This is a genomic window from Halomonas heilongjiangensis (genome assembly GCF_002879645.1).
GTDB classification, from domain to species: Bacteria; Pseudomonadota; Gammaproteobacteria; order Pseudomonadales; family Halomonadaceae; genus Halomonas; species Halomonas heilongjiangensis.
Genome location: NZ_PNRE01000026.1, coordinates 1 through 57,671, shown reverse-complemented (window position 1 = coordinate 57,671; position 57,671 = coordinate 1). Strand labels below are relative to the sequence as shown.

The 57,671-nt window shown below is 68.5% G+C and carries 48 protein-coding genes (1 of these 48 running past the window's edge); 20 read left to right on the top strand and 28 right to left on the bottom strand.

The window, feature by feature from the left end; genetic code table 11:
* From alaS to C1H66_RS06215, 4 genes are all read right to left on the bottom strand, one after another.
* Positions 1–2,310: the 5' portion of an alanine--tRNA ligase gene (gene alaS / locus C1H66_RS06230; RefSeq protein WP_102627039.1), read on the bottom strand. The gene continues 300 nt to the left of window position 1, outside the view; 2,310 of the gene's 2,610 nt are visible here — the first part of the coding sequence; its start codon is at positions 2,308–2,310; its stop codon lies beyond the left edge, outside the window.
* A gap of 324 nt (positions 2,311–2,634) precedes the next feature.
* Positions 2,635–3,120: a regulatory protein RecX gene (locus C1H66_RS06225; RefSeq protein WP_102627038.1), complete on the bottom strand. Its 486-nt coding sequence runs from the start codon at positions 3,118–3,120 to the stop codon at positions 2,635–2,637.
* A 3-nt stretch (positions 3,121–3,123) separates the two neighbouring features.
* Positions 3,124–4,185, bottom strand: coding sequence for a recombinase RecA (recA, locus tag C1H66_RS06220; RefSeq protein WP_102627037.1), 1,062 nt, complete (start codon positions 4,183–4,185; stop codon positions 3,124–3,126).
* Between the two features lie 115 nt (positions 4,186–4,300).
* Complete coding sequence (locus tag C1H66_RS06215) at positions 4,301–4,813, bottom strand: CinA family protein (protein WP_102627036.1); 513 nt, start codon at positions 4,811–4,813, stop codon at positions 4,301–4,303.
* Positions 4,814–4,940: 127 nt separating this feature from the next.
* Between C1H66_RS06215 and mutS the strand changes: the two genes are divergently transcribed.
* Positions 4,941–7,520: a DNA mismatch repair protein MutS gene (gene mutS / locus C1H66_RS06210; RefSeq protein ID WP_102627035.1), complete on the top strand. Its 2,580-nt coding sequence runs from the start codon at positions 4,941–4,943 to the stop codon at positions 7,518–7,520.
* A 163-nt stretch (positions 7,521–7,683) separates the two neighbouring features.
* On the top strand, positions 7,684–8,007 hold the full coding sequence (gene fdxA / locus C1H66_RS06205) for a ferredoxin FdxA (protein WP_102627034.1): 324 nt from the start codon (positions 7,684–7,686) through the stop codon (positions 8,005–8,007).
* A gap of 497 nt (positions 8,008–8,504) precedes the next feature.
* Here the strand turns inward: fdxA and eno are convergent, their stop codons facing one another.
* From eno to pilM, 12 genes are all read right to left on the bottom strand, one after another.
* Positions 8,505–9,797, bottom strand: a complete 1,293-nt coding sequence (gene eno, locus C1H66_RS06200) for a phosphopyruvate hydratase (protein WP_102627033.1) — start codon at positions 9,795–9,797, stop codon at positions 8,505–8,507.
* A 37-nt stretch (positions 9,798–9,834) separates the two neighbouring features.
* Positions 9,835–10,707 (bottom strand): 3-deoxy-8-phosphooctulonate synthase, encoded by an 873-nt coding sequence (kdsA, locus tag C1H66_RS06195; RefSeq protein ID WP_102627048.1) that lies wholly within the window; start codon positions 10,705–10,707, stop codon positions 9,835–9,837.
* Between the two features lie 13 nt (positions 10,708–10,720).
* A complete protein-coding gene (locus C1H66_RS06190) occupies positions 10,721–12,376 on the bottom strand; it encodes a CTP synthase (RefSeq protein WP_102627032.1) in 1,656 nt (551 codons plus the stop codon).
* A gap of 247 nt (positions 12,377–12,623) precedes the next feature.
* A complete protein-coding gene (locus C1H66_RS06185) occupies positions 12,624–14,042 on the bottom strand; it encodes an FAD-dependent oxidoreductase (RefSeq protein ID WP_102627031.1) in 1,419 nt (472 codons plus the stop codon).
* 24 nt (positions 14,043–14,066) lie between these two features.
* Complete coding sequence (gene gltB, locus C1H66_RS06180; protein ID WP_102627030.1) at positions 14,067–18,515, bottom strand: glutamate synthase large subunit; 4,449 nt, start codon at positions 18,513–18,515, stop codon at positions 14,067–14,069.
* Between the two features lie 456 nt (positions 18,516–18,971).
* A complete protein-coding gene (aroB, locus tag C1H66_RS06175; protein WP_102627029.1) occupies positions 18,972–20,078 on the bottom strand; it encodes a 3-dehydroquinate synthase in 1,107 nt (368 codons plus the stop codon).
* Between the two features lie 4 nt (positions 20,079–20,082).
* Entirely contained in the window at positions 20,083–20,625 is a 543-nt protein-coding gene (gene aroK, locus C1H66_RS06170) for a shikimate kinase AroK (protein WP_102627028.1), read from the bottom strand.
* Positions 20,625–22,712 carry a type IV pilus secretin PilQ gene (locus tag C1H66_RS06165; protein ID WP_170064106.1) on the bottom strand — a complete coding sequence of 696 codons (2,088 nt, stop codon included), beginning with the start codon at positions 22,710–22,712 and terminating at the stop codon, positions 20,625–20,627. The genes aroK and C1H66_RS06165 overlap by 1 nt, the downstream gene beginning before the upstream one ends.
* 79 nt (positions 22,713–22,791) lie before the next feature.
* Positions 22,792–23,319 (bottom strand): pilus assembly protein PilP, encoded by a 528-nt coding sequence (locus C1H66_RS06160; RefSeq protein WP_240618224.1) that lies wholly within the window; start codon positions 23,317–23,319, stop codon positions 22,792–22,794.
* Positions 23,316–23,942, bottom strand: a complete 627-nt coding sequence (locus C1H66_RS06155; protein WP_102627027.1) for a type IV pilus inner membrane component PilO — start codon at positions 23,940–23,942, stop codon at positions 23,316–23,318. Before C1H66_RS06155 ends, C1H66_RS06160 begins: the two co-directional genes overlap by 4 nt.
* Complete coding sequence (locus tag C1H66_RS06150) at positions 23,939–24,514, bottom strand: PilN domain-containing protein (RefSeq protein WP_102627026.1); 576 nt, start codon at positions 24,512–24,514, stop codon at positions 23,939–23,941. Before C1H66_RS06150 ends, C1H66_RS06155 begins: the two co-directional genes overlap by 4 nt.
* The gene (pilM, locus tag C1H66_RS06145; RefSeq protein WP_102627025.1) at positions 24,511–25,572 is read right to left on the bottom strand and encodes a type IV pilus assembly protein PilM; all 1,062 of its coding nucleotides are present in this window, start codon (positions 25,570–25,572) and stop codon (positions 24,511–24,513) included. Before pilM ends, C1H66_RS06150 begins: the two co-directional genes overlap by 4 nt.
* A 265-nt stretch (positions 25,573–25,837) precedes the next feature.
* Here pilM and C1H66_RS06140 point away from each other — a divergent pair, with 265 nt between their 5' ends.
* Together C1H66_RS06140 and C1H66_RS06135 are read left to right on the top strand one after the other, a co-directional pair.
* Positions 25,838–28,366, top strand: a complete 2,529-nt coding sequence (locus C1H66_RS06140) for a penicillin-binding protein 1A (protein WP_102627024.1) — start codon at positions 25,838–25,840, stop codon at positions 28,364–28,366.
* Positions 28,367–28,467: 101 nt separating this feature from the next.
* A complete protein-coding gene (locus C1H66_RS06135; RefSeq protein WP_102627023.1) occupies positions 28,468–29,232 on the top strand; it encodes a DUF481 domain-containing protein in 765 nt (254 codons plus the stop codon).
* 77 nt (positions 29,233–29,309) lie between these two features.
* Here C1H66_RS06135 and C1H66_RS06130 read toward each other — a convergent pair whose 3' ends face one another.
* Entirely contained in the window at positions 29,310–30,578 is a 1,269-nt protein-coding gene (locus tag C1H66_RS06130) for a malic enzyme-like NAD(P)-binding protein (protein WP_102627022.1), read from the bottom strand.
* 265 nt (positions 30,579–30,843) lie between these two features.
* Positions 30,844–31,059, bottom strand: coding sequence for a 50S ribosomal protein L31 (gene rpmE, locus C1H66_RS06125; protein WP_102627021.1), 216 nt, complete (start codon positions 31,057–31,059; stop codon positions 30,844–30,846).
* 20 nt (positions 31,060–31,079) lie between these two features.
* Here rpmE and C1H66_RS06120 point away from each other — a divergent pair, with 20 nt between their 5' ends.
* The 13 genes from C1H66_RS06120 (at position 31,080) to tatC (ending at position 43,709) form a co-directional block, all read left to right on the top strand.
* Positions 31,080–33,452 carry a primosomal protein N' gene (locus C1H66_RS06120; protein WP_102627020.1) on the top strand — a complete coding sequence of 791 codons (2,373 nt, stop codon included), beginning with the start codon at positions 31,080–31,082 and terminating at the stop codon, positions 33,450–33,452.
* Between the two features lie 218 nt (positions 33,453–33,670).
* A complete protein-coding gene (argS, locus tag C1H66_RS06115) occupies positions 33,671–35,356 on the top strand; it encodes an arginine--tRNA ligase (RefSeq protein WP_102627019.1) in 1,686 nt (561 codons plus the stop codon).
* A 3-nt stretch (positions 35,357–35,359) separates the two neighbouring features.
* Entirely contained in the window at positions 35,360–36,088 is a 729-nt protein-coding gene (locus C1H66_RS06110; protein ID WP_102627018.1) for an SPOR domain-containing protein, read from the top strand.
* 145 nt (positions 36,089–36,233) lie between these two features.
* Positions 36,234–36,752, top strand: coding sequence for an ATP-dependent protease subunit HslV (hslV, locus tag C1H66_RS06105; RefSeq protein ID WP_102627017.1), 519 nt, complete (start codon positions 36,234–36,236; stop codon positions 36,750–36,752).
* 11 nt (positions 36,753–36,763) lie between these two features.
* Positions 36,764–38,086, top strand: a complete 1,323-nt coding sequence (hslU, locus tag C1H66_RS06100; protein ID WP_102627016.1) for an ATP-dependent protease ATPase subunit HslU — start codon at positions 36,764–36,766, stop codon at positions 38,084–38,086.
* Between the two features lie 193 nt (positions 38,087–38,279).
* Positions 38,280–38,663: a gamma-butyrobetaine hydroxylase family protein gene (locus C1H66_RS06095; protein WP_102627015.1), complete on the top strand. Its 384-nt coding sequence runs from the start codon at positions 38,280–38,282 to the stop codon at positions 38,661–38,663.
* Positions 38,664–38,778: 115 nt separating this feature from the next.
* Positions 38,779–39,525, top strand: a complete 747-nt coding sequence (ubiE, locus tag C1H66_RS06090) for a bifunctional demethylmenaquinone methyltransferase/2-methoxy-6-polyprenyl-1,4-benzoquinol methylase UbiE (RefSeq protein ID WP_102627014.1) — start codon at positions 38,779–38,781, stop codon at positions 39,523–39,525.
* 7 nt (positions 39,526–39,532) lie between these two features.
* Positions 39,533–40,168: a ubiquinone biosynthesis accessory factor UbiJ gene (locus C1H66_RS06085; protein WP_102627013.1), complete on the top strand. Its 636-nt coding sequence runs from the start codon at positions 39,533–39,535 to the stop codon at positions 40,166–40,168.
* A complete protein-coding gene (gene ubiB, locus C1H66_RS06080; protein ID WP_102627045.1) occupies positions 40,168–41,790 on the top strand; it encodes a ubiquinone biosynthesis regulatory protein kinase UbiB in 1,623 nt (540 codons plus the stop codon). The genes C1H66_RS06085 and ubiB overlap by 1 nt, the downstream gene beginning before the upstream one ends.
* Positions 41,791–41,850: 60 nt before the next feature.
* Positions 41,851–42,186, top strand: a complete 336-nt coding sequence (locus tag C1H66_RS06075) for a phosphoribosyl-ATP diphosphatase (RefSeq protein ID WP_102627012.1) — start codon at positions 41,851–41,853, stop codon at positions 42,184–42,186.
* 54 nt (positions 42,187–42,240) lie between these two features.
* Positions 42,241–42,501, top strand: a complete 261-nt coding sequence (gene tatA / locus C1H66_RS06070; RefSeq protein WP_102627011.1) for a Sec-independent protein translocase subunit TatA — start codon at positions 42,241–42,243, stop codon at positions 42,499–42,501.
* A 6-nt stretch (positions 42,502–42,507) separates the two neighbouring features.
* Positions 42,508–42,951, top strand: coding sequence for a Sec-independent protein translocase protein TatB (tatB, locus tag C1H66_RS06065; protein WP_102627010.1), 444 nt, complete (start codon positions 42,508–42,510; stop codon positions 42,949–42,951).
* On the top strand, positions 42,948–43,709 hold the full coding sequence (tatC, locus tag C1H66_RS06060; RefSeq protein ID WP_102627009.1) for a twin-arginine translocase subunit TatC: 762 nt from the start codon (positions 42,948–42,950) through the stop codon (positions 43,707–43,709). The genes tatB and tatC overlap by 4 nt, the downstream gene beginning before the upstream one ends.
* Before the next feature lie 159 nt (positions 43,710–43,868).
* Here the strand turns inward: tatC and elbB are convergent, their stop codons facing one another.
* Positions 43,869–44,537, bottom strand: coding sequence for an isoprenoid biosynthesis glyoxalase ElbB (gene elbB, locus C1H66_RS06055; protein WP_102627008.1), 669 nt, complete (start codon positions 44,535–44,537; stop codon positions 43,869–43,871).
* 222 nt (positions 44,538–44,759) lie between these two features.
* Between elbB and hemB the strand changes: the two genes are divergently transcribed.
* Together hemB and ppk1 are read left to right on the top strand one after the other, a co-directional pair.
* On the top strand, positions 44,760–45,755 hold the full coding sequence (gene hemB / locus C1H66_RS06050; protein ID WP_370741243.1) for a porphobilinogen synthase: 996 nt from the start codon (positions 44,760–44,762) through the stop codon (positions 45,753–45,755).
* Between the two features lie 55 nt (positions 45,756–45,810).
* Positions 45,811–48,042: a polyphosphate kinase 1 gene (gene ppk1, locus C1H66_RS06045; protein ID WP_102627006.1), complete on the top strand. Its 2,232-nt coding sequence runs from the start codon at positions 45,811–45,813 to the stop codon at positions 48,040–48,042.
* Here ppk1 and C1H66_RS06040 read toward each other — a convergent pair.
* The 8 genes from C1H66_RS06040 to rho all read right to left on the bottom strand — a co-directional run bounded on the left by C1H66_RS06040 (position 48,039) and on the right by rho (position 54,880).
* Complete coding sequence (locus C1H66_RS06040; RefSeq protein ID WP_102627005.1) at positions 48,039–48,551, bottom strand: DUF3087 family protein; 513 nt, start codon at positions 48,549–48,551, stop codon at positions 48,039–48,041. The genes ppk1 and C1H66_RS06040 overlap by 4 nt on opposite strands.
* A gap of 236 nt (positions 48,552–48,787) precedes the next feature.
* On the bottom strand, positions 48,788–49,852 hold the full coding sequence (locus C1H66_RS06035; protein WP_102627004.1) for a 3-deoxy-7-phosphoheptulonate synthase: 1,065 nt from the start codon (positions 49,850–49,852) through the stop codon (positions 48,788–48,790).
* A 322-nt stretch (positions 49,853–50,174) separates the two neighbouring features.
* Positions 50,175–50,321, bottom strand: a complete 147-nt coding sequence (locus C1H66_RS22825; RefSeq protein ID WP_170064105.1) for a hypothetical protein — start codon at positions 50,319–50,321, stop codon at positions 50,175–50,177.
* A 68-nt stretch (positions 50,322–50,389) separates the two neighbouring features.
* Entirely contained in the window at positions 50,390–50,515 is a 126-nt protein-coding gene (locus tag C1H66_RS23385) for a hypothetical protein (protein ID WP_276308826.1), read from the bottom strand.
* Positions 50,516–50,561: 46 nt separating this feature from the next.
* On the bottom strand, positions 50,562–51,275 hold the full coding sequence (gene folM / locus C1H66_RS06030) for a dihydromonapterin reductase (RefSeq protein ID WP_102627003.1): 714 nt from the start codon (positions 51,273–51,275) through the stop codon (positions 50,562–50,564).
* The gene (locus tag C1H66_RS06025; protein WP_102627002.1) at positions 51,272–52,051 is read right to left on the bottom strand and encodes an NAD(P)H-flavin reductase; all 780 of its coding nucleotides are present in this window, start codon (positions 52,049–52,051) and stop codon (positions 51,272–51,274) included. The genes folM and C1H66_RS06025 overlap by 4 nt, the downstream gene beginning before the upstream one ends.
* Positions 52,048–53,544, bottom strand: a complete 1,497-nt coding sequence (ubiD, locus tag C1H66_RS06020; protein WP_102627001.1) for a 4-hydroxy-3-polyprenylbenzoate decarboxylase — start codon at positions 53,542–53,544, stop codon at positions 52,048–52,050. Before ubiD ends, C1H66_RS06025 begins: the two co-directional genes overlap by 4 nt.
* A gap of 76 nt (positions 53,545–53,620) precedes the next feature.
* Positions 53,621–54,880, bottom strand: coding sequence for a transcription termination factor Rho (gene rho, locus C1H66_RS06015; RefSeq protein ID WP_102627000.1), 1,260 nt, complete (start codon positions 54,878–54,880; stop codon positions 53,621–53,623).
* Between the two features lie 457 nt (positions 54,881–55,337).
* Here rho and ppx point away from each other — a divergent pair, with 457 nt between their 5' ends.
* Positions 55,338–56,882, top strand: coding sequence for an exopolyphosphatase (ppx, locus tag C1H66_RS06010; protein WP_102626999.1), 1,545 nt, complete (start codon positions 55,338–55,340; stop codon positions 56,880–56,882).
* Here ppx and tilS read toward each other — a convergent pair.
* A partial coding sequence (gene tilS, locus C1H66_RS06005) for a tRNA lysidine(34) synthetase TilS (RefSeq protein ID WP_146010688.1) occupies positions 56,812–57,671 on the bottom strand: 860 nt, incomplete at its 5' end. The genes ppx and tilS overlap by 71 nt on opposite strands.

Sequence of the window (57,671 nt, the reverse complement as noted above, 5' to 3'; positions counted from 1 at the left end):
CTCGAGGCGGGTGGCCAGCACCTTGACGCCGTTGACCTCGCGCGCCTGGCCGAGCATGTCGCTGCCGGCGGCGCTGGCGAGCTTGGCCTTGAGCCGCTCGAGCTCCTTCTCCAGGCCGCGGTTGCGCTCGAGCAGCGACTCGACCCGCTCCTCCGCCTGCTCGGGCTTGGCCTTGAGCCGCTCGCCGATGCGGGTAAGGCGGGCCTCCTGCTCGCGGAACCAGGCCAGCGCGCCCTGGCCGGTGATCGCCTCGATGCGACGCACGCCCGAGGCGATGCCGGCCTCGCTGACGATATGGAAGCAGCCGATGTCGCCGCTGCGCGCCACGTGGGTACCGCCACACAGCTCGACGGAGAAGTCGTCGGCACCGATGGTCAGCACCCGCACGCTGTCGGCGTACTTGGCCTCGAACAGCGCCGCCGCGCCCTTGTCCTTGGCCTGATCGAGGGTCATCTGCTCGATCTTCGTCGGCGCGTTGGCCAGGACCTGCTCGTTGACCAGGCGCTCCACCTCGGCGAGCTGCTCCGGCGTCATCGCCTCGAAGTGGCTGAAGTCGAAGCGCAGGCGCTCCGGCGTCACCAGCGACCCCTTCTGCTGCACATGGTCGCCGAGCACCAGGCGCAGCGCCTGGTGCATCAGGTGGGTGGCCGAGTGGTTGCGCACCGTGGCCGCCCGCAGGCTGGCGTCGACCTGGGGGCGCACCTCGGCGCCTACGTTCAGGCTGCCCTCGAGCAGCACGCCGTGGTGCAGATGGTGGCCGGCCTGCTTCTGGGTGTCGGTGACCAGGAAGCGACCGCCGTCGAGGTGCAGGTAGCCGGTGTCGCCCACCTGGCCGCCCGACTCGCCATAGAAGGGGGTGCGGTCGAGTACCACCACGGCCTTCTGCTCGGGCTCCAGCCCGGCCAGCTCGTTGCCGGCACTGTCGACGATGGCGGTGACCGTGGCACGGTCCTCCAGGCGGTCGTAGCCGGTGAAGGCGGTCTCGCCCTCGAGCTCCAGGGCGGCGCCGTAGTCGGCGCCGAACTGGCTGGCGGCACGCGCTCGCTCGCGCTGGGCCTCGAGCTCGCGCTCGAAACCCGCCTCGTCGAGGGTCACGCCGCGCTCGCGGCAGACGTCGGCGGTGAGGTCGTAGGGGAAGCCGTAGGTGTCGTAGAGCTTGAATACCGTCTCGCCGGGCAGCACCTCGCCGGCGAGACCGCCCAGTGCTTCCTCGAGCAGGCTCATGCCGTGCTCCAGGGTGCGGGCGAACTGCTCCTCCTCCTTGAGCAGGATGCGCTCGATCTGGTGGCGTGCCCGGCGCAGCTCCGGGAAGGCCTCGCCCATCTCAGCGTCGAGCGCCCCCACCAGCTTGTGGAAGAAGCTGCCCTGGGCGCCGAGCTTGTGGCCGTGGCGGATGGCGCGGCGGATGATCCGGCGCAGCACGTAGCCGCGCCCCTCGTTGGAGGGCAGCACGTCGTCGGCGATCAGGAAGGCGCAGGAGCGGATATGGTCGGCGATCACCCGCAGCGACGGCGTGGTGGTATCGCCATGGCCGGTGGCCCGGGCCGCCGCCTCGAGCAGGTTCTGGAACAGGTCGATCTCGTAGTTGGAGTGCACGCCCTGCATCACCGCGGCGATGCGCTCCAGCCCCATGCCGGTGTCGATGGAGGGCTTGGGCAGCGGGTTCAGGGTGCCGGCCGCGTCGCGGTCGAACTGCATGAAGACCAGGTTCCAGATCTCGATGTAGCGGTCGCCGTCCTCCTCGGGGCTGCCGGGAGGCCCGCCCCACACCTCGGGGCCGTGGTCGAAGAAGATCTCCGAGCTCGGCCCGCACGGGCCGGTATCCCCCATCTGCCAGAAGTTGTCCTCGTCGAGCTTGGAGAAGCGCGCCGGGTCGATGCCCATCTCGTCCTTCCAGATGCGCTCGGCCTCGTCGTCGCTGATGTGCACCGTGACCCACAGCTTCTCCTTCGGCAGGCCCAGCGTCTCGGTGAGGAAGGTCCAGGCGAAGCGGATGGCGTCACGCTTGAAGTAGTCGCCGAAGCTGAAGTTGCCCAGCATCTCGAAGAAGGTGTGGTGCCGGGCCGTGTAGCCGACATTGTCGAGGTCGTTGTGCTTGCCGCCGGCGCGCACGCAGCGCTGGGACGAGGCCGCCCGCACATAGGGGCGCGGATCGCGGCCGAGGAAGACGTCCTTGAAGGGCACCATGCCGGCGTTGGTGAACAGCAGGGTCGGGTCGTTGCCCGGCACCAGGGAGCTGGACGGCACGACGGTGTGGCCGTGCTGCTCGAAGAAACTCAGAAAGGCCTGTCTGATGTCTGCGCTTTTCATGGGGTATCCGTGGCGATGGCATGGTGACCCGGCGGGCAGGCGGGAGTCCGGCGAGAGCCGGAAACGCCGCGCCGGCGCGCGCTGCTCGCGCCACCCGGGGCTTTCGCAAAGGGAGCCATTATACCGCAGTTGTCAAGCGACTGAAGGGGCGCCGCTGACTGCACCACTCGGGGCTGATTTCGGGGCTGATCCGGCGGCAGGCCTACGCGAAGGCGCTGTAAACCCGTCCCTGGGCGCTACTTTTGCCTTCCTTGGCAAAAGACCTCCTCTCCGACCTCCCCCCGGCGCCCCTCGCCAACTGCGACTGCCCAGCCGGGCGAGCGCCTAGTCGTCGCTCGTCCAGGCATGGGCCAGCGCATGGCGCAGCTGGTCGAAGTCGAAGCCGCGGCCGGCCAGGAAGCGCTCGCGGCGGGCCCGCTCGCGGGGCGTGTCACCGGGGCCGGGGAAGCGCCTGGACAGGGTGTCGCAGGCCAGGGCAAACCAGTCGGCCTCGCCCGCCTCCTCGGACGCGGCGAAGGCGGCGCGAATACCTTCGCGATCGAGGCCGCGCCGCTCGAGCTCGGCGCGGATCTTCAGCGGCCCCTGGCCGCGAGCGATCCGCGAGCGCAGGAAGCTCTCGGCGAAGCGGGCATCGGACTGCAGCCCCTGTTCGGCCAGGTCGTCGAGGCAGGCCTGGACTTCGCTCGCCTCATGGCCGCGGGCCGACAGCCGCTCGCCTAGCTCGGCGCGGGAGTACTCGCGCCGCGCCAGCAGGCGGATGGCATCGTCCCGGGGGGGCGCGGCGCGACCGGCGGCAGGCTGGCCACGCATCGCTTAGAGCAGGTCGTCCTCGCGCGCCTCGGCGTCGGCCACCGCCTCCTCGGCCTCCTCCTTCGGTGCCGGGGCCGCGAGCAGCTGGGCACGGATCTGGCTCTCGATCTCCTCCATGACGGCGGGGTTGTCCTCGAGGAACTGGGCGGCATTGGCCTTGCCCTGGCCGATCTTGTTGCCCTGGTAGCTGTACCAGGCACCCGCCTTGTCGACCAGGCTGCACTGCACGCCCAGGTCGATCACCTCGCCGGCGTGGTAGATGCCCTTGCCGTAGAGGATCTGGAACTCGGCCTGGCGGAACGGCGGCGCCACCTTGTTCTTGACCACCTTGACCCGGGTCTCGTTGCCGGTCACCTCGTCGCCCTGCTTCACCGAGCCGGTGCGGCGGATGTCGAGACGCACGCTGGCGTAGAACTTCAGCGCGTTGCCGCCGGTGGTGGTCTCGGGGCTGCCGAACATCACGCCGATCTTCATGCGGATCTGGTTGATGAACACCACCAGGCAGTTGGCGTTCTTGATGTGACCGGTGATCTTGCGCAGCGCCTGGGACATCAGGCGCGCCTGCAGGCCGACGTGGGAGTCGCCCATCTCGCCCTCGATCTCGGCCCGCGGGGTGAGCGCGGCCACCGAGTCGATGATGATCACGTCGACGCCGCCGGAGCGCACCAGCATGTCGCAGATCTCCAGGGCCTGCTCGCCGGTGTCGGGCTGGGAGACCAGCAGGTCGTCGAGGTTGACGCCGAGCTTCTCGGCATAGCTCGGGTCCAGGGCGTGCTCGGCATCGATGAAGGCGCAGGTCTTGCCCTGCTTCTGGGCCTCGGCGATCACCGACAGGGTCAGGGTGGTCTTGCCCGAGGACTCCGGCCCGAAGATCTCCACCACGCGGCCGAAGGGCAGGCCGCCGATGCCCAAGGCGATGTCGAGCCCGAGCGAGCCGGTGGACACCGACGGCATGACCACCCGCGGGGTATCGCCGAGGCGCATCACGGTGCCCTTGCCGAACTGGCGCTCGATCTGGGAAAGCGCGGCATTCAGCGCCTTGGAACGATTGTCGTCCTGAGCCATCACGGGTCTCCTGGCAATGGAATGAAACGAGAGGAATGGATTGGGTACTGTATGACTGCACAGTAGTATGGCGAAAAAAATCTCGCTCGGCCAGCCTCACCGACGAGGCCGCGCGTCAGTCGCGCTCCAGGTACCGGATCAGCCCGACCAGGGCCTCGCGCACCGCCTGTTCGCGCACCGCTCGGCGGTCGCCGGGAAAGTGGCGGCAGGCCGCCTGCTGGTGCTCGCCATCGCCCCAGGCCAGCCAGACCATGCCCACCGGCTTCTCCGGGCTGCCGCCACCGGGGCCGGCCACCCCGCTGATCGCCACGCCGAGGCCCGCGCCGCTGTCGCGACAGGCGCCGGCGACCATGGCCTCGACCACCTCGCGACTGACCGCCCCGCGCTCGGCCAGCACGGCCTCCGGCACGCCGAGCAGGCGGGTCTTGGCACCGTTGGCATAGGTCACGTAGCCGGTCTCGAACCAGTCGGAGCTGCCGGGTACCGCGGTGATCGCACTGGCCACCCCGCCACCGGTGCAGGACTCGGCGGCCGTCACCGTCACGCCGCGTTCGCGGCAGGCCCGCCCCAGCCGCTCGGCGAGCAGCGTCAGGTCGAGGTTGGCCAGGCTGGAGGCACTATGGGGCATCGCATCGCTCCTGAAGGCATTTGCGTCGACTTTTCCGTACAATACTGCCTTTGTTCGCGACATGCAGGCCCGTGTGCGCCACGCCGCCACGGCCCCACGGAACCCGACGGAGACTCACAGGAACCCCATGTCCCAGGCCAGCGCCCAGCATACCCCCATGATGGCCCAGTACCTGAAGATCAAGCGCGAGCACCCGGACGTGCTGCTCTTCTACCGCATGGGCGACTTCTACGAGCTGTTCTTCGACGACGCCAGGCGCGCCGCGTCCCTCCTCGACATCACCCTGACCCAGCGCGGCCAGTCCGCCGGCAAGCCGATTCCCATGGCCGGTGTCCCCTACCACAGCGCCGAAGGCTATCTGGCCCGCCTGGTGGCCGCCGGCGAGTCGGTGGCGATCTGCGAGCAGATCGGCGATCCGGCGACCAGCAAGGGGCCGGTGGAGCGCCGGGTGGTACGCGTCGTCACCCCGGGGACCCTCTACGACGAGGCGCTGCTCGACGCCCGCCGCGACAACCTGCTGGTCGCCCTGCATCCCCAGGGCGAGTGCTGGGGGCTGGCCTGGCTGGAGCTCTCCAGCGGCCGCTTCAGCGTGCTCGAGGTCGAGGGCGAGGGCGAGATGCTGGCCGAGCTCCAGCGCCTCGACCCGGCCGAGCTGCTGGTCGCCGAGGGGTTGGACCTGCCACCGAGCCTCGACGGCCGCCGCGGCCTGCGCCGCCAGAGCGACTGGCTGTTCGATCGGGAGAGCGCCCACCGCACCCTGTGCGATCAGTTCCAGGTCCAGGACCTGCGCGGCTTCGGCTGCGCCCACCTGGAGGCCGCCATCACCGCCGCCGGGGTGTTGATCGACTACGCCCGCGACACCCAGCGCTCCAGGCTGCCCCACGTCACCGCCATCGGGGTGGAGAGCCGCGACGACGCCGTGGTGATCGATGCCGCCAGCCGCCGCAACCTGGAGATCGACGTGAACCTCGGCGGCACCGCCGACAACACCCTGGCCAGCGTGCTCGACACCACCGCCACCGCCATGGGCTCGCGGCTGCTCAAGCGCTGGCTCAACCGCCCGCTGCGCGACCGGGAGCAGGTCGCGGCCCGGCAGTCGGCAGTGGCCCTGCTGCTCGACGTCGAGGGTTTCGTGCCCCTGCGCGAGGCGCTCAAGGCGATCGGCGACATGGAGCGCATCCTGGCGCGGGTGGCGCTCTACAGCGCCCGCCCGCGGGATCTCGCCCGGCTGCGCGACGCCCTCACGGCGCTGCCCGAGCTGGAGAGGGAGCTCGCCGGCTACAGCGAGGGCACGACTCTCGACGAACTGCGCCGGCACATTCGCCCCTACCCCGAACTGGGCGACACCCTGACCCGCGCCCTGGTCGACAACCCGCCGGTGGTGATCCGCGATGGCGGGGTGATCGCCGAGGGCTTCGACGCCGAGCTCGACGAGCATCGCGGGCTCGCCGAGCACGCCGGCGACTACCTGGTCCGGCTCGAGACCCGCGAGCGGGAGCGTACCGGCCTGCCCGGGCTCAAGGTCGGCTACAACCGGGTCCACGGCTACTACATCGAGATCCCCCGCGCCCAGGCCCGCGACGCCCCGGCGGACTACGTCCGCCGCCAGACCCTGAAGAACGCCGAGCGCTTCATCATCCCCGAGCTCAAGGAGTTCGAGGACAAGGCGCTGTCGGCCAAGTCCCGCGCCCTGGCCCGGGAAAAGCTGCTCTACGACGGCCTGCTCGACACCCTCAACGCCGACCTCGACGCCCTGCAGGCCACCGGCCGGGCACTGGCGGCGCTGGACGTGCTGTGCGCCTTCGCCGAGCGCGCCCAGGCGCTGGACTTCGCCCGACCCCGGCTCGCCGAGACGCCCGGCATCAGCATCCGCGGCGGCCGCCACCCGGTGGTGGAACAGGTCAGCGAGGCGCCCTTCGTGCCCAACGACCTGATCATGAATGATGCGCGGCGGATGCTCGTGATCACGGGCCCCAACATGGGCGGCAAGTCCACCTACATGCGCCAGGCGGCACTGATCACCCTGCTCGCCCATACCGGCAGCTTCGTGCCGGCGGACGCGGCGGAGATCGGCCCGGTCGACCGCATCTTCACCCGCATCGGCTCCTCCGACGACCTCGCCGGCGGGCGCTCCACCTTCATGGTGGAGATGACCGAGACCGCCAGCATCCTGCACAACGCCACCGACCACAGCCTGGTGCTGATGGACGAGATCGGTCGCGGCACCAGCACCTTCGACGGCCTGTCGCTGGCCTGGGCCAGCGCCGAGCACCTGACCCGCACCCGCGCCTTCACGCTGTTCGCCACTCACTACTTCGAGATGACGGCGCTGGCCGAGCAGGCCGGGAGCGTGGCCAACGTGCACCTGACGGCGGCGGAGCACAGGGACGGCATCGTCTTCATGCACCGCGTCGAGGAAGGCCCGGCCAGCCAGAGCTACGGCCTGCAGGTCGCCCAGCTCGCCGGCGTTCCGCCGGCGGTGATCGCCCGCGCCCGGGAGAAGCTCAGCCTGCTCGAGCAACAGGAGATCGACCAGGGCAGTCGCCAGCTCGCCTCCCCCGCAGGAGAGCCGGCCATTCCACAGCAGACCGATCTCTTCGCCAGCGCCCCCCATCCGCTGGTGGAGGCGCTCGGCGCCCTGGCCGTGGACGACCTGACCCCACGGCAGGCGCTGGAGCTGCTCTATCGCTGGAAGGAGACAGTATGAATGGCCGACAATGGGGTCGGGGGCGACTTGCGGGAAAGCCCGCGCCACGACTAGAATGGCCCGATCAAATCATCAGGATTATAAGAAATAATTTTCTTATAACCAATTTTGGATTCATCATTACCGGCCGCGGTCTGTCCCGGCCCGAGGGAGGGAGACTGGCATGACATTCGTCGTCACCGAGAACTGCATCAAGTGCAAGTACACCGACTGTGTCGAGGTCTGCCCGGTAGACTGCTTCTATGAAGGCCCCAACTTCCTGGTGATCCACCCCGACGAGTGCATCGACTGCGCCCTGTGCGAGCCGGAGTGTCCCGCCGAGGCGATCTTCTCGGAGGATGAGCTGCCCGAGGGACAGGAGCCGTTCATCGAGATCAACGCCGAGCTGGCCGAGGTGTGGCCGAACATCAGCGAGAAGAAGGACCCGCTGCCCGACGCCGAGGAGTGGGACGGCAAGCCGGGCAAGCTCGAGCAGCTCGAGCGCTGACCCCGGCCCCCGGAGCACGAAAACGCCGCCGCCGAATGTCTCACGACATTCGGCGGCGGCGTTTCTGCCTTGGGCGAAGAAGGAGAACACCAGGCAAAAAAGGCGGCCCGCAGGCCGCCCGCTCCCAGCCGTTCCTTGGGCGGCTCCCTCCGCCCGACTCCTGTGGCGCCGTCCCTGCCCGGAAGCGACTTCCTGTCGCACCAAGCGCACCACACTTGCATCCCGTTGCATCCTGCCGAGAGGACCTTGCCGTCCTCCCTTGTCCCGAGTCCATTGTGGCAGCCCTGCGCTGCAGCACAACCCTCCCCCTGCCGCGCTTTCGCGGTGGGGGGATCCGCCCTCCGGGCAGGGTGGAAAAACAAAACCATTAAAATCAATAACATAAAAAAGACCGACATCGGCGGATGTCGGTCTTCGCAGTGCATGACGAGCGAATCTCTTCGCCTTCTTGTAGGTGATTTCCTACAAGAAATCACGCAAAAGGCAACAGCGTTCGATTACTGCCCCTTGATGGCCGCACGGCCCGGGTAGCTCACCCGGTCGCCCAACTCCTGCTCGATCACCAGCAGGCGATTGTACTTGGCGACGCGATCGGAGCGGCTCAGCGAGCCGGTCTTGATCTGGCCGGCACAGGTTCCCACGGCCAGGTCGGCGATGGTGGTGTCCTCGGTTTCGCCGGAGCGATGCGAGATCACCGCGGTGAAGCCGGCATCCTGGGCCATGCGGATCGCCTCGAGGGTCTCGGAGAGCGAGCCGATCTGGTTGAACTTGATCAGGATGGAGTTGCCGATCTGCTCGTCGATGCCGCGCTTGAGGATCTTCGTATTGGTCACGAACAGGTCGTCGCCGACCAGTTGCACGCGATCGCCGAGCTTGTCGGTCAGCGCCTTCCAGCCGGCCCAGTCGGACTCGTCCATGCCGTCCTCGATGGAGACGATGGGGAACTGGTCGCACAACTCGGCCAGGTAGTCGACGAACCCGGCGGCATCGAAGACCTTGCCCTCGCCGGCGAGGTCGTACTTGCCGTCCCGGTAGAACTCGGAAGACGCGCAGTCGAGCGCCAGGGTCACGTCGCGGCCGAGCTCGTAGCCGGCATCGGACACCGCCTGCTTGATCACCGCCAGGGCCTCGGCGTTGGAGGCCAGGTTCGGGGCGAAACCGCCCTCGTCGCCCACCGAGGTGGCCAGCCCCTTGGCCGACAGCACCTTCTTCAGGGCGTGGAAGATCTCGGCGCCCATGCGCAGGCCTTCACGGAAGTTCGGCGCGCCGACCGGCTGGACCATGAACTCCTGGATGTCGACGTTGTTGTCGGCGTGCTCGCCACCATTGAGGATGTTCATCATCGGCAGCGGCATGCTGTACTGGCCCGGCTGGCCGTAGAGCTCGGCGATATGGGCGTAGAGCGGCATGCCCTTGGCGTTGGCCGCGGCCTTGGCGGCGGCCAGCGAGACGGCGAGGATGGCGTTGGCGCCAAGCGTGGCCTTGTTGTCGGTGCCGTCGAGCTCGAGCATGGCGTCGTCGAGGCCGTGCTGATCACGGGCGTCCATGCCCAGCAGACGCTCGCGGATGGGACCCTTGACCGCCTCGACGGCCTTGAGCACGCCCTTGCCGAGATAGCGCGCCTTGTCGCCGTCGCGCAGCTCGAGCGCCTCGCGGGAGCCGGTGGAGGCGCCGCTCGGCGCGCAGGCCACGCCCACCGCGCCACTTTCCAGGCGCACCTCGGCCTGCACCGTGGGGTTACCGCGGGAGTCGAGCACCTCGAGGGCGCGAATGTCGACGATCTTGGTCATATGTATTTTCCTTTTGTCGTGTCAGCGTGATGATGAATCAGGAGATCTCGAGCGGCGCGAACCCCTTCACCAGGTCATCGATGGCCTTGAGCTGGGTCAGGAAGGGCTCCAGCCTGTCCAGCGGCAGCGCACAGGGGCCGTCGCACTTGGCGTTGTCGGGGTCCGGGTGGGCCTCCAGGAAGAGCCCGGCCAGCCCCACGGCGACCCCGGCCCGGGCCAGCTCGGCGACCTGGGCGCGGCGGCCGTCGGCACTGTCGGCCCGTCCACCGGGGCGCTGCAGCGAGTGCGTCACGTCGAAGAAGAGCGGATAGCCGGTCTGCTTCATGTCGCCGAAGCCGAGCATGTCGACCACCAGGTTGTTGTAGCCGAAGCTCGAGCCCCGCTCGCAGAGGATCAGGCGGTCGTTGCCGGCCTCCTCGCACTTGCGAATGATGTGGCGCATCTCGTGGGGCGCCAGGAACTGCGGTTTCTTGATGTTGATCACCGCCCCGGTCTTCGCCATGGCCACCACCAGGTCGGTCTGGCGCGCCAGGAAGGCCGGCAGCTGAATGATGTCGGCGACCTCGGCCACTGGGGCCGCCTGCCAGGGCTCGTGGACATCGGTGATGATCGGCACCGCGAAGCGCGCCTTCACCTCGGCCAGGATCTCGAGTCCCTTCTCGAGGCCGGGGCCGCGGAAGGAGTGGATCGAGCTGCGGTTGGCCTTGTCGAAGCTGGCCTTGAACACATAGGGCATGCCGAGCCGCCCGGTGACCTCGACATAGGCCTCGGCGACCTCGAGGGCCAGCTCCCGGGACTCGAGCACGTTCATGCCGCCGAACAGCATCAGCGGCAATGAATTGCCGGCGGTGAGGCCGGCAACCGAGATATGACGCTCCGGGAGATGACGCTCGGGGGCGGACTCGGTCATGACAGACATGGCGTCACTCCTGGTGCGAGGGCTGGGCGCGGGTACGTGCCGCCTTGTGCTCCAGCGCCGCGTTGACGAAGCCGGTGAACAGCGGATGGCCGTCACGGGGCGTGGAGGTGAACTCCGGGTGGAACTGGCAGGCCACGAACCAGGGGTGATCCGGCAGCTCGACCATCTCCACCAGGGAATTGTCGACGCTCCTGCCGGCGACCACCAGACCCGCCTTCTCCAGCGCCTCGACGAACTGGTTGTTGACCTCGAAGCGGTGGCGGTGACGCTCGACGATCTCGTCGGCACCATAGGCCTCACGCGCCCGGGTACCGGCCGCGAGGTGGCAGACCTGGCCCCCCAGGCGCATGGTGCCGCCCAGGTCGGAGGCGGCGTCGCGCAGCTCGATCTTGCCCTCGGCGTTGATCCACTCGGTGATCAGGCCCACCACCGGATGCTGGGTGTCGTGGGTGAACTCGGTGGAGTTGGCGTCCTCCCAGCCGGCCACGTGGCGAGCGAACTCGATCACCGCCACCTGCATGCCGAGGCAGATGCCGAGGTAGGGAATGCCGCTCTCGCGGGCATAGCGGGCGGTGGCGATCTTGCCCTCCACCCCGCGCTCGCCGAAGCCGCCGGGGACCAGGATGGCGTCCTTGCCGGCCAGGCGCTCGGTGCCGTGGCGCTCGATGTCCTCGGAGTCGATGTAGTCGACGTTGACCTTGACCCGGGTCTGGATGCCGGCGTGGATCAGCGCCTCGTTGAGCGACTTGTAGGCATCGAGCAGCTCCATGTACTTGCCGACCATGGCGATGTTGATCGACTTCAGCGGGTTGAGCTTGGCGTCGAGGACGTGCACCCACTCGCTCAGATCGGCCTCATCGGCGGTGAGGCGCAGCTTGTCACAGACGATCTCGTCGAGGCCGTGCTCATGGAGCATCAGCGGGATGCGGTAGATGGTGTCGGCATCCTGCAGCGGAATGACCGCGCGCTCTTCCACGTTGGTGAACAGCGCGATCTTGCGGCGCTCGGCTTCCTCGAGCTCGACCTCGCTGCGGCAGATCAGGATGTCCGGCTGGATACCGATCGAGCGCAGCTCCTTGACGCTGTGCTGGGTCGGCTTGGTCTTGGTCTCGCCCGCCGTCTTGATGTAGGGCACCAGCGTCAGGTGCATGAAGATCGCCCGGCTCGCGCCCAGCTCGCTACGGATCTGGCGGATCGACTCCAGGAAGGGCAGCGACTCGATGTCGCCCACGGTGCCGCCGATCTCGACCAGCGCCACGTCGAAGCCCTCGCCGCCGGCATAGACCCGGCGCTTGATCTCGTCGGTGATGTGGGGGATCACCTGCACGGTACCGCCCAGGTAGTCGCCGCGGCGTTCGCGGCGCAGCACGTGCTCGTAGACACGCCCGGTGGTGAAGTTGTTGCCCTGGGTCATCTTCGTGCGGATGAAGCGCTCGTAGTGACCGAGGTCGAGGTCGGTCTCGGCGCCATCCTCGGTGACGAACACCTCGCCGTGCTGGAAGGGACTCATGGTGCCGGGATCGACGTTGATGTACGGATCCAGCTTGAGCATGGTGACCTTGAGGCCGCGCGCCTCGAGAATCGCCGCCAGCGAGGCCGACGCGATGCCCTTGCCGAGAGAGGACACAACGCCGCCGGTCACGAAGATATATCGTGTCATGGAGAACCTGTCGATACGTGATCATGAGGCGTGGCAGGAAGCCGCGCCAGGATGGGACGACAGACTAGCAGAATACGACCAATGGCTCAATTTTGCCCAGGCCACCACCCGCGGCTGTTCCGGCGACAGGTCTTCGCGGAGGCGCTGTGAACCCCTCCCTGGGCGCTACCTTTTCCATCCCTGGAAAAGGACCTCCGCTCCGACCCGTCCCCGGCGCCGCTCACCACTCGGCAGCGGGGCCGCATCGTCACACGCCCAGATAGTCGAGGATGCCCTCGCCGGCCTGACGGCCCTCGTAGATGGCGGTGACCACCAGGTCGGAGCCGCGCACCATGTCACCACCGGCGAAGATCTTCTCGTTGGTGGTCTGGAAGGCATAGGCGCCCTCTTCCGGCGCCTTGACCCGGCCGCGCTCGTCGAGCTCGATGCCCACGGTCGCGAACCAGGGCGCCGGGCTCGGCTGGAAGCCGAAGGCGATGACCACGGCATCGGCGGGGACGATCTCCTCGGAGCCCGGCACCACCTCGGGGCGCTGGCGGCCGTTCTCGTCGGGCTCGCCCAGGCGGGTGCGCACCACCTTGACCCCCTCGACCTTGCCTTCGCCCACCACCGCCACAGGCTGGCGGTTGAACAGGAACTCGACGCCCTCCTCGCGGGCGTTGGCCACCTCGCGCCGCGAGCCCGGCATGTTCTCCTCGTCGCGACGATAGGCGCAGGTCACGCTCGCCGCCCCCTGGCGGATCGAGGTGCGGTTGCAGTCCATGGCGGTATCGCCGCCGCCCAGCACCACCACCTTCTTGCCTTCCAGCGAGACGAAGTCGGCCGGATCCTTCTCGAAGCCCAGGCAGTGATTGACGTTGGCGATCAGGTAATCCAGCGCCTTGTGGACACCGGGCAGGTCCTCGCCGGGAAAGCCACCCTCCATGTACTTGTAGGTGCCCATGCCGAGGAACACCGCGTCGTACTCCTCGAGCAGGGTGTCGAAGGCGATGTCGCGGCCGATCTCGACGCCGAGGCAGAACTCCACGCCCATCTCCTCGAACACCGCCCGGCGACGCTCCATGACGTTCTTCTCGAGCTTGAACTCGGGAATGCCGAAGGTCAGCAGGCCCCCGATCTCCGGGTACTTGTCGAACACCACCGGCTTGACGCCGTTGCGCACCAGGATGTCGGCACAGCCGAGCCCCGCCGGGCCGGCCCCGATCACCGCCACCTTCCTGTCGGTCCAGGTCACCTTGGACATGTCGGGGCGCCAGCCCATGGCGAAGGCGGTATCGGTGATGTACTTCTCCACCGAGCCGATGGTCACCGCGCCGAAGCCGTCGTTGAGGGTGCAGTCCCCCTCGCACAGGCGGTCCTGGGGACAGACCCGACCGCACACCTCGGGTAGGGTATTGGTCTTGTGCGACAGCTCGGCGGCCTCGAGGATGTTGCCCTCGCTGACCAGCTGCAGCCAGTTGGGAATGTAGTTGTGGACCGGGCACTTCCACTCGCAGTAGGGGTTGCCGCAGTGCAGGCAGCGATGCGCCTGGCTGGCCGCCTCCTGGGGCTTGTAGGGCTCGTAGATCTCGGCGAACTCCCGCGAGCGGGTCCGCGCGTCCTTCTTCTTCGGGTCCTGGCGACCCACGTCGATGAACTGGAAATCGTTGCTCAGACGGTTTGCCATGGTCTCTGCTCCTCTCTGCCTGGCTTACTCGGGACGCCGACGGGATTCGGCGAGCAGGCCGTTGAGGCTCGCTGCCTTGGGCTTCACCAGCCAGAAGTGGCGAATGAAGTCGCTGAAGTCCTCGAGGATCGCCTTGCCCCGGGCCGAGCCGGTCTCGGCGACGAACTCCTCGATGACCTCCCGCAGGTGACGCCGGTAGGCCTCCATGGCCTCGGTGTTCACTCGGTGGATCTCCACCAGTTCATGGTTGTACTTGTCGACGAAGGTGCGGTCCTCGTCGAGCACGTAGGCGAAGCCGCCGGTCATGCCGGCACCGAAGTTGACCCCGGTCTCGCCAAGCACGCAGATCATGCCGCCGGTCATGTACTCGCAGCAGTGGTCGCCGGAGCCCTCGATCACCGCATGGACGCCGGAGTTGCGCACCCCGAAGCGCTCGCCGGCGGTGCCCGCGGCGAACAGCTTGCCGCCGGTGGCGCCATACAGGCAGGTGTTGCCGATGATCGCCGTCCGGTGGCTCTCGAACTGGCTGCCCGCCGGCGGCACGATCACCACCTTGCCGCCGTTCATGCCCTTGCCGACGTAGTCGTTGGCATCGCCCTCCAGGTAGAGGTGCAGGCCGCGGGCGTTCCACACGCCGAAGCTCTGGCCGGCCACGCCCTTGAAGCGCACGGTGATCGGTGCACCCTCGAGTCCCTCCTCGCCATAGCGCTTGGCGATGGCGCCGGAGGTCAGCGCCGCCACGGAGCGGTCGCAGTTGGTGATGGTGAAGTCGAACTCGCCGCCGGACTTCGCCTCGATGGCGTCCTTGAGCGCCTCGAGCACCTCCCGGTTCTTGGCGCCCGGATCGTGGGGCACGTTGCGGCTGACCTGGCAGAACTGCGGGGCGTCCTCGGGCACGAAGTCGTTGGCCAGCAACGGCGTCAGGTCGAGGTTGCGCTGCGACGGCGTGATCCCCTCGAGCACCTCGAGCAGGTCGGTGCGGCCGATCAGGTCGGTGAGCTGACGCACCCCCAGCATGGCCATCAGCTCGCGCACCTCCTCGGCGATGAAGCGGAAGTAGTGCTTGACCATGTCGACGGTGCCGCGGAAGTGCTCGTCGCGCAGAAAGTCGTGCTGGGTGGCCACACCGGTGGCGCAGTTGTTGAGGTGACAGATGCGCAGGTACTTGCAGCCCAGCGCCACCATCGGCGCGGTGCCGAAGCCGAAGCTCTCGGCGCCGAGGATCGCCGCCTTGACCACGTCGAGGCCGGTCTTCAGGCCGCCGTCGGTCTGCAGGCGGATCTTGTCGCGCAGGCCGTTGATGCGCAGCGCCTGGTGCACCTCGGGCAGGCCCAGCTCCCAGGGCGAGCCGGCGTGCTTGATCGAGGTCAGCGGGCTCGCCGCGGTGCCGCCGTCGTAGCCGGAGACGGTGATCAGGTCGGCGTAGGCCTTGGCCACCCCGGTGGCGATGGTGCCGATGCCGGGCTCGGAGACCAGCTTCACCGAGACCTGGGCGTCGGGGTTGACCTGCTTGAGGTCGAAGATCAGCTGCGCCAGGTCCTCGATGGAGTAGATGTCGTGGTGCGGCGGCGGCGAGATCAGGGTCACGCCGGGTACCGAGTAGCGCAGCCGGGCGATCAGGTCATTGACCTTGCCGCCGGGCAGCTGGCCGCCCTCGCCGGGCTTGGCGCCCTGGGCCACCTTGATCTGCAGCACCTCGGCGTTGACCAGGTAGGCCGGGGTGACGCCGAAGCGCCCCGAGGCGATCTGCTTGATCTTGGAGGAGCGAACGGTGCCGTAGCGGGCCGGGTCCTCGCCGCCCTCGCCGGAGTTCGAGCGGCCGCCGGCCTCGTTCATGGCCTGGGCCAGGGCCTCGTGGGCCTCCGGCGACAGCGCGCCCAGCGACATGCCGGCACTGTCGAAGCGCGGGATCAGGTCCTCGATGGCCTCGACCTCGTCGAGCGGCACCGGCTCGGCGGCGGGCTTGAGCCGGAGCAGGTCACGGATGGTGGCCGGCGCCCGCTCGTTGACCAGCGCCGCGAATTTCTTCCACTTGCCGTAGTCGCCTTCCTGCACCGCCTCCTGCAGCGCCTTGATCACGTCCGGGTTGTAGGCGTGGTACTCGTGGCCGTGCACGTACTTGACCAGGCCGCCCTGGGAGATGCCCTTGCGGGGGCTCCAGGCGTCGCGGGCGAGCCACTCCTGCTGCAGCTGCAGCTCGCTGAAGCCGGTGCCCTCGATGCGCGACGCCATGCCGGTGAAGCACAGCTCCATCACCTCGGAGGCGAGGCCCACCGCCTCGAACAGCTGGGAACCGCGGTAGGAGGCGAGCGTCGAGATGCCCATCTTGGAGAGAATCTTGAACAGCCCCTTCTGTAGCCCCTTGCGATAATTCTCGCGGGCGTCGGCGGGGTTGCCGACCAGTTCGCCGGTGCGGTGCATGTCGGCCATCACCTGGTAGGCGAGCCACGGGAAGACCGCGGTGGCGCCCACCCCGAACAGTACCGCCATCTGGTGGGCATCGCGGGCATAACCGGTCTCGACCACGATGTTGGCCCGCGGGCGCAGCGCCAGGCGACCCAGATGGTGATGCACGGCGCCGACGGCCAGGGCGGCGTGGATCGGCAGCTGACCCTGCGCGAGGTTGGCATCCGACAGCACCAGGACCACCTTGCCGTCGCGTACCGCGGCCTCGGCCTGGCGACAGAGCTCGGTGATCGCCCCCTTGAGGCCGGTCTGCTCGGGGTCATAGCCGAGCGACAGGACATGACTGGCGAAGATCGGGTCGTCCTGGTCGACCAGCGCGGAGAACTTGCGCGGCGAGAGGATCGGCGTCGTCAGGATGATGCGGTGGGCGTGCTCGGGGGTCGCCTTGAAGACGTTGAGCTCGGGCCCGATGCAGGTCTCCAGCGACATCACGATCGCTTCGCGCAACGGGTCGATGGCCGGGTTGGTGACCTGGGCAAACTTCTGGCGGAAATAGTCGGTAAGCAGGCGCTGCTTGCCGGAGAGCACCGCCATGGGGGTGTCGTCCCCCATGGAGCCGACCGCCTCCTGGCCGCTCTCGGCCAGCGGACGCAGCAGCTGGTCGCGCTCCTCGAAGCTGACCTGGAACATCTTCTGCTGCACGCCGAGTTCGTCGCGGTCCATGTTCTGGAAGCTGGCGAGCTCGGTGAGCGCCGACTCCAGGTAGTTGGCTTCCTGCTTCAGCCAGCGCTTGTAGGGGTAGGCCGACTTGAGGCGCTCGTCGATGTCGGCGGTGTGCAGCACCTCGCCGGTCTCGGTGTCCACGGCGAGTATCTGGCCCGGGCCGACGCGGCCCTTGGCGACCACATCCTCGGGCCGGTAGCCGTAGGTCCCGATCTCGGAGGCCAGGGTGATGTAGCCGTTGCGGGTGATCACCCAGCGGGCCGGACGCAGGCCGTTGCGATCGAGCATGCACACCGCCTGGCGGCCGTCGGTCATCACCACGCCGGCCGGGCCGTCCCAGGGCTCCATGTGCATGGAGTTGTACTCGTAGAAGGCGCGCAGGTCGCCGTCCATGAGTTCGACGTTCTGCCAGGCCGGGGGCACCATCATGCGCACGGCACGGTGCAGCTCCATGCCGCCGGTCAGCAGCACCTCGAGCATGTTGTCCATGCTCGAGGAGTCGGACCCGGTGGTATTGACGATCTCGTCGAGTTCGGCGATGTCGGGCAGCCGCTCGTTGACGAAGTTCTCCTTGCGGGAGTTCGCCCAGCCGCGGTTGGCCTCGATGGTGTTGATCTCGCCGTTGTGGGCCAGCAGGCGGAACGGCTGGGCCAGCGGCCAGCGCGGGGCGGTGTTGGTGGAGAAGCGCTGGTGGAAGACGCAGATGGCGGTCTCCAGGCGCTCGTCGCCCAGGTCGCGGTAGAAGGCCGGCAGGTCGACCGGCATCACCAGGCCCTTGTAGGAGACCACTTCCGGCGACAGCGAGCAGACATAGAAGTCCTCGTCGTCGCGCAGCTTTTCCTCGGCGCGACGCCGGGCCATGTAGAGATCCACGTCGAAGTTGCCGGCATCTTCGCCACCCGGCGCGACGAACAGTTGGCGGATGCGCGGCAGGCAGTCCAGCGCCATGGGACCGCAGACGCTCGGATCCACCGGCACCTCGCGCCAGCCCAGCACCTTCAGGCCGCGGGCCTCGAGTTCGGCTTCCAGGGTCTCGCGCCCACGGGCCTCGCGGGCATCGTCGTCGGGCAGGAAGACCGCGCCTACCGCATAGCGCTCGCCCAGCGTGACGCCCAGCGCCTCCTCGGCGACCTGCCGCATGAAGGCATCGGGCATCTTCAGCAGCAGGCCGCAGCCGTCGCCGGTCTTGCCGTCGGCGGCGATGCCGCCGCGGTGGGTCATGCAGGTCAGCGACTCGATGGCGGTCTTGAGCAGATCGTGGCTGGCCTGTCCTTCCATATGGGCGATCAGGCCGAACCCGCAGTTGTCACGGAACTCGCCGGGCTGGTGAAGACCTCTATTCATGGGCGCGCCTCGGATAATGATGTTTCTTTTACAGTCGACACATGGTATATTTACCGGTTTTTCTTCTTTTTGGTGTCACCACCGAGTGCATCGACTGCGCGGCAAAAAGGCTAGCAAGCATAGCGAGCCCGGCCGCCTTCACGCAATCATCCCGCCCCTCTCGCGCCTCGAAAAACGACGGCAAATCCAGCACTTGCGCCCTTCCTGCCGCAAAAAAACCCAACAAGTCAACGACTTGCAAAACCCTAAAACGATTTTTCAACGTCTTCCGCGCAGGCATAGACTTTAGTCTAAAATGCAGCATCGACCCCATGCCGATACGGCATAACGCATGCGGATTGATGAATCCCGGGGAGAGGCCGATTCCGCCGACAGGACAGTGGGCCCCATGCAAACGCCGACGCCCGCACGGGGCGGGCGTCGGCGACAGCACTCTCGGGGGCTCGGCTCGGGGATTCAGCGGCGCGGGAACTCGGCGAGCAGCGCGGCAAGCGTCTCGGGCGGCGTCTCGTCATGCACGCAGGCATCCCCCGGGGCACGCAGCAGGATCAGCCGCAGGCGGCTGTCGAGGTTCTTCTTGTCCAGGCGCATGATGTCGAGAAAATCCTCGACCGCCATGTCGGCGGGAGCGGCCAGCGGCAGGGCAGCGGCCTCGAGAATCGCGCGCACCCTCTCCACCTCGCTCTCCGTGAGCCAACCCAGGCGCTGCGAGAGCCCGGCGGCCATCAGCATGCCGGTGCCCACGGCCTCGCCGTGCAACCAGTGGCCATAGCCCTGGTGCGCCTCGATGGCGTGACCGAAGGTGTGCCCCAGGTTGAGCAGCGCCCTCACCCCCTGCTCGGTCTCGTCCTCGGCGACGATCTCGGCCTTGAGGGCACAGCTGCGCTCGATGGCCCGGGTCAGGGCCGCGGCATCGAGGCCGCGCAGCGCCCCCATCTCCGCATCCAGCCAGGCGAGGAAGTCGGCATCGCGAATCAGCCCGTACTTGATCACCTCGGCGAGCCCCGCGGAGAGCTCCCGTGGCGGCAGGGTGGCCAGGGTGTCGGTGTCGATCAGCACCGCACGGGGCTGCCAGAAGGCGCCGACCATGTTCTTGCCGCGCGGATGATTCACCCCGGTCTTGCCGCCCACCGAGGAGTCCACCTGGGCCAGCAGGGTGGTGGGCACCTGGACGAAGGCCACGCCGCGCTGATAGCAGGCCGCGGCGAAGCCGGCCATGTCGCCGATCACTCCGCCGCCCAGGGCGATGAGGGTGCAGCGGCGGTTGAAGCCGGCCGCGAGCAGCGCATCCCAGATCCGCTCGACGCTGGCCAGGGTCTTGGTCGCCTCGCCGTCGGGCAGTACCAGCTCGCGCACCTCGAGGTCGTCCGGCAGGCCGGCGCGGCAGCGCTCGAGATAGAGCGGCGCGACGGTCTCGTTGGTGACGATCATCACCTGGCGCCCGGCCAGGTAGGGGGCCAGCCAGCGGGGATCACCGAGCAGGCCGGGGCCGATATGGATGGGGTAGCTACGCTCGCCCAGCGCGACCTGGAGGGTGTGCGGGGCGTCCTGGGAGTCGCTCATGGGATCAGGCCTTGCATTGCAGGGGATCGACCAGGCGCGTGACGCGCCGCACGATCTCGTTGACCACGGCCCGCGGGCCGCGGCGATCGGTACGCACGATGACATCCGCGGTGGCGCGGTAGAGCGGGTCGCGCAGGGCGAACATCTCGCGCAGCACCTCCTCACGGTCACCACGCTGCAGCAGCGGCCGGTTGCGGTCCTTGGCGGTGCGCCTGAGCTGCTGCTCCACGGTGGTGAACAGGTAGATCACGGTGCCACGCTCACGCAGGGCGCGGCGATTCTCCTCGCGCAGCACCGCCCCGCCACCGGTGGCGATGACCACGCCCTCGAGGCGGGTCAGTTCGTCGATCATCTGGGTTTCGCGATCGCGAAACCCCGCCTCGCCCTCGACGTCGAAGATCCAGGGGATGTCCGCGCCGCAGCGCGCCTGGATCTCGTGGTCGCTGTCGAGGAACTCGCGTGACAGTTCGGCCGCCAGCAGGCGGCCGATGGTGCTCTTGCCGGCCCCCATGGGGCCGATCAGTATCAGGTTGGGTAAGTCCAGCATCAGCGAATGGCCAGGCCGTCCTCCAGGATTCTGGGAGTGATGAAGACCAACAACTCCACTTTCTGGTTACTGCTCTCATTGTATCGGAAAAGCCGCCCCAGTACCGGCAGGTCGCCGAAGAACGGCGTCTTGGCCAGCCGGGTCAACTCCTCGGTGGTGAGTATACCACCCAATACGACGGTCTCGCCGTTGTCCACCAGCACCTGGGTCTCGATCTGGTTGGTGTCGATGGCCGGCACCCCGCCGAACACCTGATCGGCGATGGTGTCGTTGTTGATCACCAGGTCCATGATGATGCGGTTGTCCGGGGTGATCTGCGGCGTCACCTCCAGCGACAGCACCGCCTCCTTGAACTGCACATTGGTCGCCCCGCTGGAGGTCGCCTCCTGGTAGGGAATCTCCTGCCCCTGCTTGATCACCGCGGTGCGCTGGTTGGCGGTGATCACCCGCGGCTGGGAGATGGTCTGGCTCTTGTTCTCGCTCTCCAGCGCGCGCAGCTCGAGATCGAGCAGGATATCGCCGGACAGGTAGCCGAAGGCAAAGGAGGTGAGCGGGTCGCGGCCATCGCCGCCGAGATCCACCGCCAGGCCACCACGCTCCCGGCGAACGAGCTCATCCTCTACCGGATCGAACCAGATCTGCTGGGGATTCTCGCCGCTGGCCGCTCCCCCCATGCGGAACCGACTGCCTTCGCGCGAGAGCCCCCAGTTGACCCCCAGTTCCTGGGTGACGCCGTCACGGGCGATGACGATGCGTGCCTCGATCTGCACCTGACGCACCGCCACATCGAGGCGGTCGAGGGTGCGCAGGATCTCGTCGATCTGCTCGGCGGTATCCTGGATCAGCAGGGTGTTGGTGCGCTGGTCGACGGCCACCCGACCGCGCTCGGAGAGCAGGCCGAACCCCTCGCCGCCGCGCAGCAACCGCGCCAGGTCGTCCGCCTTGGCATAGCGCACCTGGACATACTCCGAGGTCAGCGGTGCCAGGGTCTCCATCTGGCTGCGCGCCTCGATCTGCTGGCGCTCGATATCGGCGAGCTCCGACGCCGGCGCCACCACGATGACGTTGCCCTCCTGGCGACTGGCCAGGCCGTGGCTCTTGAGCACCAGGTCCAGCGCCTGGTCCCAGGGCACCTCCTGGAGATTGAGGGTCACACGCCCGGTGACGCTGTCGCTGGCCACCAGGTTGAGTCCGGTGAAGTCGGCGATGATCGCCAGCACCGAGCGCACCTCGATGTCCTGGAAGTTCAGGGTGATGCGTTCGCCGGTATAGGCAAACTGATCGCGGACGCGCTGCTCGCGCTCCGCCTGGGTCACCGGCTGCGCCTCGATGGTCAGCTGGCGGCCGCTCTGGGTGGCGACCATGGCGAACTCGCCGCTGCCCTCGATGTCCAGGGTCACGCCGTCGCGACCGGCCCGGGGCGTGACCCGCCGCAGCGGGGTGCCGAAGTCGCTGACGTCATAGACCTGGTTCAGCGAATCGGGCAGCGCGACGCCGCGCAGCTCGGCGGTGATGCGGTTGCGGCCGGTTTCCCGCACCCGGGCATCGACACCGGCACGGTCGAAGGTGACGATCAGCCGTCCGGCCCCACCGTCACCACGGCGAAAGTCGATGTTCTCGACAGCGGGATCACCGGCACTGGCCGGGGCCGGAGACGGCGCCCTGCCCGGCGTCGCCGCCGGCGAGGCCTCGGCAACCTGGCTGGCGACCCCGCCGCCGATCGAGAGCCGCAGCCGATCGCCCTGCTGTGTGGTGTTGTAGGGCAGCGGCCCCGACAGGTCGAAGACCAGCCGGGTCCGGGAGCCGGCTTCCAGGGCGGTGACCCGCTCGACCCCACCGATGCCGAGGTCGAAGCGGCGCTGGTCGAGCCGGCTCGAGGTGTCCATCAGGTCGATGGTCAGCCGGGCGGGGTCGTCGAGCCGGTAGCCACGCACCTCGGGCACCGGGCCGCCGAACCCCAGGTCCACCTCCAGCTCGCCGCCACTGCCCTGGCGAAAATCCAGCTCGTCCAGGGTGGAGGCCGCCAGGGCCGCCGAGGAGGCCACCAGCAGCACCAGTGTCGCGAGTCCGCGCATCATCTGTGTCATCGTTCCCTTCCCCCGCTGCAGTGTCGCCCGCCCCCTGCGCGGCGCGACGACACCCCTGTTGTCGGTTCTTCAAGCCCTGTCAGTCATCCAGCGACAGTTGCGTGCTGCGCTCGAGCCAGCCGCCTCGCCCCGTCGGCACCACTTCGACCAGCTGGACCGAGGTGTCCGTGATGCTGACGATGCGCCCGAAATCGCTCCCCAGGTGGTTGCCGACCCGCAGGCGATGCACCTGGCCATCGGGTGAGCGCACCAGGGCGGAGGGCTGCCCGCCCACCTGCAGGGTGCCCACCAGGTCGAGCTCGCCGAGCCCGAAGGCCTCCAGTGGCTCCCGGGGCCGGGCCAGGTCAGGCGCCAGGTCCTCGGAGCCCTGGGGAGGCTGCTCCGCCTCCGGCAGCCGGGCGACGAAGGGGCTGCGCCGGTCGGCCTCGCCATAGGGCACCGCCTCGTACTCGGGAATCTCGGGCAGCTCCACCCGCGGCACCTGGCCAGGGTCGTTGCGGATCGCCGCGAGATCGCGGTCGAGGGTCCCCAGCTCGGGGTCCGCACAGCCGGCCAGCAGCACCAGCAGCCCGACGGCGGGGCCGAACATCCTGAGCGCTGCGATCATGGCGCCTCCTCCTCGCTCGGCCGATAGCTGTAGGTCCGGGCGAGCATCGACAAGCGCAGCCGCTGGCCGCTGCCCCCCTCGGCGGGCGCCAGGGTGAAGTCGTGCTGGGTGACGATGCGCGGCAACCCGGCGACCCCGGCGAGGAAGGACGCTATCCGGTGATAGTCGCCCTGGACCTGGATATCGAAGGGCTGCTCGATGTAATACTCCTGCGGCACCGGACTGCGCAGGCGGATGAAGTCGATGATCAACTGGTTGTCGATGGCCGTTTCGCTGATGCTGTCGATCAGCGACGGTATCTCGGCACCGCTGGGCAACATCTCACGCAGCGTCGCCATGCGTGCCTCGAGGTCGGCCATCTGTTCACGCATCACGGGCAGGTTGGCGGCCTGGGAGGCCTTGCTCTGGTAGTCCCGCAGCAGCTGGCGCTCCTCGGCCCGCACCCTGTCCAGCGCCTCGGCCTTGGGCGCCGCCAGGTACCAGTGCATGCCGGCGAAGGTCAGCCCCAGGACCAGCAGGCAACAGATCACCTGCAGCGACCAGGGCCAGCTGCCGGCTTCCTTGATGTCCAGTTCGCGCCAGTCCAGCTCGCGCAACCGACGCAGCTCCCCCCTGAGGCTCATGGCACCTCCCGTGCGTTCTCGGCCGGAACCCCGTCCGCCATGCGCTGGCTCATGCTCAGGCTGAAACGGCGACGCTCACCGCCGCCCTCGGCCTCGACCTCGGAGAGCACCGGCACCGCGAAGGTGTCGGCGGCGGCCAGGGCGCGCAACTGGTCGGAGACCTGCCGATTGCTCGCGGCCAGGCCAACCAGGCGCAGGCTCTCCTGCTGACGCGAGAGTTGGGTGTAGTGCACCCCGTCGACCAGGCTGGTGGCGAGATCGCTGAACACATGGACGGTCTGGGTGCGCCCCATCTGCAGGCCGGTGAAGATCTGGACCTGTTCGAGCATGCGCTCGCGGATCGCCTCCAGCTCGCTGATCTCGCGGATCCCGGTGTCGAGCTGCCGGCTCTGGGCCTGGATGTGGGCATTGCGCTGCTGCTGGGCATCGAACTGCTGCTCGTAGTGCCAGGTCATGCCGTAGCCGCCACCGAGCCCCAGCACCGCCATCACCCCCAGCGCCAGGAAGAAACGCCTGCTGCGCCGGGCGCGCACCTCCTCCCGCCAGGGCAGCAGATTGATCTCGATGGTCATGAGCAGGACCTCATCGCCAGGCCGCAGGCCGTGAGCATAGCCGGGGCGTCACCGGCCAGGGTCTGCACGTCGATGCGGGTATTGACCTTCATGCGCTGGAGGGGGTTGGCGATCACCACCTCCATGCCGCTCTCCTGGCCCAGGCGCTCGGCCAGGCCGGGAATCACGCAGGAACCGCCGGCCAGCACCATGCGCCGTACCTCGTGCTTGCGCCCGGCGGTGTAGTAGAGCTGCAGCGAGCGACCGACCTGCTGCACTAGGGTGTCGAGGAAGGGGTCGAGCACGCCGCGCTGGTAATCCTCGGGCAGGCCTCCGCGCTTCTTGGCCAACCCCGCCTCCTCCAGGCTCAACCCGTAGCGGCTGCGGATCTCTTCGGTGAGCTGGCGACCGCCGAAGACGGTGTCGCGGGTATAGACGATGCGCCCTTCGCGCAGCACGTGGAAGGCATTCATGGTGGCACCGATGTCCACCAGGGCCACGCAATCCTCCTCGCCGGTGGTGGCCGGCAGCTGGTGGCGCAGCTCGGTGTAGGCCCGCTCCATGGCGAAGCTCTCCACATCCACCGCCTCGGGGGTCAGGCCGGCCTGCAGCAGGGCGTCGGTCAGCTGGCTGACGTCCTGCTGGCGGCAAGCGACCAGCAGGACGTCCTGCTGGTCGCCGTAGCGGGCATTGAGACCCAGGCGCTGGAAATCGAAGGCAACTTCGCTGAACGGAAAGGGGATATGCTTGTCTGAATCGAGTTGGATGCGCGCCTCGATCTCATCGTCGTTGAGGGAGGCGGGCAGGGTCAGGGTCTTGGTGATCGCCGCGCTGGCCGGCACCGCCACCGCGGCCCGGCGAGAGGACGGTCGGGCTTGCTGGACCGCGCGCGCGAGGGCGTCGACCACTTCGCCCATGTCACGGATCCGTCGCTCGACCACCGCCCCCTCGCGCAGGGGGCGGACGGCGTAGCTGTCGACCTGATAGTGGGCACCAGTTCGCTTGAGTTCGAGTAGCTTGACGGTAGCCGACGTGATATCGACACCGATCAGTCCCTTGCCGGATGCTCTGAGTCGCATCTAGGTCATGCCCCTGCCTGATCCATGCGGCTTGCCGCTCATTATGGTGTTCCATCCCTCGGCGTGAGAAGAATGGGCTACGGAAATCATACTCCGTCCTGTAATAAGAGGTTACATGATATTGCCAACCCTCACACTGCAAACCCTGTCGCGAAACGTCAACGCTGGTGGCAACCCGCCCGGCTTCTTATAATGGCGGCGCAAAGGAAAATTCCCTATATCGCCGCCAGACCACTCCTGTACTCATCACGGATACCGCGATTTCATGAAGTTTCTCAGAACCCTGATCCTTTCGGCCGCGTGGTTGCTGGTATCGCTCACCGCTGCCACGGTCCTGGGCGTGGTGGGTGCCGCCCTCTATTTTGCCCCGGGACTGCCCGATGTCCGACAGCTGCAGGATTTCGAGCTGCATACGCCACTGCGCATCTTCACCCGTGACGGCAAGCTGATCGGCGAGTTCGGCGATGAGCGGCGCATGCCCGTGGAGTTCGGCGAGATTCCGCCGGAGATGATCCGGGCCCTGCTGGCCGCCGAGGACTCGGGGTTCTTCGAGCACCGCGGCGTCGACCCCCGTGGCCTGGCGCGGGCCGCTCTCGAACTGGTCTCCAGCGGCGGCGACATCCAGTCCGGCGGCTCCACCATTACCATGCAGGTGGCCCGCAACTACCTGCTGACCCTTGACCGCACCTTCACCCGCAAGATTCGCGAGATCCTGCTGGCCCTGCAGATGGAGCAGATCCTCTCCAAGGAGGAGATCCTCGAGCTCTATGTCAACAAGATCTTCCTCGGTCATCGCGCCTACGGCATCGCCGCGGCATCCGAGACCTACTACAACCGCCCGCTCGGTGAGCTGACCCTGGCCGAGAAGGCGATGATCGCCGGCCTGCCCAAGGCGCCCTCCTCCTTCAACCCGCTCGCCAACCCCGAGCGCTCGCTGATCCGCCGCAACTGGATCCTGTTCCGCATGCGCGAGCTGGGCCATATTGACCAGTCGGCCTACGACGAGGCGGTGCAGGCACCGATCACCGCCCGCCGCCACATCACCCGGCCCGAGGTCGATGCCGAGTACGTCGCCGAAATGGCCCGTCAGTTCGCCATCGAGCGCTTCGGCGAGGAGGCCTACACCGGCGGCTATCGCATTCACACCACCCTCGACAGCGAGCTCCAGCCCCACGCCCGCCGCGCCCTGGCCGATGGCCTGATCGCCTACGATACCCGCCACGGCTGGCGCGGTCCCGAGGAGCGCGATATCCCACCGAGCCTGGTGGAGGCCCAGGACCGTACCGAGCGCCAGGGACTCGAGGAGGAACTGTCCGAGTCGCCCGAGGTGATGCAGACCGCTCGCCGTGCCGCCGAACGCAGCCAGACCGAGGTCGAGGGCATCGACGGCGATGTCAGCAACTGGCTGCAGGTGCTCGAGCGTACCCCCGGTTTCGGCCCGCTGCAGGCGGCCATCGTGGTGACGAGCGAGGGCCGCGAGATGCAGGTCATGGCACGCGGCGGCGAACTGCACACCCTCGACTGGGAGAGCCTGAGCTGGGCCCGCCCCTATCTCAGCCCCAGGAGCCGCGGTCCCGAGCCGGGCTCCGCCGCCGAGATCGCCGAGCCCGGCGACCTGGTGCGCATCCTCGCCCGGGAAGACGGCAGCCATCGCCTCTCCCAGCGCCCCGATGCCGAGGGCTCGCTGGTGGTGATGGAACCCGACACCGGCGCCATCCTGGCGCTGCAGGGCGGCTTCAGCTATAGCGCCAGCAAGTTCAACCGCGCGGTGCAGGCCCAGCGCCAATCCGGCTCGATCTTCAAGCCCTTCGTCTACCTGGCCGCCCTCGACAGCGGCCTGATGACCGCCGCCAGCGTGGTCAACGACGCCCCGGTGGTGATGGAGGACGGCAGCAACGAGCTGTGGCGCCCGGTCAATTCCAGTCGTGACTTCCTCGGCCCCACCCGACTGCGGGTAGCCCTGGCGCGCTCGCGCAACCTGGTCACCATCCGCGTGCTGCAGCAGGTCGGGATGGATGCCACCCTCGACTTTCTCAAGGGCTTCGGCTTCGCCGAGGGCCGCCTGCCCAATGGGCTGTCGCTGGCACTGGGCAGCGCCGACCTGACGCCGCTGGAGATGACCAATGCCTACGCGGTGCTGGCCAACGGCGGCTTCCAGGTCTCCCCTTGGTTCATCGAGCGCATCACCCGTGGCGACGACAGCAATGTACTCGACGAGGCGCTGCCGACGATCGCCTGCCGCGAGTGCCGCGACGGCCAGCGCGAGGTCGAGGTCGACGGTCGCCGCCACCCGGTGGCGCCGCGCGTGGCCGACCCCACCGCCGTCTACATCCTGCGCGACATGCTGCGCGACGTGATCGAGAGCGGCACCGGCCGTGCCGCCATGGAGCTGGAGCGCAACGATCTCGTCGGCAAGACCGGCACCACCAACGGCTACCGTGACGCCTGGTTCGCCGGCTACAACAGCGACCTGGTGGCCACCGTCTGGGTGGGCAAGGACGACAACGAGACCATCGCCGAGTACGGCGGCAATGCCGCCCTGCCGATCTGGATCGACTTCATGCGCGATGCCCTCGAGGGCCGCTCCGAGGCGATGCCCACGCCGCCCTCCGACCTCGTGACCGCCCGCGTCGACCCGCAGACCGGCCGACGCCTGCTCGATGGTGAGACGGGTGGCATCAGCGAGATCTTCCACCCCGACCATTTGCCCGACTATCAGTCGCGGCGCGTCGACCGCGAGGTGGAACAGCGCAGCGGATCGCAGGGCACCGGGGCCTATGAGGCCATCTTCTGAAGACAGGCTCCAGGCGGCAGGGAGGCCGCCCGTTTCATCTGCCAACCGCGAGTGCCGCCTTCGGCGGCGGCCCCGACAATCGGCAACCCATGGAGACCGACATGCCGCATTTCGCGACGAGCCGCTCCAGGCCCACCTGGTGGGCCCTGTGCGGCCTGCTGGCGGCCACCGGCAGCGTGCAGGCCAGCCCCTTCTATGCCCCACCGGCCCCTGCCGAGGATGCCAAGACCTTCAGCGGCGAGGCCGAGCTGGGCTATACCCGGCTTTCCGGCAACACCGACAGCCAGACCCTGATCGGCAAGGGCCGCCTGACCTGGCTCAACGGCAAGTGGACCCACACCCTGCGCGGTGAGGCGCGCAACGTCGCCCGCGACGGCGACACCGATGCCGAGCAGTACCTGCTCGCCGGACGCGAGCGCTACGAGCTCGAGGGCCCTCACTACCTGTTCGGCTTCGCCCGTTGGGAAAAGGACCGCTTCAGCGGCTACGACCAGCAGTTCACCACCATCGCCGGCTATGGTCGCGACCTGATCGAGAGCGAGCGCCAGCGACTCTCGCTGGAGGCCGGTCCGGGCTTCCGCCACGACCGCATCCAGGACGAGCCGAACGAGACGCTGGCGGTGGCCTATGGCGCCATGGCCTACGAGTACGAGCTCACCGATACCTCGTCCCTGACACAGGAGCTCTCGGTGGAGGCCACCGACGACAACACCACCTCTCGTTCGTTGTCATCGCTCACCGCCCGTCTCAACTCGCGTCTGGCACTGAAGCTCTCCCACGAGGTCAAGCGCAACTCCCAGCCCCCCGAGGCCGCCATGGCCCGCACCGACCACACCACCAGCGCCTCGCTGCTCTATAGCTGGTAGCTCCCGCGGGCTCGGCAGCCACAGACGACGACGCCGGCCCTCGGGCCGGCGTCGTCGTGTCGCGGGTCTGGCGGCGGTCAGCCACCATAGACATCATCCACGGTGGCCAGCGGGTAGTGGGAGGGATAGGGCTTGCGCGCCACCCCGGAATCCACCGCCGCCTGAGCCACCGCCGAGGAGATACGCTCGAGCAGGCGCACGTCCACGGGGGTCGGAATGATGTACTCGGGCCCGAAGCTCATGCTCTCCTGCTCGTAGGCCTCCAGCACCGCCTGGGGCACCGGCTCGCGGGCCAGGTCCTTGAGCGCATGCACGGCCGCCACCTTCATCTCCTCGTTGATGCGGGTCGCCCGGACGTCCAGGGCACCGCGGAAGATGAACGGGAAGCCCAGCACGTTGTTGACCTGGTTGGGGTAGTCGGAGCGACCGGTGGCCATGATCACGTCGGGGCGCGTCTCGCGGGCCAGCTCGGGATCGATCTCGGGGTCCGGGTTGGTACAGGCGAAGACCACCGGGGTCGGGGCCATCTTGCGGATATGGTCGGCGGTCATCAGCCCCGGACCGGACAGGCCGACGAACACGTCGGCGCCGTCGATGGCGTCACCCAGGGTGCGCTTGTCGGTGTCGACGGCGAACATCGCCTTGTACTGGTTGAGATCCTCGCGCCCGGTGTGGATCACGCCCTTGCGGTCGAGCATCACGATGTTCTCGGGGTGCGCCCCGCAGGAGACCAACAACTTCATGCAGGCGATCGCCGCGGCACCGGCGCCCAGGCAGACGATGCGCGCGCTGTCCAGCGACTTGCCGGCGATCTCCAGGGCATTGAGCATGCCCGCCGCGGTGACGATGGCGGTGCCGTGCTGGTCGTCATGGAAGACCGGAATGTTGCACTGCTCGATCAGCGCCTGCTCGATCTCGAAGCACTCCGGCGCCTTGATGTCCTCGAGGTTGATGCCGCCCCAGGTATCGGCGATACGCGCCACGGTGTCGATGAACGCCTGGGGGCTCTCGGCGTTGACCTCGATGTCCACCGAGTTGATACCGGCAAAGCGCTTGAACAGCACGCCCTTGCCCTCCATCACCGGCTTGCTCGCCAGCGGCCCGAGATTGCCCAGGCCGAGGATGGCGCTGCCATCGGATATCACCGCCACCAGGTTGCCCTTGCCGGTATAGAGGTAGGCATTCTCCGGATCGCGCGCAATCTCGCGGACAGGCTCGGCCACGCCCGGGCTGTAGGCCAGGGACAGATCCCGCGCCGTGGCGGTGGGCTTGGTCAGTTCCACCGACAGCTTTCCGGGAATGGGTTTCGCGTGGTAGTCCAGCGCCGCCTTTCTTGCGTCTGTCATGCTCTCGATCCGGTCAGATGATTATGGAGGGCAGCCAGAATATAGAAAAATCTTCCACACCTCAACAGAGTGACTTTCCCACCTTTTGTACGCTCGTTTGACGCCATTTCCAGGCATTTGTTGCAACTTTACATCTGACGCGACCAACCATGAAGCATGGCTTATCGGCGCGCTCACGAAGCGGCAGGCAAGAAAAGACCCGCCTCGAGGGGCGGGTCGTTTCGACGGTCGGCCTCGACGGGGCGAAACCGTGACGGGGCCGTGATCAGCCCCGCTTGATGGCGGCACCGAAACGCTTGTTGAAACGCTCGACGCGACCGCCGGTAGTCGCCTGCTTCTGCTTGCCGGTGTAGAAGGGGTGGCACTGCGAGCAGACGTCCAGGGACAGGTCTTGACCCACGGTGGAGCCGACCTCGAAGGTGGCGCCGCAGGAACAGGTCGCGGTGACCGTCTTGTAATCCGGGTGGATACCTTGTTTCATCTTGAGCCTCATGGAGCTGTATGCCGCCACCTGATCCGCTGCCAGGCACCGCATACGGGTTTCTGTCGACGTACAAACCGGTTTTGCCGCCACGTGCACCCGAGGTGTTCGTGGAGGCGGGGCATTCTAGCAGAGCCGACGCCGGAGGCCAATTGTCCAATCCCCCCCGCCCGAACACGCCCCGCGTGCTGGGCATCGCCATCCCCTCGCCACTGCGCCGCCTGTTCGACTATCGCCCCTGCCGGGAGGCGCCGCCCGGCGGCTGGCAGCCCGGGCTGCGCGTGCGGGTGCCCTTCGGCCGCCGCCAACTGGTGGGCGTGGTGGTCGAGTGCCGCGATGGCAGCGAGCTACCGCTGGCCGATCTCAAGCCGGTGGACACTTGCCTGGACGGAACGCCGCTGCCCGCCGACTGGCTGTGGCTGTGCCGCTTCACCGCCCGGTATTATCAGCACGCCCTGGGCGACACCCTGCACCAGGCCATGCCGGTACTGCTGCGCCAGGGTCGCCCCTTGGAGGCCCGCACCCGCGAGCGCTGGCAGCCCACCCCCGCCGGCCTGGAAACCGATCCGCCGGGGCTCGCCCGCGCACCCCGCCAGGCCGAGCTGCTGGCGATGCTGCGCCAGCACCCCCACGGCCTCGGCACCCAGGCGATCCTCGCCCAGTCGTTCACCCGCGAGCAGCTCCGCGCCCTGGCCGACAAGGGCCTGATCGGCCGCCGGGAGGAACCGCTCACCGCGCCCTGGAAGGCCGGGGAGCCACTGCTCGCCGAGCCCCCCCTGCCGCTCAACAGCGAGCAGGCCACGGCCCTCGCGGCGCTCCACGAGCGCCTCGACGCCTACCACCCCTGCCTGCTCGAGGGGGTCACGGGCAGCGGCAAGACCGAGGTCTACCTGCAGCTGATCGAGGCGGTGGTGGGCCGTGGCCGCCAGGCCCTGGTCCTGGTGCCCGAGATCGGCCTCACCCCCCAGACCCTGGCCCGCTTCCGGAGCCGCTTCCGGGTGCCGGTGGTGGCGCTGCACTCGGGGCTCACCGACAACGAGCGCCTCGATGCCTGGGAGGCCGCCGCCAGCGGCCGCGCGCCCATCGTCATCGGCACCCGTTCGGCGATCTTCACCCCGCTGGCCCGACCCGGGGCGATCATCGTCGACGAGGAACACGACGGCTCCTTCAAGCAGCAGGACGGCCTGCGCTACCACGCCCGCGACCTCGCCGTGGCCCGCGCTCACCACCACGGCATCCCCGTGGTGCTGGGCAGTGCCACCCCATCGCTGGAGAGCCTGGCCAGGGCCCACAGCGGCGACTGGCGCCACCTGCGGCTGACTCGCCGTGCCAGCCGCCACGCCCCGGCTCGCCTCGAACTGGTCGACCTGCGCGGTCGCCGTCGCCAGGGCGGGCTCATCCCGCCGGTGATCGAGGCCATCCGCGAGACGCTCACCGCCGGCCACCAGGTGCTGGTGTTCATCAACCGCCGCGGCTTCGCCCCCACCCTGGCCTGTCATGCCTGCGGCTGGCTCGCCGAGTGCGATCACTGCGATGCCCGCATGACCCTGCACCGCCAGCCGCCACTCCTCGCCTGCCACCACTGCGACCGACGCCGCGCCCTGCCCGACGTCTGCCCCAGTTGCGGCAGCGGCGACCTGCGCCCCCTGGGCAGCGGCACCGAACGCACCGAGGAGACCCTGGCGGCGCTGTTCCCCGAGGTGCCGGTATACCGCATCGACCGCGACAGCACCCGGCGTCGCGACGCCTTCGAGCGTGTGCTCACCGAGGTACGCCGCGGCGAGCCCTGCCTGCTGGTCGGCACCCAGATGCTGGCCAAGGGACACCACCTGCCCCATGTCACCCTGGTGGTGGTGGTCAACGCCGACGCCGGCCTCTACGCCAGCGACTTCCGCGCCCTGGAGCAGAGCGCCCAGCTGCTGGTGCAGGTGGCCGGGCGCGCCGGGCGTGCCGCCCACCCCGGCCGGGTGCTGGTGCAGACCCTGCACGGCGACGACCCGCACCTGCGACGGCTGGCCGAGCAGGGCTACGCCGCCCTGGCCGACCAGTTGCTGGAGGAACGGCGGGCCGCCGGCCTGCCGCCCTTCCGCTTCCTCGCCCTGCTGCGCCTCGAGAGCCCCCGGGAAGAGGCGGTGAACGCCCTCGGCGGCCAGGCCGCCGACGCCCTGAGGAGCTGGCTCGGCGAGCGGGGCCTGGCGGTGGACTGCCTGGGCCCGGTGCCCGCGCCCATGGAGCGTCGCCAGAACCGCTACCACCTGCAGCTGATGCTCGCCAGCTCGCGACGCAGCATGCTGCACGAGGCCGGCGCCGGCCTGGTCGCCTGGCTCGAGGCCACGCCGGAAGCCCGCCGGGTGCGCTGGTCGCTGGATATCGACCCGCAGACGCTTGCCTAGCCACGAGCCACGAGCCACGAGCCCGAAGCCCGAAGCCCGAAGCCCGAAGCCCGAAGCCCGAAGCGAGCCCGACAGGGTTTAAAGCCACGCCACAATTGCCGATAATGGCCGACCATGCCCCTCCACGGGCACCGTACTTCCACGCCCGAGCCATCGCGAGCGCCTCGTCATCGCCCTTTACCTCGCACCGGCCGGCGCCACAGGACATCCGACGCTTCATGAAAGACACCATCATCACCCTGCTCGAGGGCGCCCTCGACACCCTCAAGCGGCAGGGCGTGCTGCCCGCCGACCTCTCGCCGACCATCAAGGTCGACCCCGCCCGCGACAAGGCCCACGGCGACTACGCCACCAACCTGGCGCTGATGCTGGCCAAGCCCGCCGGCAAGCCGCCCCGCGAGCTGGCCGAGGCGCTGGTCGGCGCCCTGCCCGAGAGCCGCGCCGTGAGCAGGGTGGAGATCGCCGGCCCCGGTTTCGTCAACTTCTTCGCCGCCACCGACGCCGCCGCCCAGGTGGTGCGCCGGGTCCTCGACGCGGGTGACACCTACGGCCGCAGCCTCACCGGCCAGGGCGAGAAGGTGCAGGTGGAGTTCGTCTCCGCCAACCCCACCGGCCCGCTGCACGTCGGCCACGGCCGCGGGGCGGCCATCGGCGACTGCATCTGCCGGCTGCTGGAAGCCACCGGCCATGACGTGACCCGCGAGTTCTACTACAACGACGCCGGCGCCCAGATCAGCAACCTGGCGCTCTCGGTGCAGGCCCGCGTCAAGGGCATCGACCCCGACGACGAGGGCTGGCCCGCCGACGGCTACCGCGGCGGCTACATCATCGACGTGGCCAACGCCTACCTGGCGGGCGAGACGGTGCATGCCGACGACCGCCACGTCACCGCCAAGGCCGACCCGGACGACCTCGACGCCATCCGCGACTTCGCGGTGGCCTACCTGCGCCGCGAGCAGGACCTCGACCTGCGCGCCTTCGGTGTCGAGTTCGATGTCTACTTCCTGGAGTCCTCGCTCTACGAGGAAGGCAAGGTCGAGGCCACCGTCGAGCAGCTGATCGCCAAGGGCCACACCTTTGAACAGGACGGCGCCCTGTGGCTGCGCACCACCGACTTCGGTGACGACAAGGACCGGGTGATGCGCAAGACCGACGGCCACTACACCTACTTCCTGCCCGACGTCGCCTACCACCTCGACAAGTGGCAGCGCGGCTTCACCACGGTGATCAACGAGCAGGGCGCCGACCACCACTCCACGGTGACCCGGGTGCGCGCCGGCCTCCAGGCGCTGGAGGCCGGCATCCCCCGGGGCTGGCCCGACTATGTGCTGCACCAGATGGTGATGGTGACCCGCTCCGGGGTCGAGGTAAAACTCTCCAAGCGGGCCGGCAGCTATGTCACGGTGCGCGACCTGATCGACGAGGTCGGCCGCGATGCCACGCGCTTCTTCCTGGCCGCCCGCCGTGCCGACTCCCAACTGACCTTCGACATCGACCTGGCCCGCTCCCAGTCCAACGACAACCCGGTCTACTATGTGCAGTACGCCCACGCCCGGGTCTGCAGCATGCTGCGCAAGGCCGAGGCGGAGGGCCAGCCCTTCGACCATGGCCTGGCCATGGAGAGCCTCGCGCTGCTCGAGGAGGACCAGGAGAAGGCCGTCATGAACCGCCTGGCCCGCTACCCCGAAGTGGTCGAGCACGCCGCCGCGTCCCGCGAACCCCAGCAGATCGCCCAGTACCTGCTCGACCTCGCCGCCGAGTTCCACACCTGCTACAACGCGGTGAAGGTGATGGTCGAGGACGACGCCCAGCGCAACGCCCGCCTGGCGCTGGGCCTGGCCACTCGCCAGGTGCTGCGCAACGGCCTCGACCTGATGGGCGTCGGTGCTCCCGAGGAGATGTAAGCCATGGCCCGTCGTCCCGCCCCGAAGAAGCGCGGCGCCACCTCCAGCAAGCGCCGCTCCACTCCCCGGACCAGCCGCGGCCTGCCGGGCTGGCTGTGGGGCCTCGTCGGCCTCGCCGCCGGCTTCCTGCTCGCCCAGCATCAGCACGGCACGGCCCCCTGGCAGGGGGGCGGCGACTCGCCGCTGGCTACCGTGATGCCCCGCACGCCCCCTGCCGGCGACGAGGCCGCTCCGCGTACGCCATCCCGTCCCGCGCCGGAGGAGCCGCGCATGCCGACCTTCGAGTTCTACACCCTGCTGCCCGAGACCGAGGTGGTGGCGCCGCGGGGCGAGATGCCCGCCTCCACCGCTCGGCCGCCGGCTCCCCCCCCCGAGGTGGCCGAGACCGAGGCGGCGGGTACCCCCGATGACGACCCCATCGCCCAGGTGATCGCCGCCAACCTGCGCCCCCGGGACACCACCCCGGCGGAGCCCGCGCCGAATCCGGCCGCCGGTCACCGCTACATGCTGCAGGCCGCCTCCTTCCGTGAATCCGGCGATGCCCAACAGCTCCAGCAGCGCCTGCGCAACCTCAGCCTGGTGGCCCAGGTCAGCCAGGTACAGGCCTCGGGCGGCGAGACCTGGCACCGGGTGCAGGTCGGCCCCTTCGATGACAGCCGCGAACTCAACCGGGCCCAGGACCTGATGACCACCCAGGGCATCGAGCCGCTGTTGATCCGGCTGCAGAACTGATCTGCCGACCCGCCCGCCGGCACCCGGCGGTTGAATTCCGGGCCGGCTGCCCGCACTTCCCCTGAAAGCTCAGCCACGGCGCCCGGGCCACCCCGCGGCGCCGAAAGTCATCGGGAGCCAACCGCTCCCCCAAGGAGTTCCCTCCATGACCACGATCGTTTCCGTGCGCCGCGGCGACCAGGTCGCACTGGCCGGCGACGGCCAGGTGTCCCTGGGCAATACCGTGATGAAGGGCAATGCCAGCAAGGTGCGCCGCCTCTACCGTGGCGAGGTACTGGCGGGCTTCGCCGGCGGCACCGCCGATGCCTTCACCCTCTTCGAGCGCTTCGAGGCACAGCTGGAGAAACACCAGGGCAACCTGGTCAAGGCCGCCGTGGAGCTGGCCAAGGACTGGCGCACCGACCGCGCCCTGCGCCGCCTGGAAGCGCTGCTGGCGGTCGCCAACAAGGATGCCTCGCTGATCATCACCGGCAACGGCGACGTGGTGGAGCCCGAGCGCGGGATCATCGCCATCGGCTCCGGCGGCAACTTCGCCCTGGCCGCGGCCCGCGCCCTGCTCGAGAACACCGACCTCTCGGCCCGCGAGATCACCGAGAAGTCGCTGGAGATCGCCGGCGACATCTGCGTGTTCACCAACCACCACGTCACCCTCGAAGAGCTCTGAAGGCCGCCACCATGACCCAGATGACACCCCGCGAGATCGTCCACGCCCTGGATCAATACATCATCGGCCAGCAGGACGCCAAGCGCGCCGTGGCCATCGCCCTGCGCAACCGCTGGCGGCGCATGCAGCTCGACGGCGACCTGCGCCAGGAAGTGACCCCCAAGAACATCCTGATGATCGGCCCCACCGGGGTCGGCAAGACCGAGATCGCCCGTCGCCTGGCCAAGCTCGCCCGCGCGCCCTTCATCAAGGTCGAGGCGACCAAGTTCACCGAGGTGGGCTACGTGGGCCGCGACGTGGAGTCGATCGTGCGCGACCTGACCGAGGCCGCCATCAAGCTGGTGCGCGAACAGGCCAAGGAAGAGGTGGGCCACCGCGCCGAGGACGCCGCCGAGGATCGCATCCTCGATGCCCTGCTGCCGCCACCCCGCGGCCAGGAGGATGCCCCCCGTGCCGACAGCTCGACCCGCCAGCTCTTCCGCAAGAAGCTGCGCGAGGGACAGCTCGACGACAAGGAGATCGACATCGAGATCACCCCCCAGGGGCCGGGCATCGACATCATGACCCCGCCGGGCATGGAGGAGATGACCAGCCAGCTGCAGAGCCTGTTCGCCGGCATGGGCAAGCAGAAGACCGAGACCCGCCGCGTGGCGGTGAAGGACGCCTTCGCCCTGCTGCGCGACGAGGAGGCCGCCAAGCTGGTCAACGAGGAGGAGATCAAGCACCGCGCCATCGAGGCGGTGGAGCAGAACGGCATCGTCTTCCTCGACGAGATCGACAAGGTGGCCAAGGGCAGCGGCCAGTCCAGCGGCGGCGAGATCTCCCGGGAAGGCGTACAGCGTGACCTGCTGCCGCTGATCGAGGGTTCCACGGTCTCGACCAAGTACGGCATGGTCAAGACCGACCATATCCTCTTCATCGCCTCCGGCGCCTTCCACCTGTCGCGGCCCTCGGACCTGATCCCCGAGCTGCAGGGACGGTTGCCGATCCGGGTCGAGCTCAATGCGCTGACCCCCGACGACTTCAAGCGCATCCTCACCGAGCCCTCGGCGTCGCTCACCAAGCAGTACCAGGCCCTGCTGGCCACCGAGGGGCTCGACATCTCGTTCACCGAGGATGGCATCGAGCGCATCGCCGAGATCGCCTGGAAGGTCAACGAGGGCACCGAGAACATCGGCGCCCGCCGCCTGCATACGGTGATGGAGCGCCTGCTCGAGGAGGCCTCGTTCAAGGGCGCCGATGTGGGCACGCCGCTGGCGATCGACGCCGCCTACGTCGACTCCCAGCTCGCCGAGCTGGCGATGGACGAGGATCTGTCGCGGTATATTCTCTAATCCCAGCTATAAGCCTTAAGCTATAAGCTGCAAGCCCTAGGGCGCGGACTGCGCGGCGCCGGGGACAGGTCGACGCGGAGGTCCGATGCCATGGATGGCATCGGTAGCGCCCAGGGAGGGGGTCACCGCGCCTTCGCGACGGCCTGTCGCCGGGATAGCCGCGCCTCCACCACGCCATAAGCGGAGGCATACCATGACCGCCCCCATCCCGACCCGCGTGCATTACCACAAGAAGGACCGCCAGCTCGAGCTCACCTACGAGGGCGGCGAGAGCCACCGGCTGTCGGTGGAGTACCTGCGGGTCTTCTCGCCCTCGGCCGAGGTGCGCGGCCACGGCGGCGACACCGCCACCCTGCAGGTGGGCAAGAAGCACGTCGGCCTCAAGAACATCACCCAGGCCGGTCGCTACGCGCTCAAGCTGCACTTCGACGACGGCCACGACAGCGGCCTGTACAGCTGGGACTACCTGCATGCGCTGATCCGCGACCGGGAGGCCAACTGGGCCGACTACCTGCGGCGGCTGGAGGAGGCCGGTGCCTCGCGCGAGCCCCTGGGCATCGAGATCAAGCAGCTCTAGCCGCCCCCGGCAAGCGACCGGCGTCAAGACAAGGGCAACCGGGGGAGGCTACAATATCGCCGTTTGCTGACGTGCCCGGCGCGTCACTCGCCCGAATTCAGCCCAGGGGTCATCCATGGACAAGCGCACCACCCACTTCGGCTATCAGGAAGTTCCGGTCGAGGAGAAGGCCTCCCGTGTGGCCGACGTCTTCCATTCGGTGGCGGCCCGCTACGACGTGATGAACGACCTGATGTCGCTGGGCATCCACCGCCTGTGGAAGCGCCTGACCATCGAACGCTCAGGCGTGCGCCCCGGCCACAGCGTGCTCGATATCGCCGGCGGCACCGGCGACCTGACGCTGAAGTTCTCGCGCATGGTGGGCCCCCGCGGCCGGGTCGTGCTGGCCGACATCAACGAATCCATGCTTCGGGTCGGCCGCGACAAGCTGCTCGACCATGGGGTCGGCGGCAACGTCGAGTATGTGCAGGCCAACGCCGAGACCCTGCCCTTCCCCGACAACACCTTCGACTGCATCACCATCGCCTTCGGCCTGCGCAACGTCACCGACAAGGACGCCGCCCTGCGCTCCATGGCCCGGGTGCTCAAGCCCGGCGGCCGGCTGCTGGTGCTGGAGTTCTCCAAGCCGGCCAACCCGCTGCTCTCCAGGGCCTACGACGAGTACTCCTTCCGCCTGCTGCCGAGGATGGGCGAGCTGGTGGCAAGCGACGGCGACAGCTATCGCTACCTGGCCGAGTCGATCCGCATGCACCCCGACCAGGAGACCCTCAAGGGCATGATGGAAGCCGCCGGCCTGGAACGCGTCGAGTACACCAACCTCACCGGTGGCATCGTCGCCCTGCATCGCGGCATAAAGCTGTGAGGTCGAGATGTCGCTGACCCTGCTGCTGGCTGGCCTGGAGCGCACCCTCAATGCCCTGCTCGCCCGCGACCCGGCTGCCCCCGGGAGACTGGCGCGCCTCGCCGGCCACCGCATCCTGCTGCGGCTCGAGCGCCCCAGCCTGGTGCTAGCCGTGCATTTCCATCCCCATGGCCTCGACCTGCTGCGCCCGGACGACGCCGCCGAGGCGGATTACGACGCCGTCGTCGAGCTCGATGCCGAGACCGCCGGCGAGTTGCTCGGCGGTGCCTCCATCGAACGGCTGATGTTCCAGGGCAAGCTCGCGGTGCGGGGGCGCATCCACCTGCTCGAGGCGACCCGCGACCTGCTGCTCGACCTCGACCTGGACTGGGAGGGCGAACTCGCCCGCTGGCTCGGCGACACGCCCGCCCACAGCCTCGCCGAAGGACTGCGCGGCATCACCCGCTGGGGCCTGCGCACCCGCGACGAGTTCCGCGCCGACGTCGCCGAGTATGTCTTCGAGGAGGCGCGTCTGCTGCCCGGGCGCCACCAGCTCGCCGTGCTGCGCGACCACCTCACCGAGCTCGAGGTCGCCACCGACCGCCTCGAGGCGCGCCTCGCCCGGCTGCATCGCCGGCTGGTCGACGGGGAGCCCCGCCCATGATGAGCCTTCGGCTGCTGCGCATCTTCTGGGTGATCACCCGCTACCGGCTGGACACCCTGCTGCCGCTGGACCGGCTGCCCTGGTGGCTGCGCACCTTGTTCAGGCTCTCGCCGCTGCGCCTGGTGCCGATCGGCCCGCGTTCGCGCGGCGAGCGCCTGCGCCTGGCGCTGGAGGCGCTGGGCCCGATCTTCGTCAAGTTCGGCCAGGTGCTCTCGACCCGTCGCGACCTGCTGCCCGAGGACATCGCCGACGAGCTGCGCCGCCTGCAGGACCAGGTCCCCCCCTTCCCCGGCGCCCAGGCCCGGGCCCGGGTGGAAGAGGAACTCGGCATGACCATCGCCGAGGCCTTCGCGCACTTCGGGCCCGAGGCGCTCGCCTCGGCTTCCATCGCCCAGGTCCATGCCGCGCGGCTGCACAGCGGCGAGGACGTGGTGGTCAAGATCATCCGCCCCGACATCGAGCGGGTGATGCGCCAGGACATGGCGCTGATGTACCGTGTCGCGAGCGTCCTCAAGCACATCCCGGAGGCGCGCCGGCTGCGCCCGGTCGAGGTGGTACGCGACTACGAGGCGACCCTGTTCGACGAGCTCGACCTGACCAAGGAGGCCGCCAACACCTCCCAGCTCAAGCGCAACTTCAAGGACTCGCCGCTGCTGTTCGTGCCGGCGACCCACTGGGAACTGACCCGTCGCCGGGTCATGGTCCAGGAGCGCATCCATGGGGTGCCGGTGGCCGACACCGCGGCCCTGGTCGCCCAGGGCACCGACCTCAAGAAGCTCGCCGAGCGCGGCGTGGAGATCTTCTTCACCCAGGTGTTCCGCGACAACTTCTTCCACGCCGACATGCACCCGGGCAATATCTTCGTCTCCCTCGAGCGTCCCCACGACCCGCAGTACATCGCCATCGACTGCGGCATCGTCGGCAGCCTCACCCGCGAGGACCAGGACTACCTGGCGCGCAACCTGCTGGCCTTCTTCCACCAGGACTACTACGAGGTGGCCGCGCTGCATATCGAGTCGGGCTGGGTCGGCGAGAATACCCGGGCCAACGAGTTCGCCGCGGCGATCCGCACCGTCTGCGAGCCGATCCTCGAGAAGCCGCTCAAGGACATCTCCTTCGGCCAGGTGCTGCTGGGGCTGTTCCAGACCGCCCGGCGCTTCAACATGGAGGTACAGCCGCAACTGGTGCTGTTGCAGAAGACCCTGCTCAACATCGAGGGGCTCGGCCGACAACTCTATCCGGACCTGGACCTGTGGCGCACCGCCAAGCCCTATCTCGAGCAATGGATGAAGGAGCGGGCCGGCGCCAGCGGCTTCTGGGACTCGCTCAAGCGCCAGGCGCCGGAGCTGACGCGCCAGCTCCCGGAACTACCGGTGCTGGCCCACCAGGCGCTGAGCCGCGTCGAGCACGAACACCGGCAGCGTCATCGCCAGGCCGAGGCGATGAGCGGCATCCGCAGCCTGCTGCAGCGCCAGGGCAGCAGCCGTCGCCGCCTGCGCCTGGGGCTGCTGTTGCTGGCCATGGCGCTGGCCTGGCAGCCGCTGACCGACTGGGCCGCGGGACAACCCTGGCCGGTGGTGGCCGCCGCGGCCATCGGCGTACTGCTGCTGGCCTGGCACTGACCCTCGGCCGGGGAACGCCGGCGCCAACCCACTGGATCCACGTCAAGGGAGCCGTCATCGATGAGTGATATTCTTGATCGCCTGCAGGAAGTGCTGGAACAGCGCCGGCAGGCCGACCCGCAGGACTCCTACGTCGCCGCCTTGCATCACAAGGGCCTGAACAAGATACTCGAGAAGGTGGGCGAGGAAGCCACCGAGACCCTGCTGGCCGCCAAGGATGCCGAGCACGGCGGCGACGCCGAGCGACAAGCGGTGATCGCCGAAACGGCCGACCTGTGGTTTCATAGCCTGGTGATGCTGGCGCATCTGGATCTCGATCACCGGGCGGTGCTCGACGAGCTGGCCCGCCGCTTCGGTGTCTCCGGACACGACGAGAAGGCCGCAAGGCACCAATAGAACGAACTGGCCATTCCGGGGTCTTCCCGTAGCCCCCAACCAGAGGAACGACTTATGTTAGGTGGTATCAGTATCTGGCAGCTGCTGATCGTACTCGGCATCATCATCCTGATCTTCGGCACCAAGAAGCTGCGCAACGTCGGTGGCGACCTGGGTGGCGCCGTGAAGGGCTTCAAGAAGGCCATGCACGAGGACGAGAAGGACAAGGAGAACGAAGCGGACAAGCCCCAGGCCAAGGTGAGCCATGACGACGAGGGTGACACCTATGACGTCAAGGCCGAGCGGAAGGTCGAGGACCAGGAAGAGCGCAAGTAAGCCGCCATGTTCGATATGGGCTTTCTCGAACTGCTGATCATCGGCGTGGTGGGGCTGCTGGTGCTGGGCCCGGAGCGCCTGCCCAAGGCCGCGCGCACCCTGGGGCTGTGGATCGGCAAGGTCAAGCGTACCGTCTCCGGCATGCAGCGCGAGATCAGCGCCCAGCTCGAGGCCGAGGAGCTGCGTCAGAAGCTCAACGAGCAGCAGAAGAAGCTCGACGAGAGCGTCAAGCAGGTCAAGCGCGACGTGGAGAGCCTCGCCGAGCCCGAGTCCGGCGGGGGGAAGGACACACAGCAGAGCCCGGCCTCCGGTCGCGACGACACCGGGAAATCCGCGGCGCCGAGCGAGCCGCCGGAGAAGCGCCTGGACGACGCCCTTGCCCGGGCCCGCCTCGACCCGCCTGCCGATGAGCCTGCCGACGCCGCCGACAAGGACGCCACCTCCCGATGAGCAAGACCGGTGACCCCCAGGAACAGAACCAGGCCCCGCTGATCGAGCACCTGATCGAGTTGCGCTCGCGCCTGATACGCGCCGTGGTGGCGATCCTGGTGATCTTCCTGGGCCTCTTTCCGTTCGCCAACGAGATCTACACCTTCGTGGCCCAGCCGCTGATGGCGCTGCTGCCCGAGGGCTCCCAGATGATCGCCACCGAAGTGGCCTCGCCCTTTCTCGCGCCCTTCAAGCTGACCCTGGTGCTGGCGGTCTTCATCGCCATCCCCTTCGTGCTGCACCAGGCCTGGGCCTTCGTCGCGCCGGGCCTCTACGACAACGAGAAGGCGCTGGCGCTGCCGATCCTGGCCTCCAGCGTGATGCTCTTCTACGCCGGTGCCGCCTTCGCCTACTACGTGGTCTTCCCGCTGCTGTTCCAGTTCTTCACCCAGACCGGGCCGGAGAACGTGGCGGTGATGACCGACATCAACCAGTACCTCAACTTCGTGCTGAAGCTGTTCTTCGCCTTCGGCGTGGCCTTCGAGATCCCCATCGCCACCTTCCTGCTGATCCTCTCCGGGGCCACCACGGTGGAGAGCCTGTCGAAGAAGCGTCCTTACGTCATCCTCGGCTGCTTCGTGGTGGGCATGCTGCTGACCCCGCCGGACGTGATCTCCCAGAGCCTGCTGGCGATCCCCATGTACCTGCTCTACGAGGTGGGGCTACTGTTCGGTCGCCTGGTACGGCGCAAGAAGCGCGACGCCGAGGAAGACGAATAGCACCGAACAGGGTGGTGCCCGAAATCGCGGCTTCCCGGCGGCGTGCCTGCGCGGAGGCGCTGTGAACCCTTCCCTGGGCGCTACCGATGCCATCCATGGCATCGCACCTCCGCTTCGGCCTGCCGCCGGCGCCGCTCTTACCGCCCATGGCTCCCGGCTTCAGGCTTGCAGATCCATCAGCTCGTCAACGCGATCGACCAGCTTGAAGATGCCGGTGGCCGCCTCGCTGATGCGGGTCGCCAGCATGTAGGCCGGGGTGGTGACCACCCGGTTCTCGAAGTCGACCACGATGTCCTCGACGCCGCAGCTACGGTGCAACCCACCCATGGCGCTGATCGCCCCGGCCACCCCCGGGTCGTGACCGATGGTCACGGCGATGCCGGACCCCAGCAGTCGTGGCACCAGCACCGGGCTGATGCACATCAGGCCGATCGGCTTGCGTTCCTCGCGGAAACCGGCGAGCGCCTCGGCCAGTTCGCCGAGCACCTCCATCTCGTCGCCGGCCTCGGCAAAGGTCGAGAGGGTCTTGGCGGCCCCGAAGCCACCAGGCAGGATCACCGCATCGAAGTCGCCGGCCTCGAGTTCGGCCAGCGAGGAGATCTCGCCCCGGGCCAGGCGCGCCGACTCCTCCAGCACGTTGCGCGACTCGCCCTCGGCCACCTCGCCGCTGCGGTGGTCGATGACGTGGTGCTGCGCGATGTCGGGAGCGAAACAGCGATAGCCGATGCCCAGTTGATCGAGGCGCAGCAGGGTCAGGGTGGTCTCGTAGATCTCCGAGCCATCGAATACGCCGCAGCCCGAGAGGATGACCGCCACCTGTTTGCTCATGCCTATCTCCTTGAGGTATGCGCCTGCCGACGAGCAGGCCCGATGATCCGAACCCAACACTTTAGAGAGTCGCCCGGGGTGCGACAAGGCGTGACTTTCGGCGCAGGGTCGCACTGATATACTCCAAGGCAACGACGCCCCGTCATCGTATCGTCATCGTCGCCCGCCACACTGTGCCCGTGGCGGTCCCGACCTCACCGCTGGAGACGCGCCTTGAGCTTCATGACCACACGCCAGTTCCCCGCCACTCGCCTGCGCCGCATGCGGCGTGACGACTTCTCGCGCCGCCTGATGCGCGAATCGCTGCTGACCCCCGCCGACCTGATCTGGCCGGTGTTCGTGCTCGAGGGCGAGGGCCAGCGGGAAGCCGTGCCCTCCATGCCCGGCGTCGAGCGGCTGTCGCTGGACCTGCTCATCGAGGAGGCCCGCGAGGCCCATCAACTGGGCATTCCCGCCCTGGCGCTGTTCCCGGTGGTCGATGCCTCGCTGAAGAGCGAGCTCGCCGAGGAGGCCTACAACGCCGCCGGCCTGGTCCAGCGCAGCGTGCGCGCCCTGAAGGACGCCATCCCCGGGCTCGGCCTCATGACCGATGTGGCGCTGGACCCCTACACCAGCCATGGCCAGGACGGCATCCTCGACGAACACGGCTACGTGCACAACGACCGCACCGTCGAGACCCTGCTCAAGCAGGCGCTCTCCCACGCCGAGGCCGGCGCCGACGTGGTGGCCCCCTCGGACATGATGGACGGGCGCATCGGCGCGATCCGCCAGGTACTGGAGCAGGAGCACCTGGCCAATACCCGCATCATGGCCTACAGCGCCAAGTACGCCTCGTGCTACTACGGCCCCTTCCGTGACGCCGTGGGCTCCGCCGCCAACCTCGGCCGTGCCGACAAGACCACCTACCAGATGGATCCGGCCAACGGCGACGAGGCCCTCCACGAGGTGGCCCTCGACCTCGCCGAGGGGGCCGACATGGTGATGATCAAGCCCGGCATGCCCTATCTCGACGTGGTGCGCCGGGTCAAGGACGAGCTGAAGGTCCCGACCTTCGCCTACCAGGTCAGCGGCGAGTACGCCATGCACATGGCCGCCTTCGACAACGGCTGGCTCGACGCCGACACCGTCATCCTCGAGTCGCTGCTCTGCTTCAAGCGCGCCGGCGCCGACGGCGTGCTGACCTATTTCGCCAAGCGGGCAGCGCGGCTGCTCGCCTAGTAAGGGAGAGGCCCAGTCGTCGCGCGGGGCCCTTCCGGCCAAGCCAGGAGACAGCATGGAAGACCCGCGCAGCCCCGACACGCAGGAACACGTTGAAGCCGTACCGCTCGAGCCCTCGGCCGGCGAGCCCCTGTCCAGCGAGACGACGGTCGAGCAACCCACCCCCCGGCTGAACCAGACCCGTACCGGGATCAAGCCCAAGGTGCTCCCCGACCCGCAGGCCGACCTCACCGATCCGAGCCTCTACTTCAACCGCGAGCTGTCGCACCTGCAGTTCAATGTCAGGGTGCTGGAGCAGGCCCTGGACGCGGCTCATCCGCTGCTCAACCGGCTGATGTTCCTGCTGATCTTCTCCTCCAACATGGACGAGTTCTTCGAGATCCGCGTGGCCGGGCTGAAGAACCAGGTGGCACTGGGGGACAACGCCAGCGGCGCCGACGGGCGCTCGCCACGCTCGGTGCTCGCCGAGATCTCGCGCATCGCCCACGACCAGGTGGCGCGCCAGTACCGGATCCTCAACGAGGTGCTGATTCCCGCGCTGGAGGCCCACAAGCTGCGCTTCCGCCGCCGCGACGACTGGAGCGACGCCCAGCGCGCCTGGGTCCGCGATATCGTCGATGCCGAGATCATGCCGGTGGTCAGCCCCATCGGCCTGGACCCGTCCCACCCCTTCCCGCGGCTGGTCAACAAGAGCCTCAACTTCATCGTCGAGCTCGAGGGCAAGGACGCCTTCGGCCGCGAGGGCGGGCTGGCCATCCTGCCGGCGCCGCGTTCGCTGCCCCGGGTGATCGCCCTGCCCGCCGAACTCTGCGAGGAGGGCTTCAGCGAGTACGTCTTCCTGTCGTCGATGATCCACGCCCACGCCGAGGAGGTCTTTCCCGGCATGACGGTGCACGGCTGCTACCAGTTCCGCCTGACCCGCAACGCCGATTTCTCGGTCGACCCGGAGGAGGTCTCGGACCTCGCCTCGGCACTGCGCGGCGAGCTGCTGGCACGCCGCTATGGCAGCGGGGTGCGACTCGAAGTGGCCAGCAACTGCCCCGACGAGCTGGCGCGCTTCCTGCTCGCCCAGTTCTCCCTGGAGGAGGACGACCTCTACCGGGTCGACGGCCCGGTGAACCTGACCCGCATGATGTCGGTGCTCGGCGAGGTCGACCGCCCCGAGCTGCTCTACCGGCCGTTCACCCCGGGGCTGCCCAAGCCCCTGGGCCGCAAGGAGAGCCTGTTCGCCGCCATCGGCGCCGGCGACATCCTGCTGCACCACCCCTTCCAGGCCTTCACGCCGGTGGAGGACCTGCTGCGCGAGGCGGCCCGCGACGCCGATGTGCTGGCGATCAAGCAGACCCTCTACCGCACCGGCGCCGACTCGCCCATCGTCAATGCGCTGGTGGAGGCGGCCGGCAACGGCAAGGAGGTCACGGTGGTGATCGAGCTGCGTGCCCGCTTCGACGAGGCCGACAACCTGGCCCTGGCCTCGCGGCTGCAGGAAGCCGGCGCCATCGTCATCTACGGCGTCATGGCCTACAAGACCCACGCCAAGATGCTGCACATCGTGCGCCGCGAGCGCGGCAAGCTGCGCCACTACGCCCACCTGGGCACCGGCAACTATCACTCGAGGACGGCCAGGCTCTACACCGACTACAGCCTGCTCACCGCCCGTCCCGGCCTGTGCGAGGACGTCCACCGGGTCTTCCAGCAACTCTCGGGCATGGGCCAGACCCGCCGGATCGAGACCCTGCTGCACGCGCCCTTCACCCTCCACGAGCGGCTGGTGGCGATGATCGAGCGGGAGGCGGAGCACGCCCGCCGCGGCCGGCCCGCTCACCTGATCGTCAAGTGCAACTCGCTGACCGAGCCCCGGCTGATCCAGGCGCTCTACCGTGCCTCACGTGCCGGCGTGGAGTGCGACCTGATCATCCGCGGCATGTGCTGCCTGAGGCCGGGCATTCCCGGCATCTCGGAGACCATCCGGGTACGCTCGATCATCGGCCGTTTCCTCGAACACACCCGGGTCTTCCACTTCCACAACGACGGCAAGCCGGAGACCTGGTGCTCCAGCGCCGACTTCATGGCCCGCAACATGTTCCACCGGGTGGAGATCGGTTTTCCCCTGCTGGAGAAGAAGCTCGCCGCCCGGGTACGCAAGGACCTGGAGACCTACCTGGTGGACAACTGCCAGAGCTGGCTGCTGCAGCCCGACGGCAGCTACCTGAAGCAGCAGCCCGGCGACGAGGCCCCGATCAGTGCCCAGGAGACGCTGCTCTACGCCTATGCCACCAGGGCTTAGCCGCGCCGGAAGGCGCGCAGGTCCTCGGGATCGAAGCCGTCGACCCGCTCGGGCAGCCCCTTCTCGCGGCGAGCTAGCCTGACGGTCTCCCGCTCGGCGAGCAGCTCGGCGTCGTCGTCCAGGGTGCGGCCGTTGAGCTCGGCGAGCTGGGCCATGCCCTGGTGGTAGAAGGAGAGCACCGCCAGCGCCGTGTCGTTGTCCTCCGCCACGCCCCGCCGCAGCGCCGGCAGATAGCCGCTGACCCGCGACAGGTGGTGCTTGAGCTGCCAGACGTAGCGCATCTCGGCCATCCAGGGCCGCTCGCGCAGCACGGCGAACACCAGGCTGGTGGCGACCAGCCCCAGCAGCACGCCCAGCACGTTGAGCCAGAAGCCGCCATCGAAGGCGGTCTGCAGCAGCTGGACGAACACCAGGCCGAAGACGATCAGCTGGCCGGCCATGGCCAGGCTGATGAAACGGCCCTTGCGGCGATAGGTTTCGGGGTCGTGGTCTTCGAACTGGAACGGCATGGGGACCTCCGGGCGACGAGTCGTGAATCGACGGCATTATCCCGACATCGCCCCCGAGGGTACAGGCCTTCTCCATCGTCCCCAGCGCATTGCAGATAGGCTGCACCACTCGGGGCTGATCCGGCGGCAGGCCTTCGAGGAGGCGCTGTGAACCCTTCCCTGGGCGCTACATTCGCCATCCCTGGCGAATGACCTCCTCTTCGGCCTGCCCCCGGCGCCCCTCGCTACGGACCATCTTAGCGCAGGCGCTCCGCGGCGCTAAGCAGCAACTGCTCGGTGGTCTCCCAGCCGAGGCAGGCGTCGGTGACCGAGACCCCGTAGCGCAGCTTGCCCGGGGCCAGCGGCTGCTTGCCCTCGTGCAGGTGGCTCTCGATCATCAGGCCACACAGGGCCGACTCGCCGGCCAGGCGCTGGGCCAGCACGTCGCACATCACCTCGCCCTGGCGGCGGTGCTCCTTGCGGGCATTGGCGTGGCTGCAGTCGACCATCAGCCGCGGCGTCAGGCCGGCCTGCTCCAGGGCCCGGCGGGCCGCCGTCACATGAGGCGTCTGGTAGTTGGGCTCGCCGTGGCCACCGCGCAGCACCAGGTGGGTGTGGGCGTTGCCCGCCGTCTCCTGCACCACCGGACGCCCCTCGGGGTCGAGGCCGAAGTGGCGATGGGGATGGGCGGCGGCGCTCATCGCGTCCAGCGCCACCTGGATATCGCCGCTGGTGGCATTCTTGAAGCCCACCACGGCCGGAAGCCCGCTGGCCAGTTCCCGGTGCAACTGGGACTCGGTGGTGCGGGCGCCGATCGCGACCCAGGCCAGCAGGTCGTCGAGATAGGGCGCCAGCATCGGCTGCAGCAGCTCGGTGGCCAGCGGCAGGCCGAGCTCGGCGATGTCGCGCATCAGCCGGCGCGAGAGCTCCAGCCCGGTCGCCATGTCGCCGCTGCCGTCCAGGTCGGGATCGTAGGCGAGCCCCTTCCAGCCCACGGTGGTGCGCGGCTTCTCCACGTAGACCCGCATCACCAGCAGCAGACGATCCTCGACCCGCGGCGCCAGCTCGGCCAGGCGTCGGGCATAGGCCAGGGCCGCGTCGGGATCATGGATGGAGCAGGGACCGACGACCACCAGCAGGCGGTCGTCACGGCCATCGAGGATGTCGCGAATGGCCTGGCGCTGGCCGGCGATGCGCTCGGTGAGACCCGGGGGCAACGGCAGGGCACGGCACAGCTCGCCGGCGGTGGGCAGGGCCCGGACAGGATGGTGGGCCGGGCGGGCGGTGTCGTTCAGGGTCGCGGTGGCAAGCGAAGCGGTCATGGTATCAACTCCGGGAAACGGACAGACATCGTGTCGTGGGACACATCATATTCATGCCACCGGTGGTACCACGGTCGGAGGTGGCGCACTGGGCCGACCGCGCGTCGCTAAATCGCCAGGCCCCGTAATAGCCACGGCCGAGGGTCGTGAAGCAGGGCTGGTAAGCGATGGTGGCGATCATGGTGCGTCTCCTCGATGCGGGTCTCTGTGTCGTCCAGTGCCGAAAGGCAGAACCCCCGGGCGGGGTTGCCGTCCGGGGGTTCTGTGGTGGAGGCAACCCTGGGGGGCGTGCCTCGCGACGATGTCTCTGCTCAGTCTGTCGTCAGGACATGGCCACCGGCACGCCGGTGCTAAACCAATATCCAAACCAGTAGCGACGACCCGTAACGAGCGCCTCACCACGGCCAGCGGTCACCACGCCGCGGGCGGCGTTCGGGCAACGGATGGCAGGATGGTTGGGCGAGGTCATGGTCATCTCCTGAGCGATACGGGCATCGTGCCGTGCCGACGGGGATTTGGCAAGGCCTTCGGCGTCACTCAGGCAAAGTACTGCACCCAACCGATGGTCGCCGGCAGGGCGCTCATGCTCACCAGGACCGCCAGGCCCAGCACCACGGCCAGCAGGCCGCTCTCGTCCTTGAAATTCTCGTCGTGTCCGGCCATCTGTCACTCCTTCTTCGAGGGTTGCGTTGTCGGGGTGGTGGGGATTCTAGCGAAGATGTCGTCCGCCATCGACCGGTAGTGTCACCCCGGTCACGTAGCGATTGTCGAGCAGGTAGCGCAGGCTCTGGTAGATCACCCCCGGTCCGGGAACCATGCCCATCGCCGACTGGGCCTTGGCCTTCTCGACATAGGCGTCGTTGTCGCCCTCATTGAGCATGATCAGCGCCGGGGCGATGGCGTTGACCTGGATCGCGGGAGCGTACATGGCCGCGAAGGAGAGCGTCAGATTGGCCAGCCCCGCCTTGGTGGCGGCATAGGCGGCATGCCCCCTCGAGCCCTGCTGCACCACGTGATCGGTCAGGTGCACGATGTCGCGCTGGGGCTCGCTGCACGCCTCGAGCAGCTCGCGGCAGTGCAGATTGATCAGGTAGGGGGCCAGCATATGCACCCGGAACAGCCGCTCGAAGGTGGCCCCGGCCTCCTCGCCGATGGCGTCCGGCGCCCAGTCGCTGGCGTTGTGGACGATCGCCCGCAGCGACCCGGTGTGTGCCTTGAGCCGGGCGATAAAGTCGAGAATGCCGGCTTCGCTGGCGAAATCCGCCTGCAGGGTCACGATGCTCCGCTCGCGCAACTCATCCAGCTCGGGGCGCTCGCGGCGGTAGCTGACGATCACCGGATGGCCATCGTCGCGCAACCGCTCGGCGCAGTGGCGCCCCAGGCGGCGTGCACCACCGGTGATCAGGATCGGCGAGGCGCTCATCCGCGCCCCTCCCTCACCAGGCTGCCCACCGTGGGCACCAGCGGCTCCCGGGGCGCGTAGGCGAAGACATCGGAGAAGACCCGCGAGGGCGCGAGGCCCAGGGACGCCAGCACGTCGACGCAGGCATAGACCATGCCCGGCGACCCCGAGAGGTAGACGTCATGGCCGGCGATGTCGTCGAGGTTCTCGGCGAGGGCCTGGTCGATGCGACCGAGATGGGCGAGTACCCGCTCGCCCGCCACGGGCTCCTCGGGCGCTTTCTCGGTCACGACGTGGAAACGGACACCCGCGTGGGTCTCGGCCCACTCCCGGGGCAGCCACTCCAGATAGAGGTCGCGATGCTCCCGGGCCGCCCACCAGAGGTCGATGCGGCGCTCGGGGTCGGCGTGCAGTGCCGCCTCGACGATCGCCTTCATCTGGGCGAACCCGGTGCCGGCGGCGACCAGCAGCAAGGGCCGCGTGCTCTCCGGGTCGAGCACGCAGTCGCCACCGGGCAGGCGCAGGGTGAGCCGCTCGGCCACCTGGACCAGCTCGCGCAGTCGCGCCGAATTCCCGCGCTCCGGCCAGTGCTGGATATGCAGCTCGATCACGCCATCACCGCCATGGGCGTTGGCGATCGAGAACGGTACCCAGGTCGCGTCGTCGAGCTTGAGCTCCAGGTACTGGCCGGGCGCGTGGGCCACGGCCTCGGCACGGCCTTCCAGGGTGACGCGGAAGACGTCGGGGGTGAGATCCTCCACCTCGGTCACCTGGCAGGTCAGGGTCCTTGCCGTCATGAATGCCTCGTGTCGTTGTCGGGGGGGAGCACGATGCCCAGGTCGTTCCAGCGCTCGCTGACGCGGGCCTTGATGGCCTCGTCCATGACGATGGGCGTGCCCCACTCGCGGTCGGTCTCGCCGGGCCACTTGCCGGTGGCATCCAGCCCCATCTTGGAGCCCAGGCCGGCCACCGGCGAGGCGAAGTCCAGGTAGTCGATGGGGGTATTCTCGACCAGCACGGTGTCCCGGGCCGGGTCCATGCGGGTGGTGATCGCCCAGATCACGTCCTTCCAGTCGCGGGCATCGACGTCGTCGTCGAGTACCACCACGAACTTGGTGTACATGAACTGGCGCAGGAAGCTCCACACCCCCATCATCACCCGCTTGGCGTGGCCCGGGTACTGCTTCTTCATAGTCACCACCGCCATGCGGTAGGAACATCCCTCCGGCGGCAGGTAGAAGTCGACGATCTCGGGAAACTGCCGCCTCAGGATGGGCACGAAGACCTCGTTGAGGGCGAGCCCCAGGATCGCCGGCTCGTCGGGCGGGCGACCGGTATAGGTGGAGTGATAGATGGCGTTCTCGCGCATGGTCATGCGCGTCACCGTGAACACCGGGAACTGCTCGACCTCGTTGTAGTAGCCGGTGTGGTCGCCGTAAGGGCCCTCCGGCGCCATGTCATCGGGGTAGATAAAGCCTTCCAGAACGATTTCAGCAGACGCAGGGACTTCCAGGTCGGCATGGCCGCACCTGACCAGCTCGGTGCGCGAGCCGCGCAGCAGCCCGGCGAAGGCGTACTCGGAGAGCGAGTCCGGCACCGGGGTGACCGCGCCGAGAATGGTCGCCGGGTCGGCGCCCAGCGCCACCGCCACCGGGAAGGGCTCGCCGGGGTGGGCCCGCTGGAACTCCTGGAAGTCGAGCGCCCCGCCGCGGTGGGAGAGCCAGCGCATGATCAGGCGATTGCGGCCGAGCTTCTGCTGGCGGTAGATGCCGAGGTTCTGGCGCTTCTTGTGCGGTCCGCGGGTCACCACCAGGGCCCAGGTGACCAGGGGCGCCACGTCGCCCGGCCAGCAGTGCTGGATCGGCAGGCGGTCGAGGTCGACCTCCTCACCCTCGTAGGCCAGGGCCTGCACCGGGGCCGAGCGCACCGTCTTCGGGCCCATGCTCATCACCTGCTTGAAGATCGGCAGCTTGCTCCAGGCGTCGCGCAGGCCCCTGGGGGGCTCGGGCTCCTTGAGGAAGGCGAGCAGCTCGCCCACCTCGCGCAGGGCGGCGACGCTGTCCTGTCCCATGCCCATGGCCACCCGCTGCGGCGTGCCGAACAGGTTGCCGAGCAGCGGCATGGCGTGTCCCTTGACGTTCTCGAACAGCAGCGCCGGCCCGCCGGCCCGCAGGGTGCGATCGCAGATCTCGGTGATCTCGAGGTAGGGATCGACCTCGGCGGTGACGCGCGTCAGCTCGCCCTGGGCTTCCAGGGCGGCGATGAACTCACGCAGATCCTTGTACTTCATGTATGAAGTTCCCGTTTCCCGAACGACGAAAGGGGCAGAATACCATCTGCCCCTTTGCGGTGCCGCGGCGCCGGCGTTACCGGCGTTTCATGGCCTCGAAGAACTCCAGGTTAGTCTTGGTGTCCTTGAGACGGTCGATCAGGAACTCGGTGGCCGCGGTGTCGTCCATGGGATTGAGCAGCTTGCGCAGGATCCACATGCGCTGCATCTCGTCCTCGGAGGCGATCAGGTCCTCGCGACGGGTGCCGCTGCGGCGGATGTTGAGTGCCGGGTAGACCCGCCTCTCGGCCAGCTTGCGGTCGAGATGGGCCTCCATGTTGCCGGTACCCTTGAACTCCTCGAAGATCACCTCATCCATCTTCGAGCCGGTGTCGACCAGGGCGGTGGCGATGATGGTCAGGCTACCGCCCTCCTCGATGTTGCGCGCCGCACCGAAGAAGCGCTTGGGCTTCTCCAGGGCGTGGGCGTCGACGCCGCCGGTGAGCACCTTGCCGGAGCTCGGCACCACGGTGTTGTAGGCCCGCGCCAGGCGGGTGATGGAGTCGAGCAGGATCACCACGTCCTTCTTGTGCTCGACCAGGCGCTTGGCCTTCTCGATCACCATCTCGGCGACCTGGACGTGACGTGCCGGCGGCTCGTCGAAGGTCGAGGCCACCACCTCGCCACGCACGGTGCGTGACATCTCGGTCACCTCCTCCGGGCGCTCGTCGATCAGCAGCACGATCAGGTGGCACTCGGGGTTGTTGCGGGTGATCGAGGTGGCGATGTTCTGCAGCATCAGCGTCTTGCCCGCCTTGGGCGGCGAGACGAGCAGGCCACGCTGGCCCTTGCCGATGGGCGCGGTCAGGTCGATGATCCGCGCGGTGAGATCCTCGGTGGAGCCGTTGCCGATCTCCATGCGCAGCCGTTCCTGGGGAAACAGCGGCGTGAGGTTCTCGAACAGGATCTTGTGCTTGGCGTTCTCCGGCTTGTCGAAGTTGATCTCGCTGACCTTGAGCAGCGCGAAGTAGCGCTCCCCTTCCTTCGGCGGACGAATCTTGCCGGAAATGGAGTCGCCCTTGCGCAGGTTGAAGCGCCGGATCTGCGAGGGCGACACATAGATGTCGTCGGGCCCCGCGAGGTAGGAGCTGTCGGCGCTGCGCAGGAAACCGAAGCCGTCCTGGAGGATCTCCAGCACCCCGTCGCCGTAGATGGCTTCGCCGCTCTTGGCGTGCTTCTTGAGGATGGCGAAGATGATGTCCTGCTTGCGGGACCGTGCCAGGTTGTCGATGCCCATCTCGCGGGCGATCTCCAACAGCTCCGGCACTGGCTTTTGCTTGAGTTCGGTAAGATTCATCGGTGTGTTCAGAAGTTGCTCTTGGAAGCCGGGCGGCAGTGCGCCATGCGGAAAGACAGGGGCGAGACGTTTACGCCGCGTGAGTGCGTTCAGGGCCCTCGCAGGCATCCACTCGTCGTATCGCGGGGCTCGTCAGGAAGTACGGACCGGGGGCAGGCGACCGGAAAAGAGGTCACCGCGGCGATGACAGATTCGAGGGAGCAGCATCATTTTCGCCTGATCAGCGGCTCACGGCAACATGGCCATGATTGCACGCTGACGCAGTGGGCTATCTGACGACTTGGAAACTGACCGAGACGGGGACGCCGTGTAACGGTCGGGAAGCATTCGGAACAGGCGAACGCCTCGATACTAGTCAAGGGCGCGGACAAACGCAAGCCCCTGCCGGACGAGCCGCCACAATTGACAAGCCCCGGGGGTGCCCGCACCCTTGGCGTCTCGACCGAAGGACACCCGCATGAACCAGCCCACGGCCAGGCACCCCCGCCGCTCCCGGGTGCTCGCGAGCCGGCCGGCAACGGCCCCGCGGCGCCTCGCCGCCATCGACCTCGGCTCCAACAGCTTCCACCTGCTGGTGGCCAACTACCAGGACGACCGGCTGCAGGTGGTGGCCCGGCTCGGCGAGAAGGTCCAGCTGGCCGCCGGCCTGGACGACGAGGGCCAGTTGAGCGAGCCGGCCATGCAGCGCGCCCTGGCGTGCCTGGCCCGCTTCGCCCCCTTCCTCGAGGGCCTCGCCCCCGGCCACCTGCGGGTGGTGGGCACCAACGCCCTGCGCGATGCCGCCAACAGCCAGGCCTTCATCGAACGCGCCGAGGCGCTGCTGGGCAGCCGCATCGAGATCGTCGCCGGTCGCGAGGAGGCGCGCCTGATCTACCTGGGCGCCGCCCACGCCCTGGCCGAGGACGGCCGACGGCTGATCGTCGACATCGGCGGCGGCTCCACCGAGGTCATCATCGGCGAGCGCTTCGAGCCGCTGGCCCTGGAGAGCCTGCGCCTGGGCTGCGTGACCTTCACCCGCCGCTTCTTCGGCGACGGCGAGATCGGCGAGAAGCGCATGCGCCGCGCCGAGCTCGCCGCCCTCTCCGAGCTCGCCTCTATCCGCCGCCCCTACCGGGAACTGGGCTGGGCCGACCCGGTGGGCTCGAGCGGCACCATCAAGGCCGCCGCGGCAGTGCTGACGGCCAGAGGCGAGTGCCCGGAAGGGGTAATCGAACGCGACGCGCTGTTCAACCTGCGCAAGCGGCTGATCGCGTGCAAGCACCTCGACCGGGTCGCCATGGAGGGCCTCAAGGCCGACCGGGCGAGGGTCTTCCCCGCCGGGGTCGCGATTCTGGTCGCCATCTTCGAGGCCTTCGGGCTCGAGCAGATGCGCTACGCCGACGGCGCCCTGCGCGAGGGGGTGCTCTACGACATGGTCGGGCGCCATGGCCTGGAGGATTCACGCCTCAAGACCCTGGCCGGGCTCGAGCGCAGCTACGGCGTGGATGCCCGCCAGGCGTCCAATGTGGCCGACACCGCCCGGGCCCTGTTCGAGCAGGTCCGTGGGCCCTGGGGGCTCGACGACGACCAGGCGCGCTTCCTCGGCTGGGCCAGCCGGCTCCACGAGATCGGCCTGGCGATCTCCCACAGCCAGTTCCATCGCCACGGCGCCTACCTGCTGGAGCACTCCGATCTCGCCGGCTTCTCGCGGCCCGAGCAGCGGTTGCTGGCCTTCCTGGTCCGCGCCCACCGCCGCAAGTTCCCGCTCAAGGAGTGGCAGGCCCTGCCCGCCGCGGAGCAGTGCTCCCATGCCCGACTGGCCCGGCTGCTGCGCCTGGCGGTACTGCTCAACCACTCCCGCCCCGAGCAGCCCCCCGCCCCGCCTCGCCTCGAGGCCAGCGGCGACGGACTGCGGTTGCGGCTCGACGGCGGCGACGACCAGGCGCTGCTGCTCACCGACCTCGAACAGGAGGCCGCCTACCAGCAGGCGGCCGGCTTCCCGCTGGCCCTGGAGCGTCGCTGAGCCAGCCCTCGGCGACCGCGAGCCAGCGCCCCTCCCCGGCATCCAGCACGGCCACGGCTTCACTGTCCTGGTGGACCACCAGCAGCCGCTCGCGGACCCAGGGCGGCAGATCCAGCTCCTGCAGCAGGCGCTTCAGGTCCCGCCGACCGCGCCCGGCCAGGCGCAGCCACTCGCCGCCCCGGCGTGGCGCGACCCGCAGCCGCACCGGCTCACCGTCATCGCGCGCGAGTGCCACCCTCGCCTCGCCCAACGGCGTCGCCAGCGATGCCTCACCATCCCAGCCGGCCTGCCAGCCCACCGGCAGGGACGGCACGGGGGCCAGCAGGTAGAGGTGGCCCCGCCAGAGCCGCGCCTCGGCACCCGGCCACGCCACCCGCACCTCGGCATCGGGTCGCGCGCCGAGCTGCGCCAGCAGCGTCTCCAGGCGCCTCGCCGGCGGCGTGGGCAACCCCAGTTGCCCGGAGGCGTAGCGGATCAGCAGCCGCCGGCGCTGCGCAGGCAGCTCGGCCAGATCCGCCACGGGCAACCGCGCGGCGTCACCGCCCAGGCGTGCGAGATCCAGTGCGGCCAGCGCCTCGAGCAACGCATCGGCCTCGCCGGCATGCCGGGCAGCAGCGGCCAGTGCCGCGCCGGCATGAGGCCAGCGGCTCTCGAGCAGCGGCATCACGGTGCGGCGCAGGAAGTTGCGATCCAGGGTGGTGTCAGCGTTGGACGGATCCTCGACCCAGGCGAGGCCACGACGCGCCGCCTCGGCCTCGAGCTCGGCTCGCGGTCGACCCAGCAGCGGGC

Bases quoted from the DNA above. Each gene is read 5' to 3' on its own strand.
- C1H66_RS22825 (WP_170064105.1), bottom strand. From the start codon at position 50,321: ATGACCTCGCCCAACCATCCTGCCATCCGTTGCCCGAACGCCGCCCGC.
- aroK (WP_102627028.1), bottom strand. From the start codon at position 20,625: ATGCTGGACTTACCCAACCTGATACTGATCGGCCCCATGGGGGCCGGC.
- ubiD (WP_102627001.1), bottom strand. From the start codon at position 53,544: ATGAAGTACAAGGATCTGCGTGAGTTCATCGCCGCCCTGGAAGCCCAG.
- C1H66_RS06155 (WP_102627027.1), bottom strand. From the start codon at position 23,942: ATGAGCCTCAGGGGGGAGCTGCGTCGGTTGCGCGAGCTGGACTGGCGC.
- aroB (WP_102627029.1), bottom strand. From the start codon at position 20,078: ATGAGCGACTCCCAGGACGCCCCGCACACCCTCCAGGTCGCGCTGGGC.
- mutS (WP_102627035.1), top strand. From the start codon at position 4,941: ATGTCCCAGGCCAGCGCCCAGCATACCCCCATGATGGCCCAGTACCTG.
- rpmE (WP_102627021.1), bottom strand. From the start codon at position 31,059: ATGAAACAAGGTATCCACCCGGATTACAAGACGGTCACCGCGACCTGT.
- folM (WP_102627003.1), bottom strand. From the start codon at position 51,275: ATGAGCGCCTCGCCGATCCTGATCACCGGTGGTGCACGCCGCCTGGGG.
- pilM (WP_102627025.1), bottom strand. From the start codon at position 25,572: ATGCGACTCAGAGCATCCGGCAAGGGACTGATCGGTGTCGATATCACG.
- C1H66_RS06215 (WP_102627036.1), bottom strand. From the start codon at position 4,813: ATGCCCCATAGTGCCTCCAGCCTGGCCAACCTCGACCTGACGCTGCTC.
- C1H66_RS06225 (WP_102627038.1), bottom strand. From the start codon at position 3,120: ATGCGTGGCCAGCCTGCCGCCGGTCGCGCCGCGCCCCCCCGGGACGAT.
- C1H66_RS06190 (WP_102627032.1), bottom strand. From the start codon at position 12,376: ATGACACGATATATCTTCGTGACCGGCGGCGTTGTGTCCTCTCTCGGC.
- hemB (WP_370741243.1), top strand. From the start codon at position 44,760: ATGACCACACGCCAGTTCCCCGCCACTCGCCTGCGCCGCATGCGGCGT.
- C1H66_RS06185 (WP_102627031.1), bottom strand. From the start codon at position 14,042: ATGGCAAACCGTCTGAGCAACGATTTCCAGTTCATCGACGTGGGTCGC.
- recA (WP_102627037.1), bottom strand. From the start codon at position 4,185: ATGGCTCAGGACGACAATCGTTCCAAGGCGCTGAATGCCGCGCTTTCC.
- hslU (WP_102627016.1), top strand. From the start codon at position 36,764: ATGACCCAGATGACACCCCGCGAGATCGTCCACGCCCTGGATCAATAC.
- kdsA (WP_102627048.1), bottom strand. From the start codon at position 10,707: ATGACCGAGTCCGCCCCCGAGCGTCATCTCCCGGAGCGTCATATCTCG.
- C1H66_RS06160 (WP_240618224.1), bottom strand. From the start codon at position 23,319: ATGATCGCAGCGCTCAGGATGTTCGGCCCCGCCGTCGGGCTGCTGGTG.
- gltB (WP_102627030.1), bottom strand. From the start codon at position 18,515: ATGAATAGAGGTCTTCACCAGCCCGGCGAGTTCCGTGACAACTGCGGG.
- C1H66_RS06120 (WP_102627020.1), top strand. From the start codon at position 31,080: ATGCCGCCACCTGATCCGCTGCCAGGCACCGCATACGGGTTTCTGTCG.
- ubiB (WP_102627045.1), top strand. From the start codon at position 40,168: ATGAGCCTTCGGCTGCTGCGCATCTTCTGGGTGATCACCCGCTACCGG.
- argS (WP_102627019.1), top strand. From the start codon at position 33,671: ATGAAAGACACCATCATCACCCTGCTCGAGGGCGCCCTCGACACCCTC.
- tatC (WP_102627009.1), top strand. From the start codon at position 42,948: ATGAGCAAGACCGGTGACCCCCAGGAACAGAACCAGGCCCCGCTGATC.
- C1H66_RS06085 (WP_102627013.1), top strand. From the start codon at position 39,533: ATGTCGCTGACCCTGCTGCTGGCTGGCCTGGAGCGCACCCTCAATGCC.
- C1H66_RS06040 (WP_102627005.1), bottom strand. From the start codon at position 48,551: ATGCCGTTCCAGTTCGAAGACCACGACCCCGAAACCTATCGCCGCAAG.
- C1H66_RS06130 (WP_102627022.1), bottom strand. From the start codon at position 30,578: ATGACAGACGCAAGAAAGGCGGCGCTGGACTACCACGCGAAACCCATT.
- fdxA (WP_102627034.1), top strand. From the start codon at position 7,684: ATGACATTCGTCGTCACCGAGAACTGCATCAAGTGCAAGTACACCGAC.
- C1H66_RS06025 (WP_102627002.1), bottom strand. From the start codon at position 52,051: ATGACGGCAAGGACCCTGACCTGCCAGGTGACCGAGGTGGAGGATCTC.
- C1H66_RS23385 (WP_276308826.1), bottom strand. From the start codon at position 50,515: ATGGCCGGACACGACGAGAATTTCAAGGACGAGAGCGGCCTGCTGGCC.
- elbB (WP_102627008.1), bottom strand. From the start codon at position 44,537: ATGAGCAAACAGGTGGCGGTCATCCTCTCGGGCTGCGGCGTATTCGAT.
- tatB (WP_102627010.1), top strand. From the start codon at position 42,508: ATGTTCGATATGGGCTTTCTCGAACTGCTGATCATCGGCGTGGTGGGG.
- C1H66_RS06150 (WP_102627026.1), bottom strand. From the start codon at position 24,514: ATGACCATCGAGATCAATCTGCTGCCCTGGCGGGAGGAGGTGCGCGCC.
- C1H66_RS06075 (WP_102627012.1), top strand. From the start codon at position 41,851: ATGAGTGATATTCTTGATCGCCTGCAGGAAGTGCTGGAACAGCGCCGG.
- C1H66_RS06165 (WP_170064106.1), bottom strand. From the start codon at position 22,712: ATGACACAGATGATGCGCGGACTCGCGACACTGGTGCTGCTGGTGGCC.
- C1H66_RS06135 (WP_102627023.1), top strand. From the start codon at position 28,468: ATGCCGCATTTCGCGACGAGCCGCTCCAGGCCCACCTGGTGGGCCCTG.
- C1H66_RS06110 (WP_102627018.1), top strand. From the start codon at position 35,360: ATGGCCCGTCGTCCCGCCCCGAAGAAGCGCGGCGCCACCTCCAGCAAG.
- rho (WP_102627000.1), bottom strand. From the start codon at position 54,880: ATGAATCTTACCGAACTCAAGCAAAAGCCAGTGCCGGAGCTGTTGGAG.
- hslV (WP_102627017.1), top strand. From the start codon at position 36,234: ATGACCACGATCGTTTCCGTGCGCCGCGGCGACCAGGTCGCACTGGCC.
- ppk1 (WP_102627006.1), top strand. From the start codon at position 45,811: ATGGAAGACCCGCGCAGCCCCGACACGCAGGAACACGTTGAAGCCGTA.
- tatA (WP_102627011.1), top strand. From the start codon at position 42,241: ATGTTAGGTGGTATCAGTATCTGGCAGCTGCTGATCGTACTCGGCATC.
- ppx (WP_102626999.1), top strand. From the start codon at position 55,338: ATGAACCAGCCCACGGCCAGGCACCCCCGCCGCTCCCGGGTGCTCGCG.
- C1H66_RS06095 (WP_102627015.1), top strand. From the start codon at position 38,280: ATGACCGCCCCCATCCCGACCCGCGTGCATTACCACAAGAAGGACCGC.
- C1H66_RS06140 (WP_102627024.1), top strand. From the start codon at position 25,838: ATGAAGTTTCTCAGAACCCTGATCCTTTCGGCCGCGTGGTTGCTGGTA.
- eno (WP_102627033.1), bottom strand. From the start codon at position 9,797: ATGACCAAGATCGTCGACATTCGCGCCCTCGAGGTGCTCGACTCCCGC.
- C1H66_RS06035 (WP_102627004.1), bottom strand. From the start codon at position 49,852: ATGACCGCTTCGCTTGCCACCGCGACCCTGAACGACACCGCCCGCCCG.
- ubiE (WP_102627014.1), top strand. From the start codon at position 38,779: ATGGACAAGCGCACCACCCACTTCGGCTATCAGGAAGTTCCGGTCGAG.